The organism is Kitasatospora sp. NPDC053057 (genome assembly GCF_044546945.1).
Lineage (GTDB): Bacteria > Actinomycetota > Actinomycetes > Streptomycetales > Streptomycetaceae > Kitasatospora.
This window is the reverse complement of record NZ_JBITZP010000007.1, coordinates 175342-233012: the sequence shown is the minus strand read 5'-3', so window position 1 is coordinate 233012 and position 57671 is coordinate 175342. Positions and strand designations below refer to the sequence as shown.

Here is a 57671-nt window from a genome sequence, read left to right as displayed (position 1 = left end):
CCTCGTCCTTGTACCCGAGCTGCATGAGCCGCAGGACCTGGTACTGGCGTGCGGTGGGCCCCTGGCGGGAGGGCGGGGCGGTCTCGGCCGGGCGGGCCTCCTGCCAGCAGAACTCGAAGGTCTGCACGAAGAGGCTGACCAGATCGGGATTGCGGACCACCACCAGGGCGGGTTCGGCGCCGTCGCCGCTGTTCGGCGGCGGGACGAAGGCCAGGTTGGCGTCCAGCACGATCAGCCGGTAGGGGAGGGTCGCGGAGATGCGGATCTGGGCGCCGGCCTTGCGCAGCGCCTTCAGGTGGGCCCGGCCGCGCGGGACCCGGAGCATGGACTCGCTGTGGATGGTCCGGATGGACACGCCCCGGCCCAGCACCTCCTCGTCCCGGCGCCGGCCGGCGACCAGGAGCGGCGCCGCCCGGGGGGCGCCGGGGTACATGCTGAGGACCTGGCCCCGCACCGTCGTGGCGGCGTCCTCCAGGAGCTGACGCACGTCCGCCTCGCCGCGGAAGACCTCTACCCCGTGGCCGCCCAGGCGGTCCAGGTGGGCGGGGATCGCCGCGGTGTGGACCTCGGCCAGCTCGCGGTCCAACTCCTTGACCTTGCAGGCGAGTTCGTCGATGGCCTGGCGGGCCGAGTCAAGGATCCTGCCCATCTGGGCCTCGGGTAACGACGGCTCGCGCCGGTCGGCCTGAACCTGCATGAGTGCCCCCAGGTCTCTCGACACGCCCGCAGCGACCCCCGGCCGGCGCGCGACCCCCGCACGGGGCGCGCACGGTCAGTTGTGCCGCGTGCACGAACGGCAACCATGCTGCGTCATGGCCCGCACCTCGAACAACCCCGCATCTCAGTTGCCGGACGTGATCGCGCTATGGCCTGCGTCACACCCCGGGGGCGGTTTCGACGCGTGCGCCGATGGCCGGTCGGGGCCATGGCCGGACTGAGCCATCGGCGTTCGCTGGACAGCCTCGGCGGTCGGCTGATTGGTTTGCAAAAGGCCGCTGAGTGATCGGTTCCGTCCCGGAACGAGAGACGGATCGTGGCGTTCGGCGACGGGCAGGGGGTGCTCCACGGCTGTTCCACCGTGCCGCGATCCGGCAGGTCAGCGCCGGTCGGGTGCCCGGCCCGGAGCACCGAGTAGGGGCCGATCCCGTTGTGCGAGGCGCCGCACCACCGATCCGAGAACGCGAGAGGACCTATGGGCGTCGAAGAGTTGACCAATCCGCTGCTGGCCGGGTTCTGGAACGAGACGCGCCTGCGATCGAGTCTGGAGACGATCTCCCCGGCCGCCGACCACACGGATCCGGGGATGAGCGTCCAGTGGACGCGGATCGCCGAGGCCCTCGGACTGGGCTACGGCGAGCGTTCGGGCGCGGTGATCACCAAGGGGAAGACCCTGATGCGGGCCCGGACCACGCCGTCCGCCGGGGCGCTCTACCCCTTCGAGGTACTGGTGGCCTTCCAGGACGGCCACGACTACACGCTCTACCACTACGACGCGGCCGGCTGCAGCCTGCGCCGGCTGGCCGCCGTCGGCCGCCACGAGGTGGCCGACATCCTGACCGCCGTACCACCGTCCGACCCACTGGCGGCCGGCGCGGACAACGGCGCGACCAAGGGCGCCACGAACGGCGCCGACCTGCCCGCCGCCGTGGTGGCCGTGGTGGCCCGGCCCTGGCACGCGATGCGCAAGTACGGCCGGCGCGGCTACCTCTACACCCACCTGGACAGCGCTCACGCCGCCACCAACATCGCACTGGCCGCCGCCGACGCCGGGTTCGACCCCGAGGTCCGGCTGCGCTTCGACCGCCGCGCCCTCTCCCGCCTGTTCGGCCTGGAGAACCTGTGCCGGGAACCCCAGGCCCTGGTCACCCTGACCGCCCCCGCCGAGGGCCGGCCGGCCGGGACCGGCGGCCGGACGGCCAACCCCTTCGCCGTACCGATCTGGTGGCACGACGGCGGACGCGGCCTGGAACAGCCCGACGGCCCCGAACGCGAGGCCTGGGACCTGGTCAGCCCCGTCAGCACCTACCACCAACCCCGGGACCTGCCACTGCGGTTCGGCACCACCGCGTCGGTCCGACCGGCCGATGACCGCGCCGTCGCGGGCGCACCGGTGGCGCTGGCCGGCCGGGACGGCACCGCCGCCCTCGACGACTTCGGCCGCGTCGTGCTCGGCCGGCAGTCCGCCAAGGGCTTCCTGGCGAAGCCGCTGGAGGCCGACGCGCTCGGACGGGCGCTGGCCGCCGTCCGCGGCGGCATCGCCGTCGACTGCGCGGACGGCCCGCTGGCCGGCCTGCGCCTGCTGGTCCGCAACGTCGACGGCCTCGCCCCGGGCGCGTACGAGTACGACCCGGCCGGCCACCGGCTGCTGCCGGTCGGCGGCGACGGCGGGTCGGAGGAGGCGGTGGTCGCGGCCTGCATGAACCAGGGCGTCGCGGCCGGCTGCGCCGCGCTGGTGGCGCTGCACGCGCCGGTGCGCCAACTCCTCGGCGAGCGCGGCCAACAGGGCCTGGCCGAACTCCACTTCCACGCGGCGAGCGCCGCCCAGCGGCTGTGCCTCGGGGCGGCCGCGCAGCATGTCGGCATCACCTGCCTCGGCGGGTTCGACGCCGGCCGGATCGCCGGACTGGCGCTGCTGGCGGACGAGGAGGAGGTCATCTACGTCATCGCGGTCGGCATCGCCGACGAGAACGCCGTCAAGTGGGACCGGGCGCCGATCGCCTACAGCCACGGACGGGACCCGCGGCAGCCGACCGGCTGACAGCGGAACGGACGAGACCCGCAGCCGACCCGACCTCGAAACCGAGGCTCGACCAGAGAGAGCAGTGTGTGGTTTCCATGCTGAGCAATAGCATCCTGTCCGCGCAACTGACGGACGGTCACCGCGAGTTGCAGGCCCGGGCGGCGGACCACTTCACCCCGCAGTGGCTCGACAAGTGGCGTACCGCGCCCGACGGGCACCTGCGCCGGGAGACCTGGCAGGACTTGGCGGCGAACGGCTTCATGGGCGTGTCGCTGCCGCGCGAACTCGGCGGCCAGGGCCTGGGCCTGCTCGGCGCGCTGGTCCTGGGGGAGGCGCTGGCCGGTGCCCGCGACGGCGGCATCGCCCTCGCGATGCACGTGCAGAACGAGATCGCCTGCGAGTGGCTGGTGTCCGCCCGGGACCAGGCGCTGCGCGACCGCTACCTCCCCGGGCTGATCGCCGGCGACCTGGTGGCCTGCCAGTGCGACACCGACCCGTCCCCGGAGGAGCCCACCACGGCGACCACCGAGGGCGACCGGATCGTCCTCCACGGCCGGAAGAAGTTCGTCATCAACGGCGCCACCGCCGACCTGTGCTTCGTCAGCGCCGTCCTGGACGGCGCACCCGCGATCATCGCGGTGGAGAAGTCCACCCCGGGCGTGCGGGTCACCGAGGTGTACGACAAGCTCGGCACCCGCAGCGTCGACTCCGCCCTGGTGGAGTTCGACGGCGTCCGGGTCGCCGCGGGCCAGGTGGTCTCGCGCAGCGGCATCAGCCAGCTGATGCGCTGGAACCGGGTCATGTCCCGGATGCGCCTGCTGATCGCCGCCGACGCCTTCTTCACCCACCGCGCGCTGCTGGAGCACATCACCGGCCACGTGCGCCGGCGCACCCTCGGCGGCCGCCCGCTCGGCGCCTGGCCGGTCAACGCGCATGCGCTGGCCCGGGCCCGCGCCCACCAGGAGCTGATGGAGGCGGGCATCGCCGACGCCTATCTGCGGGTCACCGCCGGCGGCAGCACCGTGCCCGAGATCGCCGAACTCAAGTGGTTCTGCGTGGAGAAGGCCAACGAACTGGCGGCCCTCGCCACCGACCTGGAGGGCGGCGCCGGCTACATGTGGGACAGCCCCTCGCTGCGCGCCCACGCCCAGCTGCGCGGATTCCGGATGTCCGGCGGCAGCCAGACCACCATGCTGACCATCGCCAACCACAGCATGGCCTGCCGGGCCGAGCTCGAACTCGCGCCCGCCGGAGCGGACGGAGCCCGCCGTGGCTGACGGACAGCGGCTCGGCGCCGCGTTCCTGGCCGCCTGCGCCGAGCACGGCGAGCGGCGGGCCGTCGTCGCGGGCGGCGAGGAACTGACCTACGCCCGGTTCGCCGCACTGGTCCGGGAACGCGCCCGCACCCTGGACGCGTTGCTCGGGCCGGACCTGGCCAATGTCGGCCTGCACGCCGCCAACAGCATCGACTACCTGGTCTCGTACTACGCCCTGCTGGTGGCCGGCCGGCTACCGTTCCTGATCGACGCGACCTTCGGGGCCGCCGAACTGGAGGGCATCCGGACCAGCTGCGGCGTCCCGGCGTTCCTGTTCGACGGCGCCGAGCCGTTCCCGCTCGGCGGCGAGACCCGGGCCGTACCGGACAGCGCCCTGAAGCTGGCCGTGCTGCCCGCTCCCGCCGACGCGCCCGCGCCCCGACCGTCCACCGCCACCTGCCGGTTCACCTCCGGCACCACCGGCGCCCCCAAGTGCCTGGAGTTCACCGCGGCCGCGGTGATCGCCGCAGCGGACACCTGGGCCGCGGGCACCGGCCTCGGCCCCGGCGACCGGGTGCTGTGCCTGGCCGGCTTCACCAACGGGCTGGCGTTCAACACCTCGCTGCTGCCGGTCTTCACGGTCGGCGCCGAACTCCACCTCTACCAGGGCCTGCCCACCTCCGGCGGCATCTCCCGGGCCGTCACCCGTGCCGCCGCGACCCGGCTGGTGGCCTTCCCGCTGGCCTACCGGCTGCTCGCCGCCGCACCCCGGGCGGACGTCGACGCGTTCGCCACCGTCACCCGGGCCGTCTCCGCGGCCGCAGTCCTCGACCCCGAGGTCCGGCGCGGGTTCGAGTCCCGGTACGGCGTGCGGATCGCCGACTACTACGGCATCGCCGAGACCGGCCCGTGCACCTACGAACGCGAACCCGACCGCTCCGAAGGACTCGGCACCGCGCTGCCCGGTGTGGCCGTCAGGGCCGTGGAACTGCCCACCGGCGAGACCGAGGTACGGGTCCGCACCGAGTCGATGGCGGCCGGCTACCTGAACGCCCCCGGCGCGCTCGCCGAACGGCTCGACCCCGACGGCTACTACCGCACCGGCGACCTCGGCCACCTGGTCGACGGACGGCTGTTCGTCACCGGCAGGCTCGGCGGACCGATCAACCTGGCCGGCCGGAAGATCGACCCGGCCGAGATCGAACGCACCCTGCTCGCCCTCGACGGCGTCACCGACGCCGCCGTGTTCGCCGACACCGACGCCAACGGCGAGACCGTCCTGCACGCCGCACTGGCCGGCACCGGACGGATCGGCCGCGCCGAGGTCGTCGACGCCTGCCGCGCCCGCCTCGCGCCGTTCAAGGTGCCCGGCCGGGTCACCTTCCTCCCCGCCATCCCCCGATCGACCGTCGGCAAGGCCCGGATGACCGAACTGCGCCGCCTGGTCCAGGACATCCGCGCCGCCGACGGGACCCCGCAGGAACTGGAGAAGCACCCATGAGCGAACGAAGTGAGCGAATCATTGAAAGGTGCGCGTTGTGCGAAGCGCTCGCCGAGCGAAGTGGGGTGGGCGTATGAGCGAACGCAGTGAGCGAATCATTGAAAGGTGCGCGTTGTGCGAAGCGCTCGCCGAGCGAAGCGAGGTGGGCGCATGAGTACTGCCAACGAGGCGGCCCGCACCGACACGGACCTCCGCGAGGAGATCGAACTGCTCGTCGAGACCGCCACCGGACGGGTCGTCACCGTCGCCGACCTGCGCGCCGCGGACGGCGAACTCGACCGGGCCGGCGTCAACTCCATCGGCTACATCAACCTGATGGAGGTGCTGGAACAGCGCTACGACGCCGTGATCGACCCCGAGGCCGATCCCGAGCACCTGTACTCCGTCGACTCGATCGTCCGGTTCGTCCGTGCCCGGCTCGCCGAGGGAGGCCGCGCATGACTGCCGTCCCCGACCAGGCCCTCACCGCCCTGCACGGGCTGCTGACCCGCCGCGGACTCGACCTCCCGCCGACTGTCGACACCGCGGCCGAGGCCGACCGGACGGCGGACGAGGCGCTGGACCGGATCTGGGAGACCCGGCCCTTCGCCGTGGCCGCCGCGCTCACCGAGCAGATCCACGGCGTCCTGCCACTGCTCGACGCCTTCGACGCCACCGCCCCGCTGCTCGACGACATCCGTGCGGGCCACGTCACGGCCTCGCTCGGCCTGTTCACCCCCAACGCCCTGCTCAGCCTCACCGCCCCCGCCGTCCGGGCCGACCGGGACGGCGGCCGGACGCTGCTGCACGGCCGCTACCGGTACGCCACCCAGGACGCCGAGGTGTCCGTGGTCCCGGTCCGGCTGGACGGCGGGACCAGGCTGGCACTGGTCCCGCACGACGCGGCAGGCGTCCGGCTGCACGGGGCGGGCCGGGCCGCAGGCTGGGGCTGGGCCGAACTCGACGGAGCCTCGGCCGCAGCGCTCTCCCGCCCCGTCGGCTGGGCGCCCGGCGGAGAGCTGACGGCCGCTCTCGACGCGTACGCCTGGGCGTTCGTCCGCCGCGCCCTCGCCTGGCCCGCCCGGGTCGTCGCCGACCTGCGCCGGGCGCTGGCCCGGGCCGGCGAGGGCGTCGAGGCGCTGTCCACCTCGCAGTACCTGGCCCACGAACTCAGCAAGCTGGAGATCGAGATCTCGCTGGCCTCGGCCGCCGCCCGGTTCGGCGCGGCGTTCAAGGCCGAGGAACCCGGCGGTCAGGCCGCCCTCGCCACCTTGCTGAGCTGCGTCGACCTGATCCAGCGGACCGCCCGGACCGCCGAGGACATGGCCACCGAACTGGGCCTCGAACACGCCCCGGCGGACGCCGCCGACTGGCCCGACGCCGTCCTTCAGGCCTACTTCGGCGGCCGGCGCGTCGTCGAGAACGAACTCGCCCGCCGGATGGGCCTGGTCCCGGAGGCGGTCGGCACATGACCGTCCCCGTCCCCGTCCCCGTCGCCGTCTGCGGCCTGACCGGCCGGATGGCGGGCGTCATCCGGCAGGCCGTCCTCGACGCCCCCGACCTCGCGCTGTCCGCCCGGCTCAGCCTCCGGCCGCCGGCGCCCGGCCCGGCCGAGGCCGACCCGCCCGCGCCGGTGGTGCACCGCCTCGCCGACCTCCCCGACCCGGACCCGGTGGTCGTCGACTTCACCGCCGAGGAGGCCACCGCGGACCTGCTCGACCAGGCCCGCACCGTGCCCTGCGCGCTGGTCATCGGCACCAGCGGCCTCGGCGACCGGCACCAGCGCCTGCTGGCGGAGGTCGGCCGGAGCCGCGCCGTCGTGGTCGCCGCCAACTACAGCCTCGCCCTGCTGGCCGTCACCCGGTTCGTCGAGGACCTCGCCGCCCAGTCCGACGACAGCTGGAACGCGGGCGTCGGCGACCTGCACTTCGCCGGCAAGCGCGACCGCCCCAGCAGCACCGCCCGCCACCTCGCCGCCGCCTGGCAGGGCGCCCGCGGCCCCGGCACCCCCGCCCCCGACATCACCTCCTTCCGCCTCGGCGACGCCCTCAGCGAACACCGGGTGGTCGCGGCGGGCACCGGCGAGCACGTCGAGGTCCTGCACCGGATGGCCGACCGCCGCGCCTTCCTGCCCGGCGTACTGCGCGCGATCCGGTACGCGGCCGCCGCCGGGCCGGGCGTGCGCGGCCTGGCGGACGTGGTGCGCGAACCCGTTCCCGTACGGCGGTGACCGGCGTGCGGCTGCTGTGGGACGAGGTCCGGCACGGCGCGGCGCAGGCCGCGCGGCAGCACGGCGGCCACACCGGCGCCGCCCGGCAGGACCAGTGGTACGCGGCCCGGCACACGCTGAGGACCGGCCTGGTCCGGCTCGGCCTGGTGCCCGACCTGCCCGACGCGCACCGGCGGATCGGGTTGGCCGAGCCGGGGGCCGTCCGGCAGGTCAGCTGGAACGGCCAAGTCCTGCGGCCCGCCGTGCAGTTCTCCGTCGCGCACACCGCCGAGCAGGTGGTGGTGGCCCTGCGCCGGGGCGAACCGGCCGGCGGCGCCGCACCGACCGGGCTGGGCGTCGACGCCGAGACCGAATGGGCCACCGCCGAGCGCAACCTGCACCGGTTCGGCACCCCGGCCGAGCTCGACGCCCTGCGCCGGGCCTGCGGCCCGGTCCAGCCGCTGCACCTGTGGTGCGTCAAGGAAGCCCTGGCGAAGGCCTCCGGCCTGGGCTTCCGGATCCCGCCCCGGCGCTACCGCCTGCACCCCGCCGCCGATGCCGCACCCCGCCGCCTGACCGTCGAGCTCGCCGGAGCCGGCCCGGCGGACCGCGGCCCCCGCCGTGCCCGGGTCCGCACCGGCACCCGGACCACCGCCGGCCGGCCGCCCACCGCCTGGGCGGTGGCCGAGCTGCCGACGCGCTGAACCCCGAGACCTGCCGATGCGCTGAACCCCGAGACCTGCCGACGCGCTGAACCCCGACCAACGAAGCCACCTGGGAGATGACCGTGACCGAGGACGCCCCGATCACCGGCCTCAGCCGACTGATCGCCGACCGGGCCGCCGCCCGGCCGGACGCCGCCGCCCTCCTCGCACCCGACCGGACCCCGCTCACCTACCGGGCGCTCGCACACCGGATCGAGGAGATCGGGCAGGCGCTGAACACCTTCGGAATCGGCCGCCCCCACCGGGTCGCCCTGGTGCTGCCCAACGGCCCCGACCTCGCCACGGCGTTCCTCGGCACGGCCGCGTACGCCCAGAGCGCCCCGCTCAACCCCGCCTACCGGGAGCAGGAGTTCGCCTTCTACCTCGCCGACATGCGGGCCGACGCCCTGCTGATCGGGGCGGGCGACGACTCGCCCGCCGTGGCGGTGGCCCGCGAACTCGGCATCCGGATCATCGAGCTCAGCTCCCGGCCCGGCACCCCCGCGGGCGCGTTCGACCTGCACTGCGACGACCCGGCCACGCCGGTCGCCGCCGCCGACGGCGGCCCCGCCGGCCCGGACGACACCGCGCTGATCCTGCACACCTCCGGCACCACCGACCGGCCCAAGCTCGTCCCGCTCACCCACGCCAACCTGCACGTCGCCGCCCGCAACACCGGCGCCGCCTTCGCCCTCGACGAGCACGACCTCTGCCTCAACCCGATGCCGCTGTTCCACGCCCACGGCCTGACCAGCACCCTGCTGGCCACCCTGGTCCGCGGCGCCGGCATCGTCTGCACCCCCGGCTTCAGCGACACCGGCTTCTACGCCTGGCTGGAGCAGTTCCGGCCGACCTGGTACACCGCCGTGCCCGCCATGCACCAGGCGCTGCTGTCCGTCGCCGACGACCACCGCGAGGTCCTCGCCGCCAGCCGGCTCCGGTTCATCCGCTCCGCCTCCGCGCCGCTGCCCGGCCCGACCCTCGCCGCCCTGGAGGACGCCTTCCACGCCCCCGTCATCGAGGCGTACGGCATGACCGAGGCCGGCTCGCTGGTCACCAGCAACCCGCTGCCGCCCGGCCGGCGCAAGCCCCGCTCGGTCGGTCTGCCGGTCGGCGGCCCCGTCGCCGTGCTGGACAAGGCCGGGCGCCCGGTGCCGGCCGGCGAGTCCGGCGAGATCGCCATCCGCGGCGCCAACGTGATGGCCGGCTACGAGGCCAACCCCGAGGCCAACGCCCGTGCCTTCATCGGTGGTTGGCTGCGCACCGGCGACGAGGGACGCCTCGACGAGGACGGCTACCTGTACGTGGTCGGGCGCAGCAAGGAGATCATCAACCGCGGCGGCTCCAAGGTCGCCCCGGTCGAGATCGACGACGTCCTGGCCGGCCACCCCACCGTCAAACTCGCCGTCGCCTTCGGCGTGCCCCACCCCACCCTGGGCGAGGACGTCGCGGTGGCCGTCATCCCGCAGCCCGGTGCCCTGGTCGTCGAACGCGACCTGCGCGAGTACGCCCGGGAACGGCTCGCCGACTTCAAGGTCCCCAGCCGGGTGTTCGTCGTCGACGACGTCCCGCGCAGCCCCACCGGCAAGGTGCAACGCCTGCGGCTCGCCGAACGCCTGGCCACCGCTGCCGCCGCCGAGCCCGGCCACCGGGCCGCCCCCGCCGACCCGCTCGCACGGCGGATCGCCGCCGTCTGGTCCGAGGTGCTCGGCACCGAGGAGTTCGGCGTCGAGGACAACTTCTTCGACCTCGGCGGCAACTCGCTGCTCCTCAAGCGCGTCGCCGCCCGGCTCGGCGAGCAACTCGGCCGCGACGTCCCGCTCCTGACGCTGACCATGTGCCCCACCGTCGAAACCCTCGCCGCGCACCTGGCCGAGGAGCCCGCCGGGCCGGGCCGGCCCGCCGACGCCGCCCCCGACGCCCGGGAGCGGCTCGACCGCGGCCGCGACCGGCTGCGCCGCCAGCTCGACCAACGGCGGGCCGGCGCACGGAAGGAGAACAGCTGATGGAGCACAGCGACGACACGACCGGCCTGGAGATCGCCGTCATCGGCCTCGCCTGCCGCTTCCCCGGCGCGAACGGCCCCGAGCGGTACTGGGAGAACCTGCGCACCGGCACCGAGTCGATCACCTTCTTCACCCCCGAGGAACTCGCCGCCCAGGGTGTCCCCGAGGCCCTGCGCACCGACCCCGACTACGTCGCCGCCCAAGGCGTCCTGGCGGACGCCGACCGGTTCGACGCCGACTTCTTCGGCATGAGCCCCAAGGAAGCCGACCTGATGGACCCCCAGCACCGGGTGCTGCTCCGGTGCGCCTGGGAGGCCCTGGAGGACTCCGGCTACGACCCGCACGCGGTGCCCGGCCCGGTCGGGGTGTACGCGGGCAGCTACTACAACAGCTACGTCGACCACGTCGACGGCCGGATCGACGGCGACGACCCCGGCGAGGTGTTCGCCCGGAACATCGCCAACGAGAAGGACTTCCTGGCCACCCGGATCGCGTACAAGCTCGACCTGTCCGGCCCCGCCCTCACCGTCCAGTCCGCCTGCTCCACCTCCCTGGTCGCCGTGCACCTGGCCTGTCAGGCGCTGCTCAGCGGGGCCTGCGACACCGCGCTCGCGGGCGGCGCGACCGTCCGCGCCCACCAGCACCAGGGCTACCTGTTCCAGCCCGGCGGGATCTTCTCCGCCGACGGCCACTGCCGGCCCTTCGACGCCACGGCGCAGGGCACCGTCGCCGCCAACGGCGCCGGCATGGTCGTGCTCAAGCGGCTGGAGGACGCGCTCGCCGACGGCGACCCGATCCGGGCCGTGATCAAGGGCTCGGCCGTCGGCAACGACGGCGCCCGGCGGATCGGCTTCACCGCCCCCGGCGTCGCCGGCCAGGCCCGGGTGATCCGCGCCGCCCTCGACACCGCCGACGTCGACCCCGCCACCATCGGCTACGTCGAGACGCACGGCAGCGGCACCCCGCTCGGCGACCCGATCGAGATCGAGGCCCTGACCCAGGTCTTCCAGGGCCTCGCCCCCGGCAGCTGCGCGATCGGCGCCGTCAAGGGCAACATCGGCCACACCCACGCCGCCGCGGGCGTCGCCGGACTGATCAAGACCGTGCTGGCGCTCCAGCACCGGCAGATCCCGCCGAGCCTGCACTTCGACGTCCCCAACCCGGCCATCGACTTCGACGCCGTCCCGTTCCGGGTCAACACCCGGCTCGCCGACTGGCCCGCCGGCCCCGGACCGCGCCGGGCCGGCGTCAGCTCCTTCGGCATGGGCGGCACCAACGCCCACGTCGTCCTGGAGGAGGCCCCCGCCCCCGCCCGCCGCGAACCCGGCCGCGCCCGGGTCCTGCTGCCGATCACGGCCCGCACCGCTGCCGCCCTGGAGGCCGCCACCGACCGCCTCGCCGACCGCCTCGACGGCGCGGACGCCCCCGACCTGGCCGGCACCGCCCGCACCCTGCAGACCGGCCGCCGCCACTACGGCCACCGCCGCTTCCTGATCGCCGAGTCCACCGCCGACGCCGCCCGCGCCCTGCGCGAACGCGCCCCGAACGCCGTCCGCACCGGCCACCACGACGGCACCCCCCGTCAGGTCGCCCTCGTACTCCCCGGACTCGGCGAGCAGCGCATCGGCATGGGACGCGAACTCCGCGCCACCGAACCGGTGTTCCGCGCCGCGTTCGACCGCTGCGCCGAAGGCTTCCGCCCCCACCTCGGCATCGACCTGCGCGAGCTGATCCATCCCGCCGGGGCGCCGGAGACCGCAGCCGCCGGCCCCGACCTGCGCCGGATGCTGCGCGGCCCGGCCGCCGACGAGCGCACCGAACTCGACCGCACCCGGTACGCGCAGCCCGCGACCTTCGCCGTCGAGTACGCGCTGGCCCGGCTCTGGGAGTCCTGGGGCGTGCGGCCGACCGCGCTGATCGGCTACAGCATCGGCGAGTACACCGCCGCGCACCTGGCCGGCGTCCTCTCGCTGGACGACGCCCTGAAACTGGTCGCGCACCGCGCCCGGCTGATCGACGGCCTGCCCGCCGGCGCGATGCTGGCCGTGCCGCTGCCTGAGGAGCACGTCCTCGGCCTGCTGGACGACGGCCTCTCACTGGCCGCCGTCAACGGGCCCGCGCTGTGCGTGGTGGCCGGCACCGCCGAGGCGGTCGGCGCGCTGGAGGCCCGGCTCGCCGCGGACGGCGTCGCCGCCCGGCAGTTGCAGACCACCCACGCCTTCCACTCGCACATGATGGATCCGATCGTCGAGCAGTTCGCCGAGCTTGCCGCCGGTGTGACCCTCCGCCCGCCGACCGTCCCGTACGTCTCCAACGTCACCGGCGACTGGGCCGACGCCGACCTCGTCACCGACCCGGCGTACTGGGTGCGGCACCTGCGCCGGCCGGTGCGGTTCGCCGACGGCATCGGCCGGCTGTGGCAGCAGCCCGGACGGGTCCTGCTGGAGACCGGCCCCGGCCAGTCCCTGACCAGCCTGGCCCTGCAGCTCCGGCCCGCCTCCGCCGCGCCGGGCGTGGCCGTCGCCTCGCTGCCGGGCCGCTTCGACCGGCAGGGCGAGGAGCGGTTCCTGCTGAACACCGCCGGAGGGCTGTGGGCCGCCGGCGTGGACCTGGACTGGTCCGCCGTCAGCGGCGGCAACGACGCGGCCAGGGCCGCCCTGCCGCCGTACCCGTTCGAGGAGACCCGGCACTGGATCGACCCGGCGCCCCGCCGGGCCGCGCCCTCGCTCACCCGGCGGGCGGACCTGGCGGACTGGTTCCACACCCCCGTCTGGGAGTCGCTGCCGCCCCGCCCGGCGACCACCGCCCCGGCGGCCCGGAGCTGGCTGCTGTTCAGCGACGAGGAGGGCGTCGGCGAGGCGCTGGCCGCCCGGCTGCGCGGCGACGGCCACCGCGTCACCACCGTCCGGGCGGGCCTGGGCTGGCGCGAACTCCCCGACGGCGGCTACGAGATGGCCCCCGGAAGCGCCGCCGACCACCGGCGCCTGGTCGAACGGCTCACCGCCGACGGCGGCCCGCCCGACCGGATCGTCCACCTGTGGAGCGTCGGCCCGCGCCGCCCCGCCGACGAGACGCTGGAACGCGGCTTCCATAGCGTGCTCCGGCTGGACCAGGCCCTCACCGCCACCGCCCCCGGCGCCCCGCTGGACCTCGCCGTGGTCTCCAGTGACGCCTTCGCGGTCCTCGGCACCGAGCCCGTCGCCCCGGAGAAGGCCACCGTCACCGGCCCGGCCCTGGTCCTGCCACTGGAACAGCCCGACACCGTCTGCCGGGCCGTCGACCTCTCCCTGCCGCCCGGCCGCAGCTGGACGCCGGAGGACACCGAACTGCTGTACGCCGAACTCCTCGACGAGCCGACCCGGCCGCTCACCGCCCTGCGTGGCCGCCGCCGCTGGGAGCGCACCCACCGGCCGGTCCGGGTGGAGGCCGCCGCGGACGGCCGCACCCCGCTGCGCGAGAACGGCGTCTACCTGATCACCGGCGGCTTCGGCGGCGTCGGTCTCTCCCTCGCCCGCCACTTCGCCGCCGTCGGGGCCCGGCTCGTCCTGGTCGGCCGCACCCCGCTGCCGCCCCGCGAGAGCTGGGACACCCTGCTCGCCGACGACCAGCAGGGCGGGGCGGCGGGGGAGCGGATCCGGGCCGTCCTGGAACTCGAACGGCTCGGCGCGCAGGTGATGGCCGCGGCCGCCGACGTCACCGACTCCGCGGCCATGCACCGGATCGCCGACGAGGCCGTGCAACGGTTCGGCGCCGTACACGGGATCGTGCACGCCGCCGGCGTCCCGGCCGCCGGGCTCGCCCAGCTCAAGACCGCCGAAGCCGCCGACCGGGTGCTCGACCCGAAGGTCCGCGGCGGCCTGGTGGTCGACGCGCTCGCCCGCCGGCTCGACCCCGACTTCACCGTCCACTGCTCCTCCAGCCTCGCCCTGACCGGCGGCGTCGGGCAGATCGACTACGTCGCCGCCAACGCCTTCCTGGACGCCCTGGCCCAGCACAACGAGGCCACCGGCGGCCCGCTCACCGTGTCGGTGAACTGGGACGGCTGGCAGGAGGTCGGCATGGCCTTCCGCACCATCGGGGCGGGCGCCGACCGGCCCGCCGACGGCCGCACCGGCCCCGTCGACCACCCGCTGCTCGACGCCTGCCTGCGCGACGACGAAGCCGTCGCCGTCTACTCCGTCGCGCTCAGCGTCGCCACCTCCTGGCTGATCGACGAGCACCGGATGGCGGGCAACGCCGTCGTCCCCGGCACCGGGCACCTGGAACTCGCCCGCGCCGTCCACGAGCACCAGAGCGGCGACGCCCGGGCCGTGCTCGACGAGGTCACCTTCCTCTCCCCGGTGGTCATCGGCGAGGACCAGCACCGCGAACTGCGGGTCGTCCTGGACAAGCGGCACACCCCGCCGCGCTTCGCCGTGGTCAGCCGCGAGACCGGCGCCCCCGCCGACGGTCAGGCCGACGAGGACGGCTGGCAGGTCCACGTGACCGGCTCCGTCGGCCCTGTCGAGGAGGACGCCGCCCCGCGCCGCCGCCACGACATCGCCGAGCTGATCGCCCGCGCCGGCATGCGCGACCTCGGCGCCGTCACCCACACCGGCCCGATGGGCTTCGGCCCGCGCTCCCGCTGCCTGCGCCGGGTGCACCTCGGCGAGAAGGAGGCGCTGGCCGAACTCGAACTGCCCGCCGAGTTCAGCGGCGACCTGGAGCGGATCGCCCTCCACCCGTCCCTGCTCGACCTCGGCGCCGGCTTCCACGGCATGAACCTCGCCGAGGAGTTCCGGATCCCGCTCAGCTACGGCCGGCTCACCCTGCTCGCCCCGCTGCCGCGCCGGATCTACAGCCACCACCGCTTCCACGAGGCGGACCGCCGCGGCAAGGAGACCTTCACCGCGGACTTCACGCTGCTGGACGAGACCGGCCTGGAGACCGTCCGGGTCGAGGACTTCGTCCTCAAGCGCGTCTCCGACCTGGAGACCCGGCTCGAAGCGCTGCGCGACGGCACGTCCCGCGAGATCGCCGCGTACCGCTACCCGCCCGCCGCCACCCCCGGACGGCCGGGCGAGGCCGGACCGCTTCGCGACCACCTGGACCAGGGCATCCGGCCCGCCGAAGGCGTCGAAGCGCTGCTGAGGCTGCTCGCCGCCGGACTCGGCCCGCAGGTCGCCGTGGTCGCCAAGGACCTCGACGCCGTGTTCGCCGACATCCGCGCCCACCGGGTGGGCGCCCCGGCGGACGGCCCGGCGGACGACACCGCCGTCCACCCGCGCCCCGGCATCCTCACCGCGTACACCGAGCCCCGGGACGACACCGAGACCGCGCTGGCCCGGCTGTGGGCCGAACTGCTCGGCCTGGAACGGGTCGGCGTGCACGACGAGTTCTTCGAACTCGGCGGCCACTCGCTGCTCGGCCTCCAGCTCGCGGCCCGGATCCGGCGCCGGTTCGGCGTCGACCTGCCGCTGAACGCCCTCTTCGAGACGCTGACCGTGGCGGACCAGGCCGCCGCGCTCCGACGACGCCTCGACACCGAACCGACGACCGCAACCCCGGGGGAGACGACCCCGGCCGACGGCACACAGAAGCGGAGCACAGCAGATGTCTGACATCCACACGGTCGGTGTGGTCGGCGCCGGCGTCATGGGCACCGGCCTGGCCCAGGCACTCGCCCAGACCGGCCATCAGGTCCTGCTCGTCGACCGGACGAAGGAGATCCTGGCCGCCGCCGAGCACACCATCGGCCAGGGCCTGCGCTTCGGGCGGGTGCTGGGCGCCAAGGGCCCGAAGGAGGACCGGCAGACCGTCCTCGGGCGGATCACCTGCACCACCGACTACGAGGGCTTCGACGAGGCCGACTTCGTGATCGAGAACATCACCGAGGACTGGGACCTGAAGAAGGGCGTGTACGAGCGCCTGGACGCGGTCTGCCCGGAGCGCACCGTGTTCGCCGCCAACACCTCGGTCATCCCGATCACCCGGATCGGCGCGGCCACCTCCCGCCCCGACCGGGTGCTCGGCATGCACTTCATGAACCCCGTCCCGCTCAAGCCGACCGTGGAGATGATCCGCGGCCACCACACCTCCGCCGCGACCGTGGACACCGCCCGCGCCCTGCTGGCCCAACTCGGCAAGGAGGGAATCCTGGTGGAGGACTCGCCGGGGTTCGTCACCAACCGGGTCCTGATGCTCACCGTGAACGAGGCCGTCTACCTGGTCCACGAGGGCGTGGCCGGCGCCGAGGAGGTCGACCGGATCTTCAAGACCTGCTTCGGCCACACCATGGGCCCGCTGGAGACCGCCGACCTGATCGGCCTGGACACCATCCTGCAGTCCGTCGAAGGCCTCTACAAAGCGTTCAGCGACAGCAAGTACCGGCCGTGCCCGCTGCTGGTCCGGATGGTCGACGCCGGACTGCTCGGCCGCAAGAGCGGCCAGGGCTTCTACAGCTACGCCACCACCCTGGCCTGACCGTACGTCCCAGCCCCCGCCCCCGCCCCAGCCGCACCCGGCACCCGAACGAGAAGAAGGAACCGCCCGCCATGACGACGGCCGACCACAAGCCGCAGATCCTCGCCTTCCTCGCCCAGTTCTTCGGCGAGCACCGGCTCACCGACGACGAGGACATCTTCGCCACCGGATTCGTCAACTCGCTCTTCATCATGCAGCTGGTGCTGTTCGTCGAGGGCGAGTTCGACATCACCGTCGACGACGACGACCTGGAGATGGCCAACTTCAACACCGTGCGCGCCCTCGACGCGCTCGTCACCCGCAAGCGCGCCGCCGTGGGCGCCGCCGCGCAGCACTCCTGACCCTCCCGTGACCTTCCCGACCGCAGAGACGAGGCAAGAGAGGGACCGATGGCCATCAGAGTGCAACTGACCCCGCGCCAGGCCGCGGCGCGGGAGGAGTACGAGGCCTTCAGCCAGGAGGCCGTCGCCCCGCACGCGGACGCCTGGGACCGCGCCGAACGGCTCCCCGAGGAGTTCCTCAAGGAGTTCGCCGCCCGCGGCCTGCTGGGCGCCGCCGTCCCCGCCGGGTACGGCGGCACCGAACTCGACCCGATCACCTTCGGCCTGCTCAACGAGGAACTCGGCCGCGGCTGCTCGTCCGTGCGCAGCCTGGTCACCGTGCACGGCATGGCCTCGTACGCGGTCGCCCGGTGGGGCGGCGAGCAGCAGCGCGAGCACTGGCTGCCGAAGTTCGCCACCGGCGAGGCGATCGGCGCCTTCGCGCTCACCGAGCCCGGCGCCGGCAGCGACGTCAAGGCCCTGCGCACCGCCGCCCGGCGGACCGACGACGGCTTCCGGCTCACCGGCGAGAAGCGCTGGATCACCTTCGGCCAACGCGCCGACGTGTACCTGCTGTTCGCCCGCCTGGACGGCCGGGAGGCCGCCTTCCTGGTGCCCCGGGACGCCCCCGGGCTGACCGTCCGGCCGGTCACCGGCATCCTCGGCACCAAGGCCTCGATGCTCGCCGAACTCAGCCTCGTGGACTGCCTGGTGGCCCCCGAGGCGCTGCTCGGCCGGCCCGGCTTCGGACTGGCCGCCGTCGCCGCGAGCGCCCTCGAACTCGGCCGCTACAGCGTCGCCTGGGGCTGCGTCGGCCTCGCCCAGGCCTGCCTGGACGCCTCCCTCGACTACGCCGACCGGCGGGAGACCTTCGGCGTCCGGCTCCGCGACCACCAGCTGGTCCAGCGGATGATCGCCGACATGGCCACCGGCACCGCCGCCGCCCGGCTGCTCTGCCAGCAGGCCGGCTGGCTGCGGCAGGACCGCTCCACCGAGAGCCTGCACGCCACCTGGCTCGCCAAGTACCACGCCTCCCGCACCGCGTTCCGCTCCGCCTCGGACGCCGTCCAGGTGCACGGCGCGCAGGGCTGCGGCGACGCCTACCCCGTGCAGCGCTACCTGCGGGACGCCAAGGTCATGGAGATCATCGAGGGCAGCACCGAACTCCAGCAGGCCACCATCGCCGAATCCGCCTACCACTCCCGCCCCCGCACCATCCCCACCGAAAGGGTGACGGCATGACCGCCCAGGGCACCGCCGGCCAGCAGGACGGCACCACCGCGGACAAGCCCGCCAAGACCGTCAAATGCGTCGTCTGGGACCTCGACCACACCGTGTGGGACGGCATCCTGCTGGAGGACGGCGAGGCGCCGCTGCGCCCCGGTCTGCGCGAGGTCATCGTCGAACTCGACCGCCGCGGCATCCTGCACTCGATCGCCAGCCGCAACGACCACGACGCCGCCACCGCGGCGCTGCGCCGGCACGGGCTGCTCGACTACTTCCTCTACCCGCAGATCAACTGGAACGCGAAGTCCTCGTCGATCCGCACGATCGCCACCTCGCTCAACCTCGGCCTGGACGCCTTCGCCTTCGTCGACGACGACGTGTTCGAACGCGGCGAGGTCTCCTTCGAGATCCCCGAACTGCTGGTCGTCGACGCGGCGGAGGCCGCCGGCCTCGCCGACCGGCCGGAGTTCTCGCCCCGGTTCATCACCGACGACTCCGCCCGGCGCCGCGAGATGTACCTCGCCGACCAGGAGCGCACCCGGGTCGAGAAGGAGTTCACCGGCCCGCAGGAGGCCTTCCTCGCCACCCTCGGCATGACCCTCACCATCCTCCCCGCCCAGGAGGAGGACCTGCGCCGGGCCGAGGAACTGACCGTCCGCACCCACCAGCTCAACACCACCGGGTACACCTACTCCTACGACGAGCTCGACGCCTTCCGCCGCTCCGACAGCCACGAACTGCTGGTCGCCCGGCTGGAGGACCGGCACGGCCCGTACGGGACCATCGGCCTGGTGCTGCTCGCCAAGGACCCGGACGCCTGGACCGTCAAGCTGCTGCTGATGTCCTGCCGGGTGATGTCCCGCGGCGTCGGCGGCGTGATCATCAACCACCTGCGCCGCCGCGCCCGGGACGCCGGCGCCCGCCTGCTCGCCGAGTACCTGCCCAACGGGCGCAACCGGATGATGCTGATCACCTACAAGTTCACCGGCTTCCGCCAACTCACCGGCGCCGACGGCCTGACGCTGTTCGAGGCTGACCTCACCGACGTCCCCGGCGACCCGCAGTACCTGACCGTCCACACCCCGACCGGAGAGGACCGGAAGTGGTGACGGCGGCCGGCAGCCCGTGGGTGGTCAGGACCGAGCCCAACCCCGGCGCCCGGCTCCGGCTGATCTGCTTCGCCTACGCCGGCGGCGGCAGCTCGGCCTTCGCCGACTGGCCGCGCGCCCTGCCCGACGACGTAGAGGTGTGCGCGGTACGGCTGCCGGGCCGCGAGTCGCGGATCTTCCAGCCGGCCTACACCGACGTCGAGGACCTGCTGCCCGATCTCACCGAGGCCCTGGCCGACCACTGCCGGCCCCCCTACGCCCTGTTCGGACACAGCATGGGCGCGCTGATCGCGTTCTCCTTCGCCCGCCGGCTCCGCGCCCTCGGCGCCCCCGCCCCCGACCACCTGGTGGTCTCCGGACGCCGGGCCCCGCAGCTCGCCCACAACCGGCCGTTGATCCACCACCTGCCGCAGGACCAGTTCCTGGAGCGGATCCGGGAGCTGGGCGGCACCCCGGAGTCCCTGCTGGCGGACGCCCGGGTGATGCGGCTGGTGCTGCCCGGGCTGCGGGCCGACTTCCAGCTCAACGACTGCTACACCCACCGCCCGCAGGAACCCCTGCCCGTCCCGATCACCGCCTTCGGCGGCCGCGCCGACCCGCACGTCGACCCCGAGGGCCTCGCCGCCTGGGCCCGGCAGAGCACCGGCCCCTTCACGATGCGGATGTTCGACGGCGGGCACTTCTTCCTGCACAGCGCCCAGCAGGAGGTCCTGCGCGAACTGTCCCGGCTGCTCCGCCGGCCGACCGACCGGATCGCCGGAGCCGTCGCCCTTTGAACCCAGCCGACCAGTGGCCGGACGGCCCCGCCGCACCGACCCTCGCCGACCGCGAGGTGCACGTCTGGCGGGCCCGCCTCGACCCGCCCGAGCAGGCCGCGCGCCGGTACGCCGACCTCCTCGACCCCGAGGAGCGCAGGCGGGCCGGCCGCTGCCAACTGCCGGTCCAGCGCGCCCGCTTCGTCGCCGCGCACGGCGCGCTGCGCACCGTCCTCGCGCGCTACACCGGCCGGGCCCCCGCCGACCTCCGGCTGCACCGCACCGCCCGCGGACGCCCCCGCCTGACGCCGGCACCGCACCCCACGGTGCTCGACTTCAACCTCAGCCACTCGGGCGAGCTGGCCCTGATCGCCGTCACCCGCACGGGCACCGTCGGCGTCGACCTGGAGGAGGTCCGCGCCGACCTCGACCACCGCGCGATGGCCGCCCGCTTCCTCGGCCCCGCCGAGGCCCGGCTGATCGCCGGCCTGCCCCCGGCCGCCGGACGGCACGCCTTCTTCGCCCGGTGGACCTGGCGGGAGGCGTACGCCAAGGCCGCCGACGTGCCCGTCCCGCGCCGGCTCGGCACCGGCGCCCCGGGCCCGCTGCCGATCACCGTGGATCTGTGGAAACTGAGCAACCTCCCGCTGGACAAGGGATATTGTGCGACCGTCGCGGCCTCCGAGTCCTGCGCGCCACCGCTCCGCTGGACGCTGACCTGACGCAGGACCGGTCCCGCAGGAACGTCGCCCACCCGCTGCTCCGCCTGACAAGGACGCGGACGAAAGGAGCCGGATCGCATGCCCGAACTGTCCAGCCTGTGGTGGTTCTTCACGGCCTCACTGGTGCTGCTGCTCATCCCCGGCCCGTCCGTGCTCTACGTGACCGGCCGGACCCTCGACCAGGGGCGCCGCGCCGGACTGCTGTCCACCCTCGGCCTGGCCTGCGGCGATCTCGTCCAGGTACTCGCGGCCGTGGTCGGCCTGTCCGCCCTGGTCGCCTCCTCCGAGACCGCCTTCAACGTGGTCAAGTACGCGGGCGCCGCCTACCTCGTCTGGCTCGGCGTCAAACGGCTGCGCACGCCGGACCCGGACCCGTCCGCCGAACAGACCGACGAGGCGCCCGCCCGCTCGCCCCGGATCTTCACCGACGGCCTCGTCGTCAACGCCCTCAACCCGAAGAGCACCCTGTTCTTCCTCGCCTTCCTGCCCTCCTTCATCCACAGCGGCAGGGGAGCGGTCTGGTCCCAGACCCTGGTCTTCGGACTGGTCTTCGTGGTGGTCGGCATGGCCACCAACGCCGGCTGGGCGCTGCTGAGTTCACTCATGCGCCAGCGCGCCCGGAAGAGCCGCGGCTTCCTCCGAGCCGAGCGGTACATCGTGGCCGGAGTCTTCCTCGTCCTCGCCGCCGCCACCCTGGCGACCGGCCTCACCAGCGGCTGAGCCGCCCACGGGAGCCCACCGACATGACCGACACACCCACCGGCGCCCCGCCGATGACCGCCCACCACCTGCTGGCGGGCAACGAGAACCCCTACCCGCCGCTGCCCGGCGTGCTGGAACGGGCCACCGCCGCCCTGCACACCCTCAACCGCTACCCCGACCCGGCCGCCACCCGCCTGGTGGCCGCCCTCGCCGACCACCTGCACGTCCCGCCGGCCCACGTGGTGGTCGGCCCCGGCTCGGTCGGCGTGCTGTTCCAGCTGGTCCGCGCGGCCGCCGGCCCGGGCGACGAAGTCCTGTTCGCCTGGCGCTCGTTCGAGGCCTATCCGGAGGCGGCCGACCTCGCCGGAGCGACCCCCGTCGCCGTCCCGCTGGCCGACGGCGAGGTCCACGACCTCACCGCGATGGCCGCCGCCCTCACCCCCCGCACCAAGATCGTCCTGGTCTGCAACCCCAACAACCCGACCGGCACCGCCGTCCCGCCCGCCGAACTGGTGAAGTTCCTGGACGCCGTACCCGCGACCACCCTGGTCGTCCTGGACGAGGCCTACCGCGAGTTCGCCCCCGACGACACCCCGGACGGCATCGACCTCTACCGCACCCGCCCCAACCTGGTAGTCCTGCGCACCTTCTCCAAGGCCTACGGCCTGGCCGGCCTCCGGGTCGGCTACGCCGTGGCCCACGACACCGTCGCCGCCGCGGCCCGCGCCGTCGCCCTACCGTTCGGCGTCAGCCGGATCGCCCAGGACGCGGCGGTGGAATCCCTCGCGGCCGGCCCCGAACTGCACGACCGGGTCCGCGCCCTGGTCGCCGAACGCACCCGGGTCCAGACCCTGCTGCGGGCGCAGGGCTGGCCCCTGGTGGAGTCCCACGCCAACTTCGTCTGGCTCCGGCTCGGTGAGCACACGTCGGCCTTCGCCGCGGCCTGCGCCGACGCCGGGATCACCGTCAAGGTCTTCCCCGGCGAAGGCGTCCGGCTCAGCATCGGCGAACCCCTCGCCAACGACGCCGCCCTCGCCGTCGCGGCCGCCTGGCGCACCCGCACCGCCTAGCCCGCGGCCGGGCCCCTCCGGACGCCCGCCCCGAAGGGGCCCGAGGACCACGGCGGGCGCCGACCGCGAGGAGTGCTCACCGCTGCCGGGACGGCCCCGGCAGCCTGACCGTCCCGCCAGCTGGGCGCCGGATCACCTGGTCGCGTGCCCTGGTCCGGACGGTACGACGACGACGGGGAGGTGGGCGTGGTGGACGACTTCGGTGCTGGTCGAGCCGAGCGCGAGTCGGCCCCAGAGGCCGGCTCCTCGGGTACCCACCACCAGCATGGTGGCGTCCTCGCTCGCCTCCAGCAGGACCTTGGCGGGCCGGCCGCGCTCGCAGCGCACCTCGACCTCCACGTACGGCTCGCCGACCTGCCGTCGCAGCTCCTCGATCGAGTCCGTCACCTCGCGGGCGACGGCATCGTGCAGGTGCGGCGACGGCTCGCCGACCGCGTCGCGCCAGCCCGTCATGGCCCGGGCCGACGGCTCGGTGCGTCCGCCGCCGTAGGCGCAGACGGCCCGCACGCCGACCCCGCGCAGCTGCGCCTCGCGAAGAGCGAAGAGCACAGCTCGCCGGGCGGGCTCCGAGTCGTCCGTACCGACCACGATCGGACCGGCGGGACCTGACGCGGGAGTGGTGTTCACGGGGACCTCCAGGACGTATGGCCTGACTGTGGGCCTGACCGGCTCGGCGGGTCCGGGAGGGACGCCGTGCGGGTCAGTCCGCTGACCTTCATGATCCTCCGGCAATCGCGCGGCGGCACGTCCCTGCTCGGCCCCACCGGCCCGTTCCGCGGGTCGACTACTGCGGCAGCAGCACCGCGACCCCGGTCACCCGGTCCGCGGCGAGGTCCGCGAGCGCGGTGTCCGCCTGCCGCAGCGGGTAGCGGTTGACACGCACCATCGGGCGGGTCCGGTCAGCCTCCGCCAGGAAGGCGCGGCCGTCGGCCCGGGTGTTGGCGGTGACGCTGCGCAGCGTGCGTTCCTGGAAGAGGTGGCGCTGGTAGTCGAGTGCGGGGATGTCGCTGAGGTGGATGCCGGCGATCGCGAGGGTGCCGCCGCGGTCGAGCGCGGCCAGGGCGACCGGAACCAGTTCGCCGGCCGGGGCGAAGAGGATGGCGGCGTCGAGCGGTTCCGGTGCGGGGTCGTACGAGTCGCCGGCGAACCGGGCGCCGAGTTCCAGCGCCAGTCGCCGGGCCGCCGCACCCCGGGTGAACACCGCCACCCGGGCGCCCCGGGCGAGGGCGATCTGGGCGGTGAGGTGGGCGGACGCGCCGAAGCCGTAGATGCCCAGCAGGCCGCCGGGCGGCAGGTCGGCCCGTTCCAGGGCACGGTAGCCGATGATCCCGGCGCACAGCAGCGGGGCGAGTTCCTCGGCGGGCGGGCCCTCGGGCAACCGGTAGGCGAAGCGGGCGTCGGCGGTCAGGTGGCCGGCGTAGCCGCCGTGCCGGTCCCAGCCGGTGTAGCGCGAGTCCGGGCAGAGGTTCTCCCGCCCGGTGCGGCAGTACGCACAGCTGCCGCAGGTCCGGGCCAGCCAGGCCACCCCGGCCCGGTCCCCGGCCGCGAACCCCTCGACCCCGGAGCCCACCGCCCGTACCCGTCCGACCGCCTCGTGCCCGGGCGTGCACCTGGGCACCCTGGGGGAGAGGTCCCCCTCCGCCAGGTGCAGGTCGGTGCGGCACACTCCGCAGGCCTCCACCTCCACCAGGATCTCCCCGGGCCCGGGCTCGGGGACCGGTCGCCGCTCCCACTCCAGCGGCCCCGGGCCCGCGCCGCCCACCGGACCAGGCTGCGCCACCACCCACGCCCCGGTCTCACCGGGCACCAGTCGCGTCGTGTCCATCGCCGACTCCCGCCGTCAGCCGCAGGCAAGGCTGCTCCTCCCAGCCTGCGCCCGGGGCGGGCGCGGTGCGAGGCCGAGCGCCGGGCCCAGGCGGTCGGCCGGCACGCTCAGAAGCCACCGCACGCTGATACCCCGGGCTGAGGTGCACCCGTGCGGGTGATCCTGCGGCCGCTCCGGTGAGGCTACGCCGGGGCTGCTCCGCCGGGGGTGGTTGGCTGTCCGGCGGGCTGCGGCCGACCCGGTTCTCCCGTTCGACAGCGGACCGGTGAGCCGCGCTCCGTGGTTTCCTGAGCGGCTGGAGGAGGTCGGTGGTGACGGCTCGGAACCGGCCTTGGTCGCGGTGGGCCGACCCGGCGCTGCGGCGCCTGGGCGAAACCCTCGGACGGATCCGTGGCGCGGTCGGCGTCCGACTGTCCGCGGTCGGGCACCGGCTCGCGCGGGTGCCCGCGCCGCCCGGACCGTTCCGGCCCGGGTTCTGGCGCAGCCCGATCCGCGGACCGTGGCTGACCTCGGTGTTCGGACTGGTCCTGCTCGTCGGGATCCCGGTCCTGTTCGTGACCGGGGCCCTGTCGTACGCCGCCTACAACCCAGGCCTCGGTCCGCTCAACGACCAGACGCCGGACAAGGGCGTGCTGGGCTTCTACCTCTTCGACTGGCCCACCCGCCCGGCCTGGCTCTACCGGCTCACCCAGGGCGTTCACGTCACGCTCGGCGTCGTCCTGGTGCCGGTCGTGCTGGCGAAACTGTGGTCGGTCATCCCGAAACTCTTCGAATGGCCGCCCGCGCGGAGCGCCGCCCACGCGTTGGAGCGGCTGTCGCTGCTGATGCTGGTCGGCGGGGCCGTCTTCGAGTTCGCCACCGGGATCCTCAACATCCAGCTCCACTACGTCTTCCCGGGTTCCTTCTACACCCTGCACTTCTACGGGGCCTGGGTGTTCATCGCCGCGTTCGCCGTCCACGTGTCCCTCCGGCTGGGGCGGATGGTCCGCGCCCTGAGGTCGCGCCCGCTGCTCGCGGAGCTGCGCACCGGCGTCGCCGACACTCGGCCCGAACCACCCGACGCGGACGGCCTGGTGACGGTCGCGCCCACCTCGCCGACGATCGCCCGGCGCGGTGCGCTCGCGTTGGTGGGAGCGGGATCCCTGGCGCTGCTGGTGGTGACGGTGGGGCAGAGCATCGGCGGCCGGCTTCGGGGCACCGCACTGCTGGCACCGCACAACCGCGCCCCGGAGGCCGGACCGAACGGCTTCCAGATCAACAAGACGGCGGCCGCCGTCGGCGTCTCGCCGGCGATGGTGGGGCCGGACTGGCGGCTGGAGGTGCACGGCGCCGGGCCCGTACGGGTGTTCACCCGGGAGCAACTGCTCGCCATGCCGCAGCGGGCGGCCTGGCTGCCGATCGCCTGTGTGGAGGGCTGGTCCACCGAGAACCAGCACTGGAGCGGACTGCGGCTCGCCGACCTTGCCGCCATGGCCGGTCTGCCCGACGCGGCGAGCGTGCTCGTGGAGTCGGTCCAACCGCCCGGCCCCTACGCCTCCGTGGTGCTGCGCGGCAACCAGATCAGCGACCCCAGCTCGCTGCTCGCCCTGCGCGTCAACGGAGCCGACCTCTCGCTCGACCACGGCTACCCCGCCCGGATCATCGTCCCGGCCAACCCGGGCGTGAACAACACCAAGTGGGTCCACCGACTCACCTTCAGGACGTGATGATGGACCGTCGTGCGCCCTTCGCCCGCTGGTACGGCGCCGGGCCCCTGCACCTGCTGGCGCTCCTCGCCTCGTTCGCCCTTGCCGGCTTCGCGGTCCAGCGCCTGGTGGCCGTACGGCCCCTCGCGGTGGTGCTCTGGTTCGTCGGTGCGGCCGTCGCACACGACCTGGTCCTGCTTCCGCTCTACTCGCTCGCCGACCTCTCGGTCCGGTCCGTGCTGCGCCACCGCCCCGTGCCGACACCGACCGTGGCCTGGATCAACCACCTGCGCGTACCGGCGTTCCTGTCCGGTCTGTTGTTGCTCGTCTGGTTCCCCCTGATCCTCGGCCTGTCCGAGCCCTACGAGGGGGCCACCGGGTTGTCGGAAGGGGTCTACCTCGGCCGCTGGCTCGCCATCACCGGGGTCCTGTTCGGCGCGTCCGCCGTCGCCCTCGCGTTCAAGCTCCGCCGAGCCCGTCGAGGCCGTGCTCGTTGAAACCGTGACGTCGGAACCGTGCCCGTTCCGGCAGCAGGGCGTTCGCGAATCGTAAGACCGTGCCTCGCGGAGTCCGTCCCCCTCGGCTCCTACAGTGGTCGGGATCGAACTCCCGATGAGAGGCGGTACAGGTGACGGTACGTCAGGAAGAGCCCCGGGCCGAGCTGGGCGTGATCGGCGGCTCGGGGCTGTACGCGCTGCTGGACGAGGTGACCGAGGTGCGGGTCGACACTCCGTACGGGCCGCCCAGCGACGCGCTGTTCCTCGGGGAGGTGGCCGGCCGCCGGGTCGCCTTCCTGCCCCGGCACGGGCGCGGGCACGGGCTGCCGCCGCACCGGATCAACTACCGGGCCAACCTGTGGGCACTGCACTCCCTCGGCGTGCGGCAGGTGCTGGGCCCGTGCGCGGTGGGCGGGCTGCGGGAGGAGTACGGGCCCGGCACGCTGCTGGTGCCCGACCAGTTCGTGGACCGCACCTCGGGCCGGGTGCAGACCTACTACGACGGGCAGCCGCTGCCGGACGGCTCGGTGCCCGAGGTGGTGCACGTGTCGATGGCCGACCCGTACTGCCCGGCCGGTCGCCGGGCCGTCGTGGAGGCGGCGCTCGGGGCGGCGTGGGAGCCGGTGGACGGCGGGACGCTGGTGGTGATCGAGGGCCCGCGCTTCTCCACCCGGGCCGAGTCCCGCTGGTTTGCGGCCAACGGCTGGTCGGTGGTCGGCATGACCGGGCACCCGGAGGCCGTGCTGGCGCGTGAACTCGGGCTCTGCTACGCCTCGTTGGCGCTGGTGACGGACCACGACGCCGGGGTGGAGAGCGGGGACGGGGTGACCCACGCGGAGGTGCTGGAGGCCTTCGCGGGCAACGTCGACCGGCTGCGCACGGTGCTGTTCAAGGCGCTGGAGGCCCTGCCCGTAGACCGGGAATGCCCCTGCCCGCACGCGCTGGACGGCCTCGCCACCGGACTGCCCGGCGTCCCGGGCGCCTGACCGGCCCCGTGCTCACCCGGACCCTGCCCTGCGCCGTCGCCCTCACCGCACTGGTGGCGGCCCTCGCCCTGACCGTGACCGGCGGCGGGACGCTCGCCGACCGGTCGTCGCTCCCCGACTGGTACGCCCTCGACGCCGCCCTCTTCGCGCTCGCGCTGCTCCTGCTGCGCCGGGTGGGCGAGCGCCAGGTGGTGCCGGTCGTACTGGTCGGAAGCATCCTGGTCGCCGCGGCCGGGCTGCTGGCGCCCCCGCGCACCAGCGACGACGCCTACCGCTACGTGTGGGACGGGCGGGTGCAGGCCGCCGGCGTCTCCCCGTACGCGCACGCCCCGGACGACCCGGCGCTGCTCCGGCTGCGCGATCCCGGCCTGTTCCCGGTCGGGGACGGCTGCTCGGCCTGGGACGAGCGGCTGACGGTGGCCGGGGACTGCATCCGGATCAACCGGCCCGCCGTGCGCACGATCTACCCGCCGGTCGCGGAGGCGTGGTTCCTGGTCGTTCACCCCTTCGGCGGCGGGGTGCGCGGTGTGCAGGTCGGCGGTGCCCTGCTGGCCGTCGCCACCACTGGCGTGCTGCTCGCCGTGGGAGGGCGGCGGCGTCGGAGGGCGGCACTGTGGGGCTGGTGCCCGGGCGTGACGGTCTGGGCGGTCAACGACGCGCACGTCGACACCCTCGGCGCGCTCCTCATGGTGGCCGGGCTGGGCTGCGCGGTCCGTGGCCGGGCCGGCGCCGGCGGGGCCCTGCTCGGAGCCGCGGTCGCGACCAAGCTGCTGCCGGCGCTCGCCATGCCCGGCGCGGTGTCCGGGCTGCTGGCCCGGCGGCCGGCGAAGCGCGACCTGGGGCCCGTCCGGGCCCTGGCCCTCCTCGCGGCGGCCCTGGGCGCCTTCGTGGCGGCCTACCTCCCGTATGTGGCGGTCTCCGGCGTGGGCGTCCTGGGGTACCTGCCGGGCTACCTGCGGGAGGAGGGGTACGAACAGGGGCACCTCGAACGGTTCGGCCTGCTGCGGACGGTGCTGTCCGACCGGTGGGCTCCGTGGGCGGCCGCCCTGGTGCTGGCGGCGGTCGTGCTGTGGGTGCTGCGGCGTGGTGACCCGGGCCGGCCCTGGCGGGGCGCGCTGCTGGTGACCGGGACGGCCCTGCTGCTCGTCGCACCGAGCTACCCCTGGTACGGGCTGCTGGTGGTGGCCCTGGTCGCGCTGGACGGCCGGTGGGAGTGGCTGGCGGTGCCCGCGGCCGGGCAGATGCTCTACCTGGTGGGCGGGGAGGACACCCAGCGTGCCGCGTACGGGGCCGCCCTGGCCTGTGTGCTCCTGGTGCCGGCGGTGCGCGCGCTCGTGAGCGTCGCACCGGTCCGGTCGGCACGCGGCGCGGCACCGGAGATGACGAAACCCTGACGGGATGCCCCGGGCACTGGCCGCGGCCCGGCCCGACCTGCTCGAATCGGGGCGTGACCAGAAAAATGGAAGACCCCAAGGGCAGTCCGGTGGGCCGGCGAGTCGTGCTGGGGCTGCTCGGGCTGGGCGCGGCGGGCGTCGCGGCCGGACCGTTCCTGCAGCGCGCCGAGTCGGCGTTGGCGGAGCGGGACCCGAGCGGCCTGTCCGGGCTGCTGCCCGGCAACAACGGCTTCCGGTACTACTCGGTGGTGACCTCCGTACCCGAGCGGGACGCGGCGAGCTACACCCTCACCGTGGACGGCCTGGTGGAGCGCCCCGCCACCCACCGGCTGGCCGACCTCCAGGCCATGCCGCAGCGGCGGCTGGTCAAGGACGTCCAGTGCGTCACCGGCTGGCGGGTGCCGGACACCCCGTTCGAGGGGGTGCCACTGGCCCACCTGCTCGACGCCGCCGGGGTACGGCCGGGCGCGAAGGCCGTGCGCTTCAGCTGCTTCGACGGCGCGTACACCGAGAGCCTCACCCTGGACCAGGCCCGGCGGGACGACGTGCTGGTCGCGCTGCGCCTCCAGGACAAGCCGATCACCCACGACCACGGTGGGCCGGTGCGGCTGTACGTCGCGCCGATGTACTTCTACAAATCCGCGAAGTGGCTCTCGGGCATCACCGTCACCGACGCGGTGCAGCCCGGGTACTGGGAGGGCAACGGTTATGACGTCGACGCCTGGGTCGGCCGGTCGAACGGGCGGGACGATGCGGCGACGAGCTGAACTGGTCCTGCGCTTCACCCGCGCCGAGCGCTGGGTGCACCGCACCACCGCCGCGCTGATGGGCGTCTGCCTGGCCACGGCCGGCTGCCTCTACCTCGCGCCGCTCGCCGAACTGGTCGGCAACCGCCCGCTGGTGGTCACCCTGCACGTCTGGTGCGGCCTGGCCCTGCCGGTGCCGCTGCTGCTCGGCCTCGTCTCCCGGGCGGTGCGGGCGGACGCCGCCCGGCTCAGCCGGTTCACCCCGGCGGACTGGCAGTGGCTGCGGGCCGTCCGCACCCGGGCCGCGCACCGGCCGGCCGGCAAGTTCAACGCCGGGCAGAAGCTGTACGCGCAGTGGACGCTCGGCTCGATGCTGGTGATCCTCGGCACCGGCCTGCTGATGTGGCTCACCCACCTCGCCCCGCCGTCCTGGCGCACCGGCGCGACCTTCGTGCACGACTGGCTGGCCGCCGCCATCGCCGTCGTGGTCGCCGGGCACGTCCGGATGGCCTGGCGGGACCGGGAGTCACGGCGGGGCATGCGGACCGGGCTGGTCGAGCGGAGCTGGGCCGAACGCGAGCACCCGCACTGGCAGGCCCCGGACGTCGAATAGGCGATGCCCGGCTCACCCCTTGCGCAGCGCGAGGAAGCGGCGGCCGTACGAGGTCCAGCGCTCCGCCTCCAGGAGACCCGCGGCCCGGGCCCGCCGCAGGGTCGCGGCCGTGCCGAGGCGGGCCCAGGGGAAGGCCGGGCCGAGTCGGCCGTCCGGCCCCTCCACCTGGACGACGGTGCGCTCGTCAACCTCCTCCGGATCGACCTCCACCAGCAACAGCCCCTCCCGGGCGATGAGTTGGGCGCTCCGGCGGAGCAGCGCGTCCGGGTCGCCGCCGATGCCCAGGTTGCCGTCCGCGAGTAGCGCGGCGCCCCAGCGGCCCTCGGCGGGCAGGCGGTCGAAGACGGAGCGGCAGAGCGCCGGGCCGCCGAGGCCCACCGTGCGGGCGACCGCCGCCCTGGTCACGTCCACCCCGAGGACGGGCACCCCGAGGGCGAGCAGCGCGGCCACCAGCCGGCCGGGGCCGCAACCGAGGTCGAGGACGGGCGCGGCCAGGTGGGCGCAGCGCAGCAGCAGGCTGTGGTCGGCGCCGGCTGCCGGGGCACACCAGCGCTCGATGTCCAGGTGAATCCGTCGGCCGTCCTCGCGGCGCAGCCACAGCGGGCCCCGGCCGGTGCGGACGGCGTCGGCGAAGGGGTCGTCCACCCAGGGTGCGGCGACCGTCAACTCGCCACCTCCGGCGCGGTGTCGACGGTTCGCAGCCGGGCGGCGAAGCGGCTTGCCGGAGCCTCGGCGGCCACTTGCCGCGCGTCGTCGACGGTGTCCACGTCCGTCAGCAGGGGCAGGTGGCGGACGGTCAGACGGGCCTCCGCCAGGCGGCGCAGGAGCGCGCCCCCCGTTCCCGGGGTGGACATCGGCACGCCGTGCAGGACGCGGGCGGCCAGCCGCGCGGTCGGCCGGGCCAGGCCCAGCGCCCAGAAGCCGCCGTCGGCCGCCGGTCCGTACCAGGCGTCCACGCCCGGCCGTCGGGCGGCGGACAGCGGCTCGGCCAGCGCGGCCGCGTCGAGTTGCGGGGTGTCCATGCCGACCAGTAGCGCGGGAGCCTCCGGGGCCAGCCGGGCGGCGTGCGCGAAGGCGGCGGCGAGCCGCTGGTCCAGGCCGCTGCCGCACTGCGGGACGACCTCCCAGCCCGGCGGGAGCCAGCCGCCGGCTACGCCGTCCAGGACCAGAAGGCGGCGGCCGGCGGGCATCGTGGACAAGGTGTGCAGCGTGTCGGCGAGCGCGGCCTCGGCGAGGGCCGCCGCCTGGGACGGGGTGCAGGGCGGGGTGAGGCGGGTCTTCACCCGGCCGGGAACGGGCGCCTTGGCGATCACCAGCAGCGTGGGCGGCGGCGCGGCCAGCACGGCCCGCATGTCGCGGACGGCCTGACGGGTGCCGCGCAGGGTGCCGGTGACCTTGGACCGGCCCGCGCGGGGCAGGTAGTCGACCGGGGTCTCGGCGATCCGCAGCCCGGCGGCCGAGGCCGAGAGCACCATCTCCAGCGGGTAGCCGGAGCGCCGGTCACCGAGGCCCAGCGCCAGCAGCCGGTCGCGGCGGGCGGCGCGCATCGGGCCGAGGTCGTGCAGCGGGGCGCCGGTGCGGGCCCGCAGCCGTCGGGCGAGGACGCCGTTGGCGAGACGGGCGTGCAGCGGCCAGGCCCCGGTGGTGGCCGGCCGGCGGCGGCCGAGCACCAGGTCGGCCGTACCGGCCAGGACCGGGCCGGCGACCCGGGGGAGCTGGGCGGGGTCGAGCGAGCCGTCGCAGTCCAGGAAGCAGACCAGGTCGGCGGTGGCGGCGCACAGCCCGGCGTGGCAAGCGGCGCCGAAACCGCGCCGGGGTTCCTGGACCACGGTCGCGCCGAGGGAACGGGCGAGCTCGGCGGAGCCGTCCCGGGAGCCGTTGTCCACGACGATCGCCCGCCAGCCGGGCGGGATGCGCCCGAGCACCCACGGCAGGGCGGCGGATTCGTCCAGGCAGGGCAGGATGACGTCGGCGACCGGTGCGGGAAGGAGGGAGGAAGTCACGCCGGTCACGCTAGCCGCGGCCGGTCCCGCCGGGCCCGAACCGCGCCCTTACGGAAGTGCTACGTCGGTGCGGCGGGACCCGTTCGGGGGATCCCGCGAAGGCCCGGGGATCTTACGGAATGCGAACGCGGGCCCGGGTGCGCCGCCGGCCACCGGCCGGTGGGCTCTATCCTCGGCGGGGTGAACGAGAGCCCCACCACCACCGGACCACCGTGTCCCGGCCGCATCCTGGTGGTCGACGACGACCCCACCGTGGCCGAGGTCGTCACCGGCTACCTCGCCCGGGCCGGCCACCACGTCGACCGTGCCGCCGACGGCCCGCAAGGGCTCGCCCTGGCCCGCGCCCACCGCCCGGACCTGCTGGTCCTGGACCTCATGCTGCCCGGCATCGACGGCCTGGAGATCCTGCGCAGGCTGCGTGCCAGCGCGGACGGCGCCGACCTGCCGGTCGTCCTGCTCACTGCCAAGGGCGACGAGACGGACCGGATCCTCGGACTGGAACTGGGCGCGGACGACTACGTCACCAAGCCGTTCAGCCCCCGTGAACTCGTCCTGCGGGTCCAGTCGGTGCTGCGCCGCTCCCGTGCGGGCGCGGCCGTCCGTCCGGCCGGCGGACGGGTGGTCTCCGGCGACCTCACGCTCGACCCACAGGCTCGCCGGGTTCACCGTGGCGGTCGCGAACTGCTCTTGACGGTACGGGAGTTCGACCTCCTGGCGTTCCTCCTGCGGCACCCGCGGACGGTGTTCTCCCGGCAGGAGCTGATGGAGCGGGTGTGGGGCTGGGAGTTCGGTGATCTGTCCACCGTCACCGTCCACGTCCGCCGGCTGCGCGAGAAGGTCGAGGACGACCCCGCCGCGCCGACGCTGATCACCACGGTCTGGGGCGTCGGCTACCGCTACGACCCGACGGCGGACCTGCCCGCCCCTGCGACGGATGTGCTCGCCCCGGGGGCGGACGCGACGAACGGACCGGCGTGAAGGATCTGTCGCTCATCGCCCTGTTCGCCGCGCTCGGCGCCGGCGGAGCCGGCCTGCTCGGCTGGGCGGCCGTCCGGCTGCTGCGCCGGCGCTCGCTCGCGCTGTCGCTGTTCTGCGTCGCCGCCGTCACCGTGCTGGCGGTCACCTCCGGGACCTTCGCCGTCGCCCAGGCGATGTTCCTCTCCCGGCACGACCTCGGGGTGGTGATCACGGTGCTGGGGATGGCCGCGGTGGTGTCGCTGGCGACCGCCGCGCTGCTGGGCCGCCAGGTCGTGGCCGGCAGCAGGGCGCTGACCGCGGCCGCCCGGACGGTGGGCAGCGACACCGGGTTCACCGCGCCGCGGCCTCCGCTCGGCCTGGAGCTGGCCCAGCTCAGCGCGGAGCTCGCCGCCACCAGCGCCCGGCTGGCCGAGTCCCGGGCCCGGGCGCAGGCCCTGGACAGCTCCCGCCGCGAGCTGATCGCCTGGATCTCGCACGACCTGCGCACCCCGCTCGCGGGCCTGCGCGCCATGGCGGAGGCGCTGGAGGACGGCGTGGCCGAGCGTCCACAGGACTACCTGCAGCGGATGCGCACGGAGGTCGAGCGGCTCACCGGGATGGTGGACGACCTGTTCGAGCTCTCCCGCATCCAGGCCGGAGCGCTGTCGCTGTCGTTGTCGCGGGCCTCCGTCTACGATCTCGTCGACGACGCGCTCGCAGGGGCCCACCCGCTGGCCCGGCGGAGCGGCGTCCGGCTGGAGGGGCGGCAGGTCGCCGCCGAACCCGTCGAGGTGGACACCGGTGAGATCACCCGGGTGCTCGGCAACCTCCTGGTCAACGCGATCCGTTCGACCCCCGAGGACGGCGTGGTGGCCGTCTCCGCCCGCCGGCGGGCGGACGAGGTGGTGCTCTCGGTCACCGACGGCTGCGGCGGCATCCCGGAGCAGGACCTGTCCCGGGTGTTCGAGACGGGGTGGCGCGGCAGCACCGCCCGCACCCCCCGCCCGGCCGTTCCGGGGAGCTCCCGGGCGCGGGGCGAGAGCGGTGGCGCCGGGCTCGGGCTCGCCATCGTCCGCGGCATCGTCGAGGCCCACGCCGGTCGCGCCCGGGTGTACAACGTCGCCGGGGGCTGCTGCTTCGAGATCGTCCTTCCCGCCGCCCGGAACTGACGTCAGGCGCGTTGCGACGCCGCCGCGAACTCCTTCATGCCGTCCGAGAAGGACACCTGGGCCCGCCAGCCGAGTTCCTCGCGCAGCCGCGAGGAGTCGGCGGTGATGTGCCGGACGTCGCCGAGCCGGTACTCGCCGGTCACCACCGGCGCCGGCCCGCCGTGGGCGGCGGCCAGCGCCTCGGCCATCTCGCCGACCGTCCGGACCTCGCCGCTGCCCACGTTGTACGCCCGGGCGCTGCCCGGCGGCCGGCTGCCGACCGCCGCGAGCGCGACGAGGTTGGCGTCCGCGACGTCCTGGACGTGGACGAAGTCCCGGCGCTGGCCGCCGTCCTCGAACACCCTCGGCGCCTCGCCGCGGGCCAGCGCCGAGCGGAACAGCGAGGCGACCCCGGCGTACGGGGTGTCGCGCGGCATTCCCGGTCCGTAGACGTTGTGGTAGCGCAGCGTCAGGACGCGGCCCCCGCAGGCGCGGGCCCAGGCGCCGGCCAGGTGCTCCTGGGCCAGCTTGGTGGCCGCGTACACGTTGCGCGGATCGGCCGGCGCGTCCTCCGCCACCAGCCCGGGGCTCAGTTCGGCGCCGCACCGCGGACACGGCGGCTCGAACCGGCCGGCGTCCAGCTGGTCCGGGCGCCGCGGGCCGGGCGAGACGTCCCCGTGCACCGGGCACCGGTACCGGCCCTCCCCGTAGACCACCATCGACCCGGCGAGCACCAGTTCCCGCACTCCCGAGCGCGCCATCGCGGCGAGCAGGACCGCCGTGCCCAGGTCGTTGCAGCCGGCGTAGGCGGGCGCGTCGTCGAGGTCCAGCCCCAGACCGACCATCGCCGCCTGGTGGCAGACCGCGTCCACACCGGCCAGCGCCTGCTCGACCGTCGTCGCGTCCCGCACATCACCGTGCCGCAGCTCCACGCCGTCCGGCAGCACGGGCGGCACTCCGCGGGGGTGGACGGCGGGCAGCAGCGCGTCCAGGACGCGGACCTCGTGCCCCGCCGCGGCCAGGGCCCGTGAGACCGCCGAACCGATGAACCCGGCACCGCCGGTGACCAGAATCCTCATGACCGCCGACGCTACCGGCCGACGCCGGGAGAACCGGCCGAGGCTGGCGTCGTGTCACGCTTCGGTAAGACTCCGGGCGGCGATCGGGGCCGCGCCGGACCGGCGGAGCGTACGGCGGCGGCGTGTTCGGGCCGGTGCCGACGATCGGCGCCGACCGGCCCGGGGCGGGCGTCGGACGCGCGGCGGCCTCCCCGGCGACCAGGGTGCCGTCCTGCGCAGGGGCGCCTCGCCCGGCCGGTTCATCCGGGCGATCGGCCGATGTCGCGGCCGAGTTCGAGGGCGAGGATCTGGTCCAGGCGCAGGTAGGTTTCGAAGCGGGTGCCGTCCGGCAGGGTGGCCCGGGCCTCCAGCGCGTGCAGGGCGCGTACCGCGACCCGGGCATCCAGGTCCTCGTCGAGGCCGTCGAAGGCCGCCTGGACCATGTCGGCATCCGGCGGGCCGGACGGCTCGCGGGCGGTGTCGGCGACCAGCGCGCGCCAGCGGGTCAGCCTTTCCGCCGCGTTCGCCAGATCGTCGTCGGTGAACCGGATCGGGGCGCTGACGGGGTGTTCGAGGAAGGCGAGGCGCAGCGCGAGGGGGTCCTGCGCATCCACGGCGATCGAGGCCGACGGTTCGTCTCCGGAATCCGGACCGGCCTGCCGGGGCATCGTCACCGGGCCGGTGACCAGGAGCGGCGCGGACGCCGGGCCGGCGGGGAAAGGTGAGCGGCCGGCGATGGCGAGGTCGGCCGCGGCTCGGTTCGAGCTGTCCGCATCGTGCCGTGTGCTCAGTCCGGCGGGTGGCCGGACGCCGAGCCGGTCGGCGGCCTTGAGCAGGGCCCGGGTCTCCTCGCCAGGAGTGTCCGGGACGACGAGTTCGGTGATCACTTGCAGGCCCTGGGCCTCGCAGGTGCGGGCCAGGACGTCACCGGCCACCAGGGCTCGCAGATCCCCGAGGGTGAACGGGGGGCCCTGCTCGCCGACCTCGATGCTCGCGTGCAGGAGCCCGACCCGGTGCGGACGGACCTCGGTACGTCGCCCGGTGCGGGCGTCGGTGATGCGCAAGGGTGTCTCCGTCTCGGCTCAGTGGTGTGTGGCCACGGAGATCGAGTCGATCCCGGCCCGGACCAGACCATAACGCGATGTGATGGGGTGCTGGGATCTTCTGGGGGGCTCGTCGGTCGGCCAATCTTCTCCCACGCATGAAATGTCACATCATGCATGGAGGAGACGTGGGACAACGAAGAGTCGGGCCGGCCCTCGCCGCGGCCCTGGGGCTGCTGTCGGTTGCCGGTTGTACGGGATCCGGCGACGGCGCCACCGGGGCGAACGCGGCTGCGGTGAAGGGTGGCACGCTGCATGTGCTGTCCACCCTCGACCTGGAGCACCTGGACCCGGCGCGCAACTACGTCACGTCCTCGGAGGACGTGAGCCGGCTGATCTACCGGACGCTGACCACCTTCGCCGCCGCGCCGGGCCAGGCGGGCGGGAAGATCGTGCCGGACCTGGCCACCGACACCGGTCGGCCCGGCGACGGCGCGAAGACCTGGACCTTCACCCTCAAGCCGGGAGTGAAGTTCGAGGACGGCCGGCCGATCACCAGCGAGGACGTCAAGTACGGAGTGGAACGGACCTTCGCCGCCGAGCTGCCGGAGGGCCCGCCGTACGCCCGGATGTGGCTGGCCGGCGGCGAGTCGTACAAGGGTCCCTACAAGGATTCCGGTGGGCTGGCCTCGATCGAGACCCCGGACGACAGCACCGTCGTCTTCCATCTCAACCGCCCGGTGGCCGATTTCGGTTCGGCGGTGTCGCTGCCGATGTTCGCCCCCGTGCCGCGGGACAAGGACGCCGGCGTCAACTACGACTCCCGCCCGTTCTCCTCCGGCCCGTACAAGATCGACAGCTTCGAGCCCAAGAAGCAGCTCACCCTGGTCCGCAACACCAGCTGGGACCAGGCCACCGACACCGTCCGCAAGGGCCTGCCCGACAAGGTCGTCATCGACCTGGGCCTGGATGCGGCGGTGGTCGACCAGCGGCTGATCGCCGGTCAGGGAGAGGACGCGAACGCGGTCGCGCTGGAGCCGATCGGCCCCGCCTCGGTCGGGCGGGTGCTGAACGATCCGCAGGTGAAGAGCCGGCTGGTCACCGGCGACTCGATCAACACCCGTTACCTGAGCATCAACACCAGGCACAAGCCGCTCGACGACGTCCGGGTGCGCCAGGCCATCGCCTACGCGCTGGACAAGGACGCCCTGCGCACCACCCGCGGCGGTCCGATCGCCGGCGACCTGGCGACCAGCCTGCTGCCGCCGGCCCTCGGCTACCAGGCCGAGGACCCCTACCCGAGCAAGGACGGCAAGGGCGACCCGGAGAAGGCCAAGACGCTGCTCGCCGAGGCGGGCCACGCCTCCGGCCTCACCCTGACCCTCGACGCCCCGGCCTCGACCGCCGGCAAGGCGCAGGCCGAGGCGGTGCAGGCCTCGCTCGGCCGCGCCGGCATCACCGTGAGGATCAACGAGATCAGCTCCTCGGCCTTCTACAGCACGGTCGGCAACACGTCCCAGGAGCACGACCTGGTGATCGCCGGCTGGTCCCCGGACTGGCCCGGCGCCTCGACGTACCTGCCGATCGTGTTCGACGGGCGCCTGATCACCGGTCAGGGCAACAACAACTACTCGCAGTACGACTCCCCGGCCGTCGACGCGCAGATCGACAAGATCGCCGCGACGGGGGACCCGGCCGCGGCTCAGGCGGCGTACGGGCAGCTCGCCCAGCAGATCATGCAGGACGCCCCGGTGGTGCCGTTCCTGTGGGACAAGGCGCCGGTCCTCGTCGGTCCGAACGTCGCCGGAGCGTACGGGCACATCGGCTACGTCGGCCGGCTCGACCTGGTCTCCCTGGGGTTGCGCAAGTGACCGTCATCCGGAGGCTGTTGGCCCAGCGCTCGGCGGCCCTCGCGCTGACCGTGGTGGCCGGGCTGGTCCTGGTCGCGGTTGCCGCGCCGCTGATCACCTGGATCGCCGGGAGCTCGCCGACCGCCTTCCACGGCGACGCGGTGGACCCGGCGCTCGGCGGCCTGCCGCGCGGCGCCGCAGGCGGGATCAGCACCGGGCACTGGCTGGGCGTGGAGCCGGTCAACGGCCGGGACGTGCTCGCCCGGGTGGTGTACGGCGCACAGGTGTCGCTGCTGATCGCCGTGCTCGCCACCGCGCTGTCGGTGGTGCTGGGAACGGCGCTGGGCCTGGTCGCGGGCTTCTTCGGCGGCTGGGTCGACACCGTGATCGGGCGCACCATGGACCTGCTGCTGTCCTTCCCCAGCCTCATCTTCATGATCGCTCTGATCTCGGCGGCGCCCGGCACGGACCGACGCCTGCTGCTGGTCGTGGTGCTCGGCTTCTTCGGCTGGCCGTACGTCGGCCGGATCGTACGCGGGCAGGCGATGGTGCTGGCCCGGGGCGAGTTCGTCGCGGCGGCCCGGGTGCTCGGCGCCTCCCGCCGGGCGCTGCTGCTGCGCGAGGTGCTGCCCAACCTGACCGGACCGGTCCTGGTGGTGGCCACCATGTCGATCCCCGGCTACATCGCCACCGAGGCCGGCCTGTCCTTCCTCGGCGTGGGTGTCCAGGCCCCCACCCCCTCCTGGGGTCAGATGATCGCCACCGCCGTGCCCTGGTACGCCGCCGACCCCGCCTACTTCCTGATTCCCGGCGCCTTCCTGTTCGTCACCGTGCTCGCCTTCAACGTGCTCGGCGACGCCGTCCGCGACGCGCTCGACCCCCGGAGCCGGAAACGATGATCCTCTACCTACTGCGAAGACTTGCCGTCACGGCGGCCATCCTGCTGGTGATCTGCGCCGCCACCTTCGCCATCTTCTACCTGATGCCGGCGGACCCGGCGCAGGGCGCCTGCGGCAAGGCATGCAGCCCGGAGCGGATCACCGAGATCCGCACCACCCTCGGGCTGAACCACTCCCCGCTCACCCAGTTCGGCGACTACCTGACAGGCATCGTCTCGGGCCGGACGTACGGCAGCGGCGCGCAGGCCGTCAACTGTCCTTTCCCGTGCCTGGGGTTCAGCTTCCAGACCGACCAGCCGGTGTGGCAGCTGCTCACCAGCCGACTGCCGGTCAGTTTCTCGATCGCCATCGGTGCCGCCGTGCTGTGGCTCGCCGTCGGCGTCGGTGCCGGAGCGGTCTCGGCCCTGCGGCGTGGCAGCCTGTGGGACCGGGCGGCGATGACGGCCGCCCTCGGAGGGGTGTCGCTGCCGATCTACTTCACCGCCCTGGTACTGCAGTACCTGCTGGTGGTGCAGTTCAAGCTGCTGCCCTACCCGCTGGTCGTGCCGTTCACCGTCGATCCGGCCGGCTGGGCGCAGTCGATGGTGATGCCCTGGATCACCCTCGCCCTGCTGTACGCCGGGATCTACGCCAGGGTCACCCGTGGCGAGATGCTGGAGAGCCTCGGCCAGAACTACGTACGCACCGCCCGTGCCAAGGGCCTGCCCGAGATCACAGTGGTGCGGCGGCACGCCCTGCGGCCCGCCCTGATGCCGATCGTGACCATCTTCGGCATGGACCTGGGCGCGCTGCTCGGCGGTGCGCTGATCACCGAGTCGGTGTTCGGTCTGCCGGGAGTCGGAAAGCTCGCGGCTGACGCGATCGCCTCCGCCGACCAGCCGGTGATCCTCGGGGTGACGCTGTTCGCGGCCTCCTTCGTGGTGCTCGCCAACCTGCTGGTGGACCTCGTGTACGCCGTGCTCGACCCGAGAGTGAGGGCCGTCGGATGACCTTGCTGACGGTACGTGACCTGGCCGTGGAGTTCCGCTCCGGCGTCCGCGCCGTGGACGGGCTCGACCTCGACCTGGAGGCCGGCCAAGTGCTCGGTGTGGTCGGCGAGTCAGGCAGCGGCAAGTCGGTCACCAGCCTCGCCGTCCTCGGCCTGCTGCGCGACGCCCGGGTCAGCGGCGAGATCCGCTTCGACGGGCGGGAGCTGACCGAACTCGACCAGCGCTCGCTGCGCCGGCTGCGCGGCGACCGGATCGCGATGATCTTCCAGGACCCGCTGTCCTGCCTCAACCCGTACTACTCGGTGGCGTTCCAGATCGCCGAGGCGTACCGGGCGCACCACCGCGCCGGACGCAGGCAGGCGCACCGGGTCGCGGTGCGCATGCTGGACCGGGTCGGCATCCCGGAGCCGGAACGGCGGGCCCGCTGCTATCCGCACGAGTTCTCCGGCGGGATGCGGCAGCGGGTGATGATCGCGATGGCCCTGTGTCTGGAACCGGACCTGCTGATCGCCGACGAGCCGACCACCGCGCTGGACGTCACGGTGCAGGCGCAGATCCTCCAACTGCTGCGCGAGCTCCGGGAGCAGGCCGGCACGGCGATCATGCTGATCACCCATGACATGGGCGTGGTCGCCGGACTGGCCGACCAGGTCGTGGTGATGCACCAGGGGCGCGCGGTCGAGCGCGGTCCGGTACGGGACGTGTTCCACCGGCCGCAGGACCCGTACACCCGAGGCCTGCTCGCCTGCGTTCCGCGTATCGACGGGCCCCTGCCGGACCGGCTGCCCACCCTCGGAGCTGAAGAATGAGCCTCCTCGACGTACGGAACCTGGTCAAGCACTTCCCGGTACGCCACGGTCTGACCCGACGGCTGGCCGGCCATGTCGCGGCCGTCGACGGGGTCTCCCTGGCCGTCGGACCCGGCGAAACCCTCGGCCTGGTCGGCGAATCCGGCTGCGGGAAGTCCACCGTCGCCAAACTGATCACCCGCCTGGAGCGTCCCACCTCGGGCAGCATCCACTTCGCCGGGCACGATCTCGCCGGGCTGGACGAGACGGCCCTGCGCCCGCTCCGCCGTGACCTGCAGATGGTCTTCCAGGACCCCTTCTCCTCGCTCAACCCCCGGCACACCGTCCGTCGGATCCTCGCCGGCGCCCACCGCTACCAGGGCCTGGAGCCCGACCAGCCGGCCGAGGCGCTGCTGGCCCGGGTCGGCCTGCGGCCGGAGCACGCCGACCGCCATCCCCACGAGTTCTCCGGCGGACAGGCCCAACGCATCGGCATCGCCCGGGCATTGGCCCTGCGCCCGAAGCTGGTGGTGTGCGACGAGCCGGTCTCGGCACTCGACGTGTCGGTCCAGGCGCAGATCCTCAACCTGCTCAAGGACCTGCAGGACGAGTACGGGCTGAGCTACCTGTTCATCGCCCACGATCTCGGCGCCGTCCGCCAGATCAGCACCCGGATCGCCGTGATGTACCTCGGCTCGGTCGTCGAAACCGCCGACCGCGACACCCTGTTCGCCACCCCCGCTCACCCGTACACCCACGCCCTGCTGTCCGCCGTGCCGCTGCCCGACCCGGACCTGGAGACCGCCCGGGAGCGGATCGTGCTCCACGGCGACCTGCCCAGCCCGCTCGACCCGCCCAGCGGCTGCCGCTTCCGCACCCGCTGCCCCAAGGCCGACGAACTCTGCGCCGCCGATCGTCCGCAGTTGCGGACGATCGCCCCCGGACAGCAGGTCGCCTGCCACTACCCCGAGAGGACGCCGTGATCCAGTCCAGCTACCGCCTTCCAGGACTCTCGGTGACCGACCACGTCTTCACGGTGGCGCTCGACCACACCGAACCCGCGCGGGGAACCATCGAGTTGTTCGCCCGCGAGGTCGTCGACCCGGTACGGTCCGGTGAGCGACTCCCCTGGCTCCTCTACCTCCAGGGCGGCCCGGGCGGAAAGTCCCCCCGCCCGCTGAACGCCACCACCGGCTGGCTCGGCCACGCGCTCAAGACCCACCGGGTTCTGCTGCTGGACCAGCGTGGCACCGGGCGCTCCACACCGCTCACCGCACGGGCCGCCACCCGTTTCCCCTCGGCCGGCGCGCTGGCCGATCACCTCGCCCGCTTCCGTGCCGACTCGATCGTCGCCGACGCGGAGCTGATCCGCCGTCGACTGTGCCGCGACGAACCCTGGGAGACCCTCGGCCAGAGCTACGGAGGCTTCGTCACCCTCAGCTACCTGTCCCTCGCCCCCGAAGCTCTGCGCGCCTGCTACATCACCGGCGGCCTGCCCGGCCTCGACGCCGCCGCCGACGACGTCTACGCCGCCACCTACCCCCGCGTGCGGGACATGGTGGGCGCCTACTACGCCCGCTACCCCGAGGACCGCCGGCTGGTCCGCCGGATCGCCGATCTGCTCGACCGGAAGGCCGTCCACCTCCCCGACGGCGACCGGCTGACGGTCCGCCGGCTGCGCACCCTGGGACTGGCCCTCGGCATGGGCGACGGCTTCGAGCGCCTGCACTGGCTGTTTGACGAGGCCCTCGACCCGGACGGCGAGCCCTCGGCCACGTTCCTGCAGCAGGTGGCGAACCTGACCGGCTTCACCGACAACCCGCTCTTCGCCGTCCTCCAGGAGTCGATCTACGGCCGCCCGGGCGCCGCCACCGGCTGGGCCGCGGCCCGGGCCATGGCCGAGCACCCCGAGTTCACCGAGGACGCCGACCCCCTGCTGTTCACCGGCGAGATGTTCTACCCCTGGATGTTCGAGGAGATCGCCGGGCTGCGCCCGTTCGCCGAGGCCGTCCACCTGCTCGCCGAACGCACCGACTGGCCCGCCCTGTACGACCCGGCCCGGCTCGCCGCCAATCGGGTCCCGGTCGCCGCGGCCGTCTACCACGACGACATGTACGTCGACGCCGGCCTCTCGCTGCGCACCGCCCGCACGGTCGGCGCTCTGCGCACCTGGGTCACCGACGAGTGGCAGCACGACGGGGTGACCGCCTCCGGCGAGCGAGTGCTCGCCCGCCTCATGGACCTGGCCTCCGGCCGATGCTGACTGATCGTCAGAGAGGAAACCGATGAAACCCCACCCGCTCGCCGCCGCCCTGGCGCTCACCCTGCCACTGCTCGCCGCCACCCCGGCGGCGGCCGACACCGCGCGGCCCGGCGCCGGTGCTCCGGCCTCCGACTGCGCCCTGGCCGGAGCCACCGGCTGGACGGACGAGGGCCACAACACCGACTACACCCAGTTCCAGCAGCCGCTCGGCACCAAGCACGTGCTGATGCTCTTCGTGGACTTCCCCGACGCCCCGGCCACCGGCTCACCGGACGACTACTATCGCCAACTCGCCCCAGCCCAGGACTGGATGAAGCAGGACTCCTACGGCCGGGCCCGGCTGGACATCGACCCGTTGAAGCGCTGGATCCACATGCCGCAGGCCGCCTCCTCCTACGGCTTCGAGCGCGGCATCACCTTCGAGCAGCACGAGCTCTACGTGAAGCAGGCCGTCCAGGCGGCCGACCCGTACGTGGACTACTCGACGTACGACATGCTCTACATCGTCCCGACCAAGACCGCCTCCGCGATCACCTTCTCGCCCACCTACCTCTACGACCCGAGCACCGCGGGCATCACCGCCGACGGCAGACGGATCAAGTGGGCGGTCACCTTCGGCCAGGACATGTACCACTGGGGCTACAAGGTCGCCGACCACGAGACCTCGCACACCTTCGGCCTGCCCGACCTCTACGCCTTCACTGCCGCCGACTACCACCGCTACGTCGGCGGCTGGGACCTGATGGGCGACATCGCCGGCCCCGCGCCGCAGCACGTCGGCTGGGAGCGCTGGAAGTTCGGCTGGATCGACGACCGCCAGGTGGCCTGCCTGCCCGCTGCCGGCAGCCGAACCGTCCGGCTGAAGGCGGTCGAACGCCCCGGCGGCACCAAGATCGCGGTGATCCGGACCGGCGCGACCACCGCCTACGTCGCCGAGTCCCGCCGGGCCGTCGGCGCCGACGGCAAGGCGTGCTCCACCGGGGTGCTGGTCTACAAGGTGGACACCGCCACCCCGACCGGTGACGGCCCGATCCAGGTGGTCAACGGCAACCCCACCGCCACGCCGCCCACGGGCTGCACGCTGCTCGACATGGCCGCCTACCGACCCGGCCAGTCCTTCACCGACCCGGCGACCGGCGTCCGGATCGACGTCGTCAAGCGCGGACCGCTCACCGACACCATCAGGGTGACCAGGCAGTAGACCCGGCGACAGGCGCCCTTCCCGCACGACGGCAGTTGCCGACCGCACCCGGGACCGCTCAGGACATCCGGCCGTACCCGGGACCACTCAGGACACTCGACCGTATGTGGGACCGTTCACGACACCCGGCCGGCCACCCGCGAGGGTGCGGCCGGCCGGGCTCCTCACCCGGACCGATCTCATCGGAGGCATTCATGGAGCCCCCAGCCAGACCCCGGCGCTCGCTGCCGACGGCGCTCATCCTCCTCCTGTCCGCCCTGCTCGCCCTGGTCGTCCCCGCCCACCCCGCCCACGCGGACGACGGGAGCACCTCCGCGTGCGCGCTGCAGGGCACGACCGGGTACCTCGACGAGGGCCAGCAGACCGACTACACCCGGTTCCAGAACCCGATCGGCACCAAGCACATCGGCCTGATCTACGTGGACTTCCCCGACGCCGTCGGCACCGCCCTGCCCCTCACGTCGTACTACGACACGCTGAAGGGCGCTGAGGACTGGATGTGGAACGCCTCCTACGGCCGGACGGCACTTGACATCCAGGCCCCGTACGCCGCCTGGGTCCGGATGCCGAAGAACTCCACCGACTACGGCTGGGAGCGCGGCTTCTCCTGGAGTACGCACCAGGTCTACGTGAAGGACGCGCTCACCGCCGCGGCCGCCGCCGGAGTCGACCTCTCCCCGTACGACATGTTCTACGTCGTGCCGACCGCCACCGCGACCGCGATCGGGCACACCCCCACCTTCGTCCAGGACCCGGCCGCCCCGACCTGGGTCTGGAACCCGCCGACCGGTAGCTGGGTGCTGGTCCACTGGGCGGTGACCTTCGGACAGGACATGTGGCACTGGGGCTACAAGGTGGCCGACCATGAGACCGCTCACACCTTCGGCCTGCCCGACCTGTACGCCTACAGTGGCGACCAGCACCAGTACGTCGGCGGCTGGGACCTCATGGGCCGGATCTCGGGCCCTGCCCCGCAGTACTTCGGTTGGGAGGCCTGGAAGTTGGGCTGGATCGCCGACGGCCAGGTGTCCTGTCTGGACACGGTGAACACGTACACCACCACCCTGACCGGGCTGGAGTACGGCGGGAGCGGCTACCGGCTGGCGGTGATCAGGACCAGCGCCACCACCGCCTACGTCGCCGAGTCCCGCAAGGCCGCCTACGACGACTCCGACGCCTGCGCCACCGGCGTCGTCATCTACAAGGTCGACACCTCGACCGCCACCGGCAGCGGGCCGATCCAGCTGGTCACCAATCCCGACGCCGCCGCAGCCGGCGGGAACTGCACCACGCTGGACATGCAGACCTGGCAACCCGGCCAGTGGTTCCAGGACGACACCGCCCGCATCCGGGTCTACGTGAGCGCCTCCGACGCCTCCACCGACACCGTCTGGACCTCCAAGTGGTGACCGTGCAGCACCGGGACGTTCGCGATCAACGGCGGTGCGGCGGTCTGGTGGCGTTCAAGCCAGCTTTGGTAGACCGTGCTGCGCGCGCTCGCCGTCCGGTACGCCTCGATGACGTTCTGCACGAGTGAGGGGCCCAACGGCGCCAGCGGCCCCTCCTCGTGCCAGGCGAGCAGATGCCGGTACCAGAGCGGATTTCCGACGATCGGACGTACGGCGAGGCCTGGCATCTCCTCGAACGTGGCCTGGCAGAAGCTCACCGCGTGGCCGCTGCGGACGATGTCCAGGAGGAGTCGGCCCTCCGCCTCGTGGACGACGTGCATGCGATGGCCCAGGACGAGCAGGGTCCTGGACCAGTACTCACGGATCCGGTCGTTGTCCGGACGAGGAGCGGCCCAGTCCTCGTCCGCGAGGTCCTCCAGCCCGACCTCCTCCAGTGCCGCCAGCGGATGGGCTGCGGGAAGTGCCACGAAGAGCGGTTCGGTGGCGATCGGCTCGACCGCAACTCCCGGGGGGAGCGCGAGTTCGTAACCGGGGCTGTCACCCACCACGGCCGCTTCGAGACGGCCGCCCGCGATGTCCTCGACGAGCGGGACGGGGCAGCCCTGGCCCCGCGAGCTGATGTCGGCCTCCGGGTGGTGCGACCTGATCGCCGCGATCAACCCGCCGAGCAGGGGAGCGTTGACGGAGCCGAGCCGGAAACGGTGCGGCGAACAGCCTGTCCGCGCGGCGAGAGTGGAGACCTCCAGCAGCTCGTCGACGGTCGGCAGCACCGCCCGTGCCCGGCTGAGGACCACCTCCCCGAACGCGGTCGGGACGACACCCGATTGCGCGCGGCTGAACAGCTCACCACCGAGCGCCCGCTCGATCCGCGTCAACTGGGCACTGAGACCGGGTTGGGTCAGCCGCAACGACGCGGCGGCCCGCGTCAGACTGCCGCTGTCCGCGATGCTGCAGATGATCCGGAGGTGCCGGAGTTCGAGCTCCATGGCGAGATGGTACGGAGATCGGGTCCGCTTCCAACAGGGGTGCGTCGGCGAGGGCTCCACCGCCTTCGGCGCGAGCTGGTACGTCCTCAATTCGAGCGGCGACAAGATCGGCAACAGCTGACAGCCCGCGGCGGAGGATCGTCCGGGAAGATCGCACCGCACCACACCGCACCGCACCGCGGCGCCGCTCGCCGCCCAGCTCAGCCACCGGTCCCCGCCGGGCCGCTCAGCGCGCGGCCGAGGACCCGGTACGACCAGCTGCCCACCCGGCACCACGCCCGCGCCGTGCCACCGAGGGCCCGGTACCACGCGATGCCGAACGGGAGGGCGATGGCGAACCAGGACGGGGGCGCGAGCTCACCGGGCCGCTGGGCACCCTCACGGGCCCAGCGGCGGCAGCGTTCCACGCCCTGGCGGGTCCAGCCGGCGCAGCGGTCGGCGCGCCCGGACCATCGGGTCGCGGCACGCAACAGCGCGGTGTTCCAGTCGTCGCGGCGGCGCGCCATCGCATACACCTCCTTTTGGGACACTCCTATCAGCGTGCCAGGCGTGCCGCGAGCTGCTCAGGGAGTGCGCCGGGGCGGTTCCGGCGCGGGGTGACTGTTCAGGCGGGCCCGGACGGCGTCGGCGTCCCGGTGCTGCAGGTCCTCCAGGATGGCGAGGCTGCGGATCCAGGCCGCCCGGGCGGCCTCGACGTCGCCGAGCGCGAGGTGGGTGTCCCCGAGGTGGGTGTGGATGTCGGCCTGGAGGAAGTAGTCGCCGACCGCCACCCGCAGCCGCAGGGACTCGTGGTAGGCGGGCAGGGCCTCGTGGTACTCGCCGAGACGGTGGTGGATGAAGCCGATGCTGTCCCAGATGGACGACTGGCCGGGGAGGTTGCCGGCGTCGCGGGCCAGGTCCAGGGCGCGCTGACACTGCGGGAGCGCTTCCCGCAGCTTGCCCTGCTGAGCCAGGTACCAGCCGATGCTGTTGAGCGCGAGGGCCTGCCCGGATGGGTCGCCGATGGCCTCGAACAGCTCCAGGGCCCGGCGGGACTCGGCCACGGCCTCGGCGTCGGAGTGTTCCTCGCCGTGGGCGATGGCCAGGTCGAGCCGGGTCCGGCCCTCCCGCGGCCGGTCGCCGAGCGCGTCGAACAGACCGAGGGCCAGACGCAGTTCGCGCTGGGCCTCGGGCTGGCGGCCCTGGGAGCGGTGCACCTGGCCGAGCCAGCGGTGCGCGTGGGCCTGGTGGCCGAGGTCGCCGGTGCGTTCGGCGGCGGCCAGCGCGGTCTCGCTCGCCCGCTGCCACTGCTGCCACAGCCCCGACTTGAGCAGGTAGGGCACCTGGGCGCCGACGAGCTGCCAGGCGTGGACATCGGCTCCCGTCCGGTGTGCCGAGTCGACGATCCGCTCCAGCACCGGCTGCTCCTCCCGGTACCAGTCGAGCGCCTGCCGCCGGTCGCCGAGCCCCTCGGGCGTCACCCCGGTGGCGGGCTCCGCGAGGTCGAGCGAGTGCCAGGAGGCGTCGTCGGCGTAGGCGAGGCAGGCGGCGCGGTGGGCGGTGTGGAGGTAGTGGTCGAGCATCCGTCGAGTCGCCGCGGCCTGCCCCTGCGGGGGTTCGAGGGCGGCCGCCTGCTCGGCGGCGTAGGCGCGCAGCAGGTCGTGGAAGGTGTATCGGTCGCGCTCCGGCGCGGTGATCAGATGGGCGCGGTGCAGCTCCTCCAGCAGGGCGCGGGTCTCGGACAGCGGCCGGCCCGCCAGGCTCGCGGCCGCCGCCGTGCTGATGGTCGGGCCGGGGTGCAGGCCGAGCAGCCGGAACAGGCGGGCGGCCTGCGGGGTCAGGGCGCGGTAGGACCAGGAGAGCACCACCCGGACGTCGGCGTGGCTGTCGCCGGCCGACAGGAGGTCCAGGCGCGCCCGGGAGTCGCGCAGCTCGCGCGCCCACACTTCGAGCGGGGTGCCGGGGTGGTCGGCCGCCCGGGCGGCGGCGATGTTCAGCGCGAGCGGCAACCGGGCGCACAGCTCGGTCAGCTCGTCGGCCGCGTCCTGCTGCTCAGCGACGGTTGCGGCGCCCAGACGGCGGGCGAGCAGTTCGCGCGCCTCCGCGGGGGAGAGCACGTCCAGGGCCAGCGGTACGGCGCCGTCCAGGGCGACCAGCCCGGGCAGCCGGTTCCGGCTGGTGACCACGACCAGGCAGGTGTTCGAGCCGGGGAGCAGCGGGCGGACCTGTTCCGCCTCGCGGACGTTGTCCAGGACGATCAGCGTCCGGGTGCCCGCCAGCCGGCTGCGCAGCAGCGCGAGCTGCCCGTCCGGGTCGGCGGGGACGCGGAGGGCCGGGACGCCCAGCGCGTCCAGGAAGCCGCGCGCGACATCGGCGGCGTCGACCGGGGCCCGGGCCGGGTCGAACCCGCGCAGGTTGGCGAAGAGCTGGCCGTCGGGGAAGCGGTCGGCCACCCGGTGGGCGAAGTGCACGGCCAGGGTGGTCTTGCCCACGCCCGCGGTGCCGGCGATGGCCGAGATCACGACCGCGCCGCAGCCGGGGGTCACGTCGACGAGCAGCTCGTCGAGCAGCTGGAGCTCCCTGGTCCGGCCGGTGAAGTGGCGGATGGCCATGGGCAGTTGCTGCGGACCGCTCGGACCGCTCGGACCGCTCGGACCGCTCGGACCGCTCGGAAGCTTGGCGGCGACGGCCGGGCTGCCGTCGAGCGCCGCCACCGGGGCGTCCGGCCTGTCCGAGCCGTCCGAACCGCCCGGCCCGTCCGCTCCGTCCGGCTCCGCGGGCTGCCGGGCGTCCGTGTCCCGCGCCGCCGTCAGCCACTGGGCACGGGTGTCCGGGTCGACGCCGAGGGCCCCGGCGAGCCGGATCACCGAGGACATCCGCGGGCGGCGCCCGCCCGCCTCCAGGGCGCTGATCGACCGGGCCGACACCCCCGAGCGCTCCGCGAGTTCGTCCTGACTCCACCCCGCCGACAGGCGTCGTTCCCGCAACAGCGCAGCAAAAATCGCAGCCCCCACAGATCCCCCCGAGTCCCCTGTGATCCGCGTCGTCGCCCCGCCCGTCCGAGCCGGATCGCGAATGAGCGTAGCCCCACGGGGCCCAAGTGTCAGGTCAACGTCAGGTCAACGTCGTGGTCAGCGCGGCCGCACCGGGGTGAAGATGAACGCCCGACGGACCGGTCCGGGGGTGCCGGGCCCCGCCCAGACCCCCGCGACGGCCGACCGCAGCCCGGCCGTCGCGGGGTCACCGCCGCGGATTCCGTCGCAGGTCGAACGGTGCCATGCTGACGCCATGAGAGATCACATCGGTACCGCCCCGGCCCGCGACGGGGTGCAGGACGGGGGCCGGCGGCGGGAGTTGGCGGCGGCGACGGTGGGGTCGGTGGTCGAGGCCTTCGACTGGAACATCTACGCCGTGCTCGCGCCCTACTTCGCCGCCGACCTGTTCGGCCACGGCAAGGGCGGGGTCAGCGGTGTGCTCGCCGCGTACGCCACCTTCGCGGTCGGCTTCGTGGCCCGGCCGGTCGGCTCGTACCTGATCGGCCGGCTCAGCGACAACCGGGGTCGGCGCTTCGCGCTCAGCCTCGGCATGGCCGTCATCGCCGTCGCGAGCCTGGGCATAGCCGCGCTGCCGGGGCAGCGGACCATCGGTGTCTGGGCGGCGGTGCTGGCCGTCGTCGTGCGGGTGGTGCAGGGGCTCGCCTTCGGCGGGGAGGCGCCGAGCGTCGCCGCGTACGTGACCGAGACGGCCCCGCGCCGGCACCGCTTCGCGTTCAGCGCGGTCTCCTACGGCGGGATCGTCCTGGGCTCGCTGCTCTCCTTCGGGGTGCTCACCCTGCTGATCCACACCATCGGCAAGTCCGGTCTGGAGCAAGGAGGTTGGCGCTGGGGCTTCCTGGTGGCCGCGCTGCTCGGACTGTTCTCGGTGTGGGTGCGGCGGACCGCTCCGGAGAGTGCCGAGTTCCATCGCGCCCGGGCCCGGGTGCGGCCGGGCGGGCGCCCGTCCTTCCTGCGCACGATCCGCGACCACCGCTGGGCGGTGCTCACCGTCTTCCTCAACACCCTGGGCGGCACGGTCGGTTACTACTTCGCCCTGACCTACCTGCCGCAGTACGCCGCCGCGTACCACGTCATCGACAAGGAGCGGGCCGCGTCCTTCATGACGGTGGTGCTGGCGATCGTCCTGGCCACCATGCTGCTCACCGGCGCGGCCGCCGACCGCTTCGGCCTGCTGCCGGTCGCCCGGATCGGCTTCGGACTGCCGATCCCGATGGTCGGGATCCTGCTGGTCGGGCTGCGCGGGGGCTGGCTGCCGTTCCAACTGGTGGCCGTGCTGCTGGGGATGCTGGTGGCGACGCAGCTCGGCACGCTGAACGTCTTCACCGGTTCGCTGTTCCCGACCGAGGTGCGGTCGGTCGGCGTCGGCGTGGTCAACGCGGCCACCATCGCCGCGTTCGGCGGCTCCTTCCCGCTGCTGGCCGAGTGGCTGGGCCACCACAACGGCCTCGGGGTGATCCCGGTCTACGTCACGATCTGCACCGCCGGACCGGCGGTGGGCCTGCTGACGGCCATGCGGGTGCCCTCGTTCACCGCCGCCCTCCGGGAGGCGGAAGCCGACATTCAGCGGACACCGGGAACCGCCTGATGGACGTTCACGTCCTGTGGTTGAGTGGTCCGGACCAAACGCCGGACGGGGAGGGCGAGGCGACAGTGGACAGCAACGAGCCGGACAGCTGGCTGATCGAGGCGGATTTCGAGCAGCCGCCGCAGGTGGACCTGCGGACCGACCGGGCGCACTCCGCGCGGGTCTACGACTACCTGCTCGGCGGCAAGACCAACTTCCCGGCGGACCGCGAGGTCGGTGACCGGGTGCTCGCCGACCTGCCCGCCGCCCGGGCCGGGGCCACGGCCGCCCGCGCCGTGATGCACCGGATGGTCCGCCGGCTGGCGGAGCAGCACGGCATCCGGCAGTTCCTGGACGTCGGCACCGGCATCCCCACCACGCCCAACCTGCACGAGATCGTCCAGGCGGTCGACCCGGCCTGCCGGGTGGTGTACGTGGACAACGACCCGATCGTGCTGGCCCATTCGCGCGCGCTGCTGACCAGCACGCCCGAGGGCCGCACCGCCTACGTCGAGGGAGACCTGCGCGATCCGGCGAAGTTCCTGGCCGATCCGGCGGTGGCCGCCACCCTGGACCTGAGCGAGCCGATCGCGCTGACGCTGATCAACATCGTGCACTTCCTCTCCGACGAGGCCGCGCACCCGCCCGTCCGCAAGCTGCTGAACGCCCTGCCCTCCGGCAGCTTCCTGGCCCTGACCGCGGGCACCGCCGACAACGCCCCGGACCAGGTCGCGGTCGGCGCGCGCCGCTACGCCGAGGCCGGGATCGAGGTGCACGCCCGCCCGCACGCCGAGGTGGAACGTTTCTTCGGCGGGCTGGAGCTGGACGACCCGGGCGTGGTCCTGATCAACCGGTGGCACCCGGAGCTGGGCGAGCCCTCGGCCGTGGCCGACGGCGACGTCTCGGTGTACGGCGGCGTGGGCCGCAAGCCGTAGGACCGGTCTGACCACCACCCGCGGCAACAGCGGGTCCATCCGCTGCCACGCCGCGTCCGCCACCTGCAGCCACCCCGGGGCGGCCGTACCGTGCGCGAGCTGCGCGCCGGTGCGGCCGCCGCCCCGTCTTCTCGGAGCAGGGGCAGGACCTCTGGGTCACTCGCTGATCAGCGGAGGCGGAGCACGGAGTCGTCCCGAAGCGCGGCCGTGACGCCGCCTTCGCCGCACTGCTTCGCACTCTCGGAGCTGATGGGTGGTTCGCCCGATGGGCCAGGGGCGTTCACCGGCTCGACGGATCGGACGCCCCGGAACTCGTAGACCGCGGTGTAGTCGGGCTGCGAACTCGGCCAGAGGAAGGTGATCTGGTCCAGGGAGTCCAGGGGCCTGGCGTCGAACAGCGTGAAGACGGTCAGTCGGGTGCCGTCGCTCGTCTCGTCGCGGGTGGCTCGGTACCGGTTCCCGGCCGTGTCCCGCACGGTGATGGGGCCGGTGCCGGCTTCGGCGAGGACCAGGGTGACGACCAGCGTGTCACCCTTGGCGACCGGGCTCGTGATCTGCAAGGACTCGCCGGTTGTGGCAGCCGCGTCGAGCGGGGAGGCGGCCACCTTGTCGCTGATCCGGCCGAGGTAGCCGCACCGATCCGGTGTCCGGGCACCGACCGGGAAGGACGGCTGGTCGCCGGTTGTGGCAGCTCTCCCGCCGGTGACCGGGGCGGCGGTCAGGGGCGTGGTCAGAAGGGCGGCGAGCAGACCGCTGACCGACAGTACGGGCCAGATGAGGCGCCGACGAGCGGATCGGTGGCGTCCCGTCCGATCGGGTTCCCGGAGCGCCTGCGGTGCCACGTCGGGTGCCGACGGCTCGACGGCGGCCTGCGAGGCCTGTGCCGGCGGCTCGACGGCGGCCCGCGAGGCCGGCGCCGGTGGCTCGGCCGACTGCTGCCGCACTTGGATGCGCTGCCAGGCGGACTGCCAGCGCGCGAGCTCCTCGGCGGGCGCGCCGAAGGCGGTGGCGAGGGCCAGCACCCGTTCCAGGGGCGGGAGACGGCTCCGTTGAGGGCTCATGTCCCCCCAGAGGGTGCTACGCGGAAGGCCGGTGCGGCGCTCGAGTTCGCGCAGCGACGGTTCGCCGGACCACGCCTTGAACGCCCGGAGCCGGCTCACGAACTCCTGCGCCGTGGTAGCTTCGCCCGGATCGGGCATGGTCGCCGGAGTCCGTTTCGGTAACCGGTCCGGATCCCCGTCCATGTCTCGCTCGGTCATCTGACCCCCCTTGAGTGATCGGTTCGATCGGCCGATCGCGGCGTGTGTGCCGGGGACCATCCTGGCCAACACCAACTGGTCACTCCATGGCGTTTGCTTGGCGTTCTATGCTGATCTGCTGTCAGGGGCCCGTCAGGGCCGCAGACCAGGAGTCACCGACGGGGGACGCGTTTCCGGCGCCCGGCCGTTCCTGCCGTCGTCGTTCCCGTGGATGACCACCCATCGGAGGCGATCGTGCTGGGGGATTTCGGAACGCTGCTGCGACGGTACCGGTACTCGACCGGGTGGACGCAGGAGGAACTCGCGGAACGGTCAGGCATCTCGACGCATGCGATCAGCGTGCTGGAGTCAGGGCGGCGGCAGCCTCGCCTGTCGTCGGTGGCGCGGCTGGCCACGGCCCTGGGGCTGGACCCGGCCGACCGTGACCGGCTGCTCTCCGCGGCACGCGGGGATTCCGAACCGCAGCCTGGCGGGGAGCCGGTCGAACGCGTGGTGCCCCGGCTGCTGCCGTACGCCGTCCCGGACTTCACCGGACGGCGCGGCGAGGTTGACCGGTTGCTGGCCCTGACCACCGGACCGGGCGGCGCCCGGGCCCGTCCGCTGGTGATCTCGGCCATCGACGGCATGGCCGGCGTCGGCAAGACCGCCTTGGCCGTCCACGTCGGGCACATCCTCGCCGGCCGGTTCCCCGACGGGCAGCTGTTCGTGGACCTGCGCGGTTTCACTCCGGACCAGCGGCCGCTCGAACCGGGCGCGGCGCTGGCGAGTCTGCTCCGGGCGGTCGGAGTCAGCGAGACCGCACTGCCGCTGCGCACCGAGGAGCGCGCCCAGTTGTGGCGCAGCCGGGCGGCGGGCAAGCGGTACCTGATCGTGCTGGACAACGCCGTCGACGCCGAGCAGGTCCGCCCGTTGATCCCCGGCGGCCCGCGCTGCCTCGTACTGGTGACGTCCCGGCGGCGAATGCCCGCACTGGACGGGGCGGTCGGCGTGCCCTTGGACGTGCTGAGCCATGACGAGGCCGTGGAGCTGTTCGCCCGGATCGTCGGCCCGGACCGGGTCGCGGGCCATGCCGCCACCGTGGACGAGATCGTCGCACTGTGCGGAAGACTGCCGCTGGCGCTGCGGATCGCCGCCGCCAGACTGGCTCATCATCCCGCCTGGACGCCCGTCGAGTTGCTGCAGCGGATCCGGCGTCCGCAGAAGTTATTGACCGAGCTCTCCAGCCACGACCAGAGCGTCGCGGCGGCCTTCGTGGACTCCCATCACGCCCTCACCCCGGCGCAGCAGCGCGCGTTCCGGCTGGCCGCGCTGCATCCCGGCGAGGACCTTACTGCGCACGCCCTCGCCGCCCTGGTCGATGCACCGCTGGACGAGACCGAGGAGCTCCTGGAGTCGCTGCACAACCACCACCTGCTGATCGAACGAACGGCCTTCCGGTACACCTTCCACGACCTGCTGCGCACCTTCGCCGGTGAACTGCTCGCCCGGGAGGAATCCGAACACCTCCAGCGGGCTGCGCTCATACGACTGTTCGACCACTACCGTCATGCCGCCGCCTCGGCGATGGACCTACTGGTCCCGCTGGAACGGCATCACCGACCGCAGCCACCCGCGCCCGGCGGTACCCCCCTGGTGTTCGCCGACCGGGCGGACGCGGAGGACTGGCTGACCAGGGAGCAGGCCAACCTGCTGGCTCTCACCCGCCACGCCACCGACGCCGACCTACCGGAGTACGCGGCGGACCTGCCGGCGATCCTCTGGCGCCACCTCAAGCGCCACATGCCCGCCCAGGAGGCACTCGGGCTGGGTGTTCGCGCCCTGCGGGCCACTCGGCAGCTCGGCGATCCGGCCGGTGAGGCGGCCGCGCTACGGCAGCTCGGGCTGGTCCAGTACCAGCTCGGCGACTTCCCGCAGGCGCTCGATCTCCTCCACCAGGCCCTGGCGATCCGGCGGAGGACCGGCAACCGCAACGGTGAGGCCCACGTTCTGGCCAATCTGGGCCTCACCCTGACCCGGATGGGGCGCCTGGAGGAGGCCCTCGACCACCTGCGGCGGGCGCTGTGGCTCAGCCGGGAGATCCCCGAGCCGGCGGTCGAGGCGATCGCGCTGATCAATCTGGGACCCACGCTGACCAGACTCGGACGGCTGCAGGAGGCCCTGGACCACCACCGTGAGGCGCTGGACTTCCACCGGCGCAGCGGCAACCGCCTCGGCCAGGCCATAGCGCTCAACCAGTTCGGCGAGCACCAGCAGAAGCTGCGACGCCATCCGGAGGCCCTCGACCTGTACCAGGAGGCGCTGGATCTGCACCGGGACCTCGGTGACACCTTCGGCCAAGCCGAGTCGCACACCCTGCTCGGCGATGCCCTGCTGGCCATGGACGCTCCGGCGAGCGCCCTTTGGCACTACCGGGCCGCGGTCGAGTACCTACCGCACACCGGTGAGCGGTACAACCTCGGCCGCATCCACCTCGGGCTGGCGCGAACGCTCCAGCGCCTGGGAGAACCCGGCACTGCTCGGAAGCACGCCGAACAGGCCGTCGAGATCCACACCTCGCTGAACATCCCCGAGGCGGACGAAGCCCGGGCCCTGCTCGACTCGCTGACGGAGTGAGCGGATCCGCACCGTTCGCCTCCTGTCGCGATGTGGCTGAAGCTGGGCAGTGGGAGCGGACCCGCACGGGCCCGCTCCCACCTCACTCACCGCACCTTGCTCAGTTGATCGGGCCGCACGCCCAGGTGTTGTTGTTGGCCGTGTCGATCAGGCACGCCTCCAGGCTCTGGCCCGGTCCGTCGTAGTACCACGGTGACGGGTCGCTGCTGGGGGTCGCGCCGGCGGCGCCCAGCCACTTCCAGGCGTTCCGGTCGAAGACACCGAACAGGCAGTGGCCGGGGTTGGCGGTCGGGACGATGTCCATGTAGTCGTGGGAGCCAGGCCCCACCACGATGTTCTCCACCGCCGCACAGCCGCCGGTACCGAACGGGAAGCTGCCCTCCGCGGTCTCGGCGGCCTGGGCCGAGGTCGCGCTCCCGATCCCGATCACGCCCGTCGCCACCGCGGCGATCGCGGCGGCGGCGAGGCGCTTCCTGGTCCTGGTGAATCGCATGGTGCTCCTCCAAAGGGTCGATTCCGCCCCGGGGCTGGCGCCGGGAACACCCCGAACCTCAGCAACCGGCGGAACGGAGAACAACCGGTCGAGCACCGTCTCGGACAGTCCCGGACGCTCCCGGACACCGTCCGGAGAGCGCCGGACACCCCCGGACCCGGTCCGCGTGCACAAGGCAAGCGGTGGTCACGTGATCGGGCGGACGAGTCCTGGCAGCTGTGCGGTCGTCCGGGCGGTCACGACTGCTGCGGCGCCATGGCGAGCCCCGCCGAACCGGCGCCGCGGCTGAGCACCACGGAGCGGATGTGTTCCAGCGCACGGGCCCAGTCGGCGCGGCCGGGGTTGCGGCGGACGGCCTCGCGCAGGTCGAGCACCCGGTAGGGCGGGCCGAGGTCGGTGATCTGCGGGACGAACTCGGCCCGGCTCACCGCCCACCGCTGCCCGGGACCGGCCGGCGGGCTGACGGTGAAGCGGGCGATCGAGCTCCAGTTGCCGCGCGGGTCCTCGGCGCCGTCGTAGGTGAACATGTGCCCGGCGAGCTGGTCGCCGAGGCCGTACACCGTCCAGGTGTCGCCGATCTTCTCGTAGGCCTGCGGGATGTGGGCGTGGGTGCCGAGGATCAGGTCGATGTCTGGCCGGCCCGGGCCCTGGCCGGCTTCGGACAACTCGC

At 73.8% G+C, this 57671-nt stretch carries 50 protein-coding genes and 1 pseudogene (2 of these 51 only partly in view); 37 read left to right on the top strand and 14 right to left on the bottom strand.

Translation table 11 applies throughout. The annotated features are described in order from the left end of the window. Window positions 1-649 carry the 5' portion of an erythropoiesis-stimulating protein gene (locus ACIG5E_RS11140; protein WP_396533036.1) on the bottom strand. It extends 158 nt beyond the left edge of the window, so only the first 649 of its 807 coding nucleotides appear in the window; its start codon is at window positions 647-649; its stop codon lies beyond the left edge, outside the window. 543 nt (window positions 650-1192) lie between these two features. Here ACIG5E_RS11140 and ACIG5E_RS11135 point away from each other — a divergent pair. The 17 genes from ACIG5E_RS11135 (at window position 1193) to ACIG5E_RS11055 (ending at window position 22762) form a co-directional block, all read left to right on the top strand. Continuing rightward, window positions 1193-2758 (top strand): nitroreductase family protein, encoded by a 1566-nt coding sequence (locus tag ACIG5E_RS11135; protein ID WP_396533034.1) that lies wholly within the window; start codon window positions 1193-1195, stop codon window positions 2756-2758. Window positions 2759-2835: 77 nt separating this feature from the next. Further along, window positions 2836-4017: an acyl-CoA dehydrogenase family protein gene (locus ACIG5E_RS11130; RefSeq protein WP_396533032.1), complete on the top strand. Its 1182-nt coding sequence runs from the start codon at window positions 2836-2838 to the stop codon at window positions 4015-4017. Next, complete coding sequence (locus ACIG5E_RS11125; protein WP_396533031.1) at window positions 4010-5497, top strand: class I adenylate-forming enzyme family protein; 1488 nt, start codon at window positions 4010-4012, stop codon at window positions 5495-5497. The genes ACIG5E_RS11130 and ACIG5E_RS11125 overlap by 8 nt, the downstream gene beginning before the upstream one ends. A 150-nt stretch (window positions 5498-5647) precedes the next feature. After that, complete coding sequence (locus ACIG5E_RS11120) at window positions 5648-5938, top strand: hypothetical protein (protein WP_396533030.1); 291 nt, start codon at window positions 5648-5650, stop codon at window positions 5936-5938. Then, window positions 5935-6948, top strand: a complete 1014-nt coding sequence (locus ACIG5E_RS11115) for a hypothetical protein (protein ID WP_396533029.1) — start codon at window positions 5935-5937, stop codon at window positions 6946-6948. The genes ACIG5E_RS11120 and ACIG5E_RS11115 overlap by 4 nt, the downstream gene beginning before the upstream one ends. Then, window positions 6945-7706 (top strand): 4-hydroxy-tetrahydrodipicolinate reductase, encoded by a 762-nt coding sequence (locus ACIG5E_RS11110; RefSeq protein WP_396533028.1) that lies wholly within the window; start codon window positions 6945-6947, stop codon window positions 7704-7706. The genes ACIG5E_RS11115 and ACIG5E_RS11110 overlap by 4 nt, the downstream gene beginning before the upstream one ends. After that, a complete protein-coding gene (locus ACIG5E_RS11105; RefSeq protein WP_396533026.1) occupies window positions 7703-8389 on the top strand; it encodes a 4'-phosphopantetheinyl transferase family protein in 687 nt (228 codons plus the stop codon). Before ACIG5E_RS11110 ends, ACIG5E_RS11105 begins: the two co-directional genes overlap by 4 nt. Before the next feature lie 83 nt (window positions 8390-8472). Further along, on the top strand, window positions 8473-10395 hold the full coding sequence (locus ACIG5E_RS11100; RefSeq protein ID WP_396533025.1) for an AMP-binding protein: 1923 nt from the start codon (window positions 8473-8475) through the stop codon (window positions 10393-10395). Continuing rightward, window positions 10395-15995, top strand: a complete 5601-nt coding sequence (locus tag ACIG5E_RS11095) for an SDR family NAD(P)-dependent oxidoreductase (protein WP_396533023.1) — start codon at window positions 10395-10397, stop codon at window positions 15993-15995. Before ACIG5E_RS11100 ends, ACIG5E_RS11095 begins: the two co-directional genes overlap by 1 nt. Beyond that, complete coding sequence (locus ACIG5E_RS11090; protein ID WP_396533022.1) at window positions 15988-16857, top strand: 3-hydroxyacyl-CoA dehydrogenase family protein; 870 nt, start codon at window positions 15988-15990, stop codon at window positions 16855-16857. Before ACIG5E_RS11095 ends, ACIG5E_RS11090 begins: the two co-directional genes overlap by 8 nt. A gap of 71 nt (window positions 16858-16928) precedes the next feature. Beyond that, window positions 16929-17198, top strand: coding sequence for an acyl carrier protein (locus tag ACIG5E_RS11085; RefSeq protein ID WP_396533020.1), 270 nt, complete (start codon window positions 16929-16931; stop codon window positions 17196-17198). Window positions 17199-17246: 48 nt separating this feature from the next. Further along, window positions 17247-18419, top strand: coding sequence for an acyl-CoA dehydrogenase family protein (locus tag ACIG5E_RS11080; RefSeq protein WP_396533019.1), 1173 nt, complete (start codon window positions 17247-17249; stop codon window positions 18417-18419). Next, window positions 18416-19513 carry an HAD-IIIC family phosphatase gene (locus ACIG5E_RS11075; protein WP_396533018.1) on the top strand — a complete coding sequence of 366 codons (1098 nt, stop codon included), beginning with the start codon at window positions 18416-18418 and terminating at the stop codon, window positions 19511-19513. The genes ACIG5E_RS11080 and ACIG5E_RS11075 overlap by 4 nt, the downstream gene beginning before the upstream one ends. Next, window positions 19507-20289: a thioesterase II family protein gene (locus ACIG5E_RS11070; protein ID WP_396533016.1), complete on the top strand. Its 783-nt coding sequence runs from the start codon at window positions 19507-19509 to the stop codon at window positions 20287-20289. The genes ACIG5E_RS11075 and ACIG5E_RS11070 overlap by 7 nt, the downstream gene beginning before the upstream one ends. Then, on the top strand, window positions 20286-20990 hold the full coding sequence (locus ACIG5E_RS11065) for a 4'-phosphopantetheinyl transferase family protein (protein ID WP_396533015.1): 705 nt from the start codon (window positions 20286-20288) through the stop codon (window positions 20988-20990). Before ACIG5E_RS11070 ends, ACIG5E_RS11065 begins: the two co-directional genes overlap by 4 nt. 78 nt (window positions 20991-21068) lie before the next feature. Next, window positions 21069-21710: a LysE family translocator gene (locus ACIG5E_RS11060; RefSeq protein ID WP_396533014.1), complete on the top strand. Its 642-nt coding sequence runs from the start codon at window positions 21069-21071 to the stop codon at window positions 21708-21710. A 23-nt stretch (window positions 21711-21733) separates the two neighbouring features. Beyond that, complete coding sequence (locus tag ACIG5E_RS11055; protein ID WP_396533013.1) at window positions 21734-22762, top strand: histidinol-phosphate transaminase; 1029 nt, start codon at window positions 21734-21736, stop codon at window positions 22760-22762. 132 nt (window positions 22763-22894) lie between these two features. Here the strand turns inward: ACIG5E_RS11055 and ACIG5E_RS11050 are convergent, their stop codons facing one another. Both ACIG5E_RS11050 and ACIG5E_RS11045 read right to left on the bottom strand, forming a co-directional pair. Then, the gene (locus tag ACIG5E_RS11050; RefSeq protein ID WP_396533011.1) at window positions 22895-23389 is read right to left on the bottom strand and encodes a universal stress protein; all 495 of its coding nucleotides are present in this window, start codon (window positions 23387-23389) and stop codon (window positions 22895-22897) included. Between the two features lie 157 nt (window positions 23390-23546). Further along, window positions 23547-24587 (bottom strand): zinc-dependent alcohol dehydrogenase family protein, encoded by a 1041-nt coding sequence (locus ACIG5E_RS11045; protein WP_396533010.1) that lies wholly within the window; start codon window positions 24585-24587, stop codon window positions 23547-23549. A 410-nt stretch (window positions 24588-24997) separates the two neighbouring features. Between ACIG5E_RS11045 and ACIG5E_RS11040 the strand changes: the two genes are divergently transcribed. The 6 genes from ACIG5E_RS11040 (at window position 24998) to ACIG5E_RS11015 (ending at window position 30508) form a co-directional block, all read left to right on the top strand. Then, entirely contained in the window at window positions 24998-26293 is a 1296-nt protein-coding gene (locus ACIG5E_RS11040) for a molybdopterin-dependent oxidoreductase (RefSeq protein WP_396533054.1), read from the top strand. Window positions 26294-26295: 2 nt separating this feature from the next. After that, window positions 26296-26769 carry a hypothetical protein gene (locus ACIG5E_RS11035; RefSeq protein WP_396533009.1) on the top strand — a complete coding sequence of 158 codons (474 nt, stop codon included), beginning with the start codon at window positions 26296-26298 and terminating at the stop codon, window positions 26767-26769. 131 nt (window positions 26770-26900) lie between these two features. Then, window positions 26901-27755, top strand: coding sequence for an S-methyl-5'-thioadenosine phosphorylase (locus ACIG5E_RS11030; protein ID WP_396533008.1), 855 nt, complete (start codon window positions 26901-26903; stop codon window positions 27753-27755). A gap of 8 nt (window positions 27756-27763) precedes the next feature. Beyond that, window positions 27764-29149, top strand: coding sequence for a hypothetical protein (locus tag ACIG5E_RS11025; protein ID WP_396533007.1), 1386 nt, complete (start codon window positions 27764-27766; stop codon window positions 29147-29149). Between the two features lie 65 nt (window positions 29150-29214). Beyond that, window positions 29215-29916 (top strand): molybdopterin-dependent oxidoreductase, encoded by a 702-nt coding sequence (locus ACIG5E_RS11020; RefSeq protein WP_396533052.1) that lies wholly within the window; start codon window positions 29215-29217, stop codon window positions 29914-29916. Beyond that, the gene (locus ACIG5E_RS11015) at window positions 29900-30508 is read left to right on the top strand and encodes a cytochrome b/b6 domain-containing protein (protein WP_396533006.1); all 609 of its coding nucleotides are present in this window, start codon (window positions 29900-29902) and stop codon (window positions 30506-30508) included. The genes ACIG5E_RS11020 and ACIG5E_RS11015 overlap by 17 nt, the downstream gene beginning before the upstream one ends. 12 nt (window positions 30509-30520) lie before the next feature. On the opposite strand, the gene ACIG5E_RS11010 is transcribed toward ACIG5E_RS11015, so the two are convergent. The 3 genes and pseudogenes from ACIG5E_RS11010 to ACIG5E_RS11000 all read right to left on the bottom strand — a co-directional run. Further along, window positions 30521-31174 carry an SAM-dependent methyltransferase gene (locus ACIG5E_RS11010; protein WP_396533004.1) on the bottom strand — a complete coding sequence of 218 codons (654 nt, stop codon included), beginning with the start codon at window positions 31172-31174 and terminating at the stop codon, window positions 30521-30523. After that, on the bottom strand, window positions 31171-31698 hold the full coding sequence (locus ACIG5E_RS11005; protein WP_396533051.1) for a DUF2064 domain-containing protein: 528 nt from the start codon (window positions 31696-31698) through the stop codon (window positions 31171-31173). The genes ACIG5E_RS11010 and ACIG5E_RS11005 overlap by 4 nt, the downstream gene beginning before the upstream one ends. Before the next feature lie 102 nt (window positions 31699-31800). Then, window positions 31801-32520, bottom strand: a pseudogene (locus ACIG5E_RS11000) (glycosyltransferase family 2 protein); the annotation flags it as partial. A gap of 216 nt (window positions 32521-32736) precedes the next feature. Between ACIG5E_RS11000 and ACIG5E_RS10995 the strand changes: the two are divergent. Together ACIG5E_RS10995 and ACIG5E_RS10990 are read left to right on the top strand one after the other, a co-directional pair. After that, window positions 32737-33489, top strand: coding sequence for a response regulator transcription factor (locus tag ACIG5E_RS10995; protein WP_396533050.1), 753 nt, complete (start codon window positions 32737-32739; stop codon window positions 33487-33489). Beyond that, window positions 33486-34637 carry a sensor histidine kinase gene (locus ACIG5E_RS10990; protein ID WP_396533002.1) on the top strand — a complete coding sequence of 384 codons (1152 nt, stop codon included), beginning with the start codon at window positions 33486-33488 and terminating at the stop codon, window positions 34635-34637. The genes ACIG5E_RS10995 and ACIG5E_RS10990 overlap by 4 nt, the downstream gene beginning before the upstream one ends. 2 nt (window positions 34638-34639) lie before the next feature. Here ACIG5E_RS10990 and ACIG5E_RS10985 read toward each other — a convergent pair whose 3' ends face one another. Together ACIG5E_RS10985 and ACIG5E_RS10980 are read right to left on the bottom strand one after the other, a co-directional pair. Further along, on the bottom strand, window positions 34640-35695 hold the full coding sequence (locus ACIG5E_RS10985; RefSeq protein ID WP_396533001.1) for an NAD-dependent epimerase/dehydratase family protein: 1056 nt from the start codon (window positions 35693-35695) through the stop codon (window positions 34640-34642). Window positions 35696-35934: 239 nt separating this feature from the next. Then, on the bottom strand, window positions 35935-36738 hold the full coding sequence (locus tag ACIG5E_RS10980) for a hypothetical protein (RefSeq protein WP_396533000.1): 804 nt from the start codon (window positions 36736-36738) through the stop codon (window positions 35935-35937). A 275-nt stretch (window positions 36739-37013) separates the two neighbouring features. Between ACIG5E_RS10980 and ACIG5E_RS10975 the strand changes: the two genes are divergently transcribed. The 8 genes from ACIG5E_RS10975 (at window position 37014) to ACIG5E_RS10940 (ending at window position 46116) form a co-directional block, all read left to right on the top strand. Then, a complete protein-coding gene (locus ACIG5E_RS10975; protein WP_396532999.1) occupies window positions 37014-38588 on the top strand; it encodes an ABC transporter substrate-binding protein in 1575 nt (524 codons plus the stop codon). Continuing rightward, complete coding sequence (locus ACIG5E_RS10970; RefSeq protein WP_396532997.1) at window positions 38585-39466, top strand: ABC transporter permease; 882 nt, start codon at window positions 38585-38587, stop codon at window positions 39464-39466. Before ACIG5E_RS10975 ends, ACIG5E_RS10970 begins: the two co-directional genes overlap by 4 nt. Further along, a complete protein-coding gene (locus ACIG5E_RS10965) occupies window positions 39463-40455 on the top strand; it encodes an ABC transporter permease (RefSeq protein WP_396532996.1) in 993 nt (330 codons plus the stop codon). Before ACIG5E_RS10970 ends, ACIG5E_RS10965 begins: the two co-directional genes overlap by 4 nt. After that, window positions 40452-41264, top strand: a complete 813-nt coding sequence (locus tag ACIG5E_RS10960) for an ABC transporter ATP-binding protein (RefSeq protein ID WP_396532995.1) — start codon at window positions 40452-40454, stop codon at window positions 41262-41264. The genes ACIG5E_RS10965 and ACIG5E_RS10960 overlap by 4 nt, the downstream gene beginning before the upstream one ends. Further along, a complete protein-coding gene (locus tag ACIG5E_RS10955) occupies window positions 41261-42226 on the top strand; it encodes an ABC transporter ATP-binding protein (protein ID WP_396532993.1) in 966 nt (321 codons plus the stop codon). The genes ACIG5E_RS10960 and ACIG5E_RS10955 overlap by 4 nt, the downstream gene beginning before the upstream one ends. Before the next feature lie 32 nt (window positions 42227-42258). Beyond that, on the top strand, window positions 42259-43506 hold the full coding sequence (locus ACIG5E_RS10950; RefSeq protein ID WP_396532992.1) for an alpha/beta fold hydrolase: 1248 nt from the start codon (window positions 42259-42261) through the stop codon (window positions 43504-43506). A 22-nt stretch (window positions 43507-43528) separates the two neighbouring features. Beyond that, on the top strand, window positions 43529-44707 hold the full coding sequence (locus ACIG5E_RS10945; protein WP_396532991.1) for a M6 family metalloprotease domain-containing protein: 1179 nt from the start codon (window positions 43529-43531) through the stop codon (window positions 44705-44707). A gap of 194 nt (window positions 44708-44901) precedes the next feature. Then, a complete protein-coding gene (locus ACIG5E_RS10940) occupies window positions 44902-46116 on the top strand; it encodes a M6 family metalloprotease domain-containing protein (RefSeq protein ID WP_396532990.1) in 1215 nt (404 codons plus the stop codon). Here the strand turns inward: ACIG5E_RS10940 and ACIG5E_RS10935 are convergent. Further along, entirely contained in the window at window positions 46062-47102 is a 1041-nt protein-coding gene (locus tag ACIG5E_RS10935) for a LysR family transcriptional regulator (RefSeq protein ID WP_396532989.1), read from the bottom strand. The two genes, ACIG5E_RS10940 and ACIG5E_RS10935, sit on opposite strands and share 55 nt — an antisense overlap. Here ACIG5E_RS10935 and ACIG5E_RS10930 point away from each other — a divergent pair. After that, window positions 47101-47223: a hypothetical protein gene (locus ACIG5E_RS10930; protein WP_396532988.1), complete on the top strand. Its 123-nt coding sequence runs from the start codon at window positions 47101-47103 to the stop codon at window positions 47221-47223. The genes ACIG5E_RS10935 and ACIG5E_RS10930 overlap by 2 nt on opposite strands. A 79-nt stretch (window positions 47224-47302) precedes the next feature. On the opposite strand, the gene ACIG5E_RS10925 is transcribed toward ACIG5E_RS10930, so the two are convergent. Together ACIG5E_RS10925 and ACIG5E_RS10920 are read right to left on the bottom strand one after the other, a co-directional pair. After that, the gene (locus tag ACIG5E_RS10925) at window positions 47303-47608 is read right to left on the bottom strand and encodes a hypothetical protein (protein WP_396532987.1); all 306 of its coding nucleotides are present in this window, start codon (window positions 47606-47608) and stop codon (window positions 47303-47305) included. Between the two features lie 57 nt (window positions 47609-47665). After that, on the bottom strand, window positions 47666-50068 hold the full coding sequence (locus ACIG5E_RS10920; protein ID WP_396532985.1) for an ATP-binding protein: 2403 nt from the start codon (window positions 50066-50068) through the stop codon (window positions 47666-47668). A gap of 301 nt (window positions 50069-50369) precedes the next feature. Here ACIG5E_RS10920 and ACIG5E_RS10915 point away from each other — a divergent pair, with 301 nt between their 5' ends. After that, on the top strand, window positions 50370-51722 hold the full coding sequence (locus ACIG5E_RS10915; RefSeq protein ID WP_396532983.1) for an MFS transporter: 1353 nt from the start codon (window positions 50370-50372) through the stop codon (window positions 51720-51722). Beyond that, on the top strand, window positions 51722-52636 hold the full coding sequence (locus ACIG5E_RS10910) for an SAM-dependent methyltransferase (protein WP_396532982.1): 915 nt from the start codon (window positions 51722-51724) through the stop codon (window positions 52634-52636). Before ACIG5E_RS10915 ends, ACIG5E_RS10910 begins: the two co-directional genes overlap by 1 nt. A gap of 167 nt (window positions 52637-52803) precedes the next feature. On the opposite strand, the gene ACIG5E_RS10905 is transcribed toward ACIG5E_RS10910, so the two are convergent. Further along, on the bottom strand, window positions 52804-53697 hold the full coding sequence (locus ACIG5E_RS10905) for a hypothetical protein (protein ID WP_396532981.1): 894 nt from the start codon (window positions 53695-53697) through the stop codon (window positions 52804-52806). A 405-nt stretch (window positions 53698-54102) separates the two neighbouring features. Between ACIG5E_RS10905 and ACIG5E_RS10900 the strand changes: the two genes are divergently transcribed. Next, the gene (locus ACIG5E_RS10900; RefSeq protein ID WP_396532980.1) at window positions 54103-56508 is read left to right on the top strand and encodes a tetratricopeptide repeat protein; all 2406 of its coding nucleotides are present in this window, start codon (window positions 54103-54105) and stop codon (window positions 56506-56508) included. 100 nt (window positions 56509-56608) lie between these two features. On the opposite strand, the gene ACIG5E_RS10895 is transcribed toward ACIG5E_RS10900, so the two are convergent. Continuing rightward, complete coding sequence (locus ACIG5E_RS10895) at window positions 56609-57001, bottom strand: hypothetical protein (RefSeq protein ID WP_396532979.1); 393 nt, start codon at window positions 56999-57001, stop codon at window positions 56609-56611. 236 nt (window positions 57002-57237) lie between these two features. Beyond that, window positions 57238-57671 carry the 3' end of a CapA family protein gene (locus ACIG5E_RS10890; protein WP_396532978.1) on the bottom strand. Its footprint extends 763 nt past the window's final position, so the window shows 434 of its 1197 coding nt (coding positions 764-1197); the start codon falls outside the window, past its right edge — the gene reads right to left on this strand; its stop codon occupies window positions 57238-57240.

Coding starts and splice junctions, on each gene's coding strand:
- ACIG5E_RS11060 (WP_396533014.1), top strand. CDS start 21,069: ATGCCCGAACTGTCCAGCCTGTGGTGGTTCTTCACGGCCTCACTGGTG.
- ACIG5E_RS11080 (WP_396533019.1), top strand. CDS start 17,247: ATGGCCATCAGAGTGCAACTGACCCCGCGCCAGGCCGCGGCGCGGGAG.
- ACIG5E_RS11055 (WP_396533013.1), top strand. CDS start 21,734: ATGACCGACACACCCACCGGCGCCCCGCCGATGACCGCCCACCACCTG.
- ACIG5E_RS11090 (WP_396533022.1), top strand. CDS start 15,988: ATGTCTGACATCCACACGGTCGGTGTGGTCGGCGCCGGCGTCATGGGC.
- ACIG5E_RS10905 (WP_396532981.1), bottom strand. CDS start 53,697: ATGAGCCCTCAACGGAGCCGTCTCCCGCCCCTGGAACGGGTGCTGGCC.
- ACIG5E_RS10935 (WP_396532989.1), bottom strand. CDS start 47,102: ATGGAGCTCGAACTCCGGCACCTCCGGATCATCTGCAGCATCGCGGAC.
- ACIG5E_RS10985 (WP_396533001.1), bottom strand. CDS start 35,695: ATGAGGATTCTGGTCACCGGCGGTGCCGGGTTCATCGGTTCGGCGGTC.
- ACIG5E_RS10925 (WP_396532987.1), bottom strand. CDS start 47,608: ATGGCGCGCCGCCGCGACGACTGGAACACCGCGCTGTTGCGTGCCGCG.
- ACIG5E_RS10910 (WP_396532982.1), top strand. CDS start 51,722: ATGGACGTTCACGTCCTGTGGTTGAGTGGTCCGGACCAAACGCCGGAC.
- ACIG5E_RS10955 (WP_396532993.1), top strand. CDS start 41,261: ATGAGCCTCCTCGACGTACGGAACCTGGTCAAGCACTTCCCGGTACGC.
- ACIG5E_RS10930 (WP_396532988.1), top strand. CDS start 47,101: ATGGCGAGATGGTACGGAGATCGGGTCCGCTTCCAACAGGGGTGCGTC.
- ACIG5E_RS11115 (WP_396533029.1), top strand. CDS start 5,935: ATGACTGCCGTCCCCGACCAGGCCCTCACCGCCCTGCACGGGCTGCTG.
- ACIG5E_RS11120 (WP_396533030.1), top strand. CDS start 5,648: ATGAGTACTGCCAACGAGGCGGCCCGCACCGACACGGACCTCCGCGAG.
- ACIG5E_RS10945 (WP_396532991.1), top strand. CDS start 43,529: ATGAAACCCCACCCGCTCGCCGCCGCCCTGGCGCTCACCCTGCCACTG.
- ACIG5E_RS11135 (WP_396533034.1), top strand. CDS start 1,193: ATGGGCGTCGAAGAGTTGACCAATCCGCTGCTGGCCGGGTTCTGGAAC.
- ACIG5E_RS11045 (WP_396533010.1), bottom strand. CDS start 24,587: ATGGACACGACGCGACTGGTGCCCGGTGAGACCGGGGCGTGGGTGGTG.
- ACIG5E_RS11075 (WP_396533018.1), top strand. CDS start 18,416: ATGACCGCCCAGGGCACCGCCGGCCAGCAGGACGGCACCACCGCGGAC.
- ACIG5E_RS11110 (WP_396533028.1), top strand. CDS start 6,945: ATGACCGTCCCCGTCCCCGTCCCCGTCGCCGTCTGCGGCCTGACCGGC.
- ACIG5E_RS10940 (WP_396532990.1), top strand. CDS start 44,902: ATGGAGCCCCCAGCCAGACCCCGGCGCTCGCTGCCGACGGCGCTCATC.
- ACIG5E_RS10960 (WP_396532995.1), top strand. CDS start 40,452: ATGACCTTGCTGACGGTACGTGACCTGGCCGTGGAGTTCCGCTCCGGC.
- ACIG5E_RS10895 (WP_396532979.1), bottom strand. CDS start 57,001: ATGCGATTCACCAGGACCAGGAAGCGCCTCGCCGCCGCCGCGATCGCC.
- ACIG5E_RS11005 (WP_396533051.1), bottom strand. CDS start 31,698: ATGCCCGCCGGCCGCCGCCTTCTGGTCCTGGACGGCGTAGCCGGCGGC.
- ACIG5E_RS11095 (WP_396533023.1), top strand. CDS start 10,395: ATGGAGCACAGCGACGACACGACCGGCCTGGAGATCGCCGTCATCGGC.
- ACIG5E_RS10915 (WP_396532983.1), top strand. CDS start 50,370: ATGAGAGATCACATCGGTACCGCCCCGGCCCGCGACGGGGTGCAGGAC.
- ACIG5E_RS11020 (WP_396533052.1), top strand. CDS start 29,215: ATGGAAGACCCCAAGGGCAGTCCGGTGGGCCGGCGAGTCGTGCTGGGG.
- ACIG5E_RS11035 (WP_396533009.1), top strand. CDS start 26,296: ATGGACCGTCGTGCGCCCTTCGCCCGCTGGTACGGCGCCGGGCCCCTG.
- ACIG5E_RS10965 (WP_396532996.1), top strand. CDS start 39,463: ATGATCCTCTACCTACTGCGAAGACTTGCCGTCACGGCGGCCATCCTG.
- ACIG5E_RS11130 (WP_396533032.1), top strand. CDS start 2,836: ATGCTGAGCAATAGCATCCTGTCCGCGCAACTGACGGACGGTCACCGC.
- ACIG5E_RS11015 (WP_396533006.1), top strand. CDS start 29,900: ATGCGGCGACGAGCTGAACTGGTCCTGCGCTTCACCCGCGCCGAGCGC.
- ACIG5E_RS11085 (WP_396533020.1), top strand. CDS start 16,929: ATGACGACGGCCGACCACAAGCCGCAGATCCTCGCCTTCCTCGCCCAG.